This is a genomic window from Enterococcus casseliflavus NBRC 100478, from assembly GCF_001544095.1.
In the GTDB taxonomy this organism is placed as follows: Bacteria; Bacillota; Bacilli; order Lactobacillales; family Enterococcaceae; genus Enterococcus_D; species Enterococcus_D casseliflavus.
On record NZ_BCPT01000022.1, the window covers coordinates 1 to 45,687 of the forward strand.

44 protein-coding genes and 1 tRNA gene are annotated in these 45,687 nt (G+C 40.1%); 36 read left to right on the plus strand and 9 right to left on the minus strand.

The annotated features are described in order from the left end of the window. Window positions 1–245: 245 nt before the first annotated feature. From ECA1_RS14825 to ECA1_RS14835, 3 genes are all read right to left on the minus strand, one after another. Window positions 246–1,187: an AEC family transporter gene (locus ECA1_RS14825; RefSeq protein WP_010749322.1), complete on the minus strand. Its 942-nt coding sequence runs from the start codon at window positions 1,185–1,187 to the stop codon at window positions 246–248. A 106-nt stretch (window positions 1,188–1,293) separates the two neighbouring features. Continuing rightward, complete coding sequence (gene yidC, locus ECA1_RS14830; protein WP_060792902.1) at window positions 1,294–2,223, minus strand: membrane protein insertase YidC; 930 nt, start codon at window positions 2,221–2,223, stop codon at window positions 1,294–1,296. Between the two features lie 124 nt (window positions 2,224–2,347). Beyond that, window positions 2,348–2,626: an acylphosphatase gene (locus tag ECA1_RS14835; RefSeq protein ID WP_010749324.1), complete on the minus strand. Its 279-nt coding sequence runs from the start codon at window positions 2,624–2,626 to the stop codon at window positions 2,348–2,350. 95 nt (window positions 2,627–2,721) lie between these two features. Between ECA1_RS14835 and ECA1_RS14840 the strand changes: the two genes are divergently transcribed. Continuing rightward, window positions 2,722–3,483, plus strand: a complete 762-nt coding sequence (locus ECA1_RS14840; RefSeq protein WP_060792903.1) for a TrmH family RNA methyltransferase — start codon at window positions 2,722–2,724, stop codon at window positions 3,481–3,483. A gap of 123 nt (window positions 3,484–3,606) precedes the next feature. Then, a complete protein-coding gene (locus tag ECA1_RS14845) occupies window positions 3,607–4,116 on the plus strand; it encodes an HD domain-containing protein (RefSeq protein ID WP_005229452.1) in 510 nt (169 codons plus the stop codon). 48 nt (window positions 4,117–4,164) lie between these two features. On the opposite strand, the gene ECA1_RS14850 is transcribed toward ECA1_RS14845, so the two are convergent. Further along, the gene (locus tag ECA1_RS14850; protein WP_060792904.1) at window positions 4,165–5,364 is read right to left on the minus strand and encodes a YdcF family protein; all 1,200 of its coding nucleotides are present in this window, start codon (window positions 5,362–5,364) and stop codon (window positions 4,165–4,167) included. Between the two features lie 124 nt (window positions 5,365–5,488). Here ECA1_RS14850 and ECA1_RS14855 point away from each other — a divergent pair, with 124 nt between their 5' ends. After that, window positions 5,489–6,001: a GyrI-like domain-containing protein gene (locus ECA1_RS14855; protein WP_060792905.1), complete on the plus strand. Its 513-nt coding sequence runs from the start codon at window positions 5,489–5,491 to the stop codon at window positions 5,999–6,001. A gap of 53 nt (window positions 6,002–6,054) precedes the next feature. Here the strand turns inward: ECA1_RS14855 and ECA1_RS14860 are convergent, their stop codons facing one another. The 3 genes from ECA1_RS14860 to ECA1_RS14865 form a co-directional block, all read right to left on the minus strand. Further along, window positions 6,055–7,389 (minus strand): serine hydrolase, encoded by a 1,335-nt coding sequence (locus tag ECA1_RS14860; protein WP_010749328.1) that lies wholly within the window; start codon window positions 7,387–7,389, stop codon window positions 6,055–6,057. Between the two features lie 245 nt (window positions 7,390–7,634). After that, complete coding sequence (locus ECA1_RS17665; protein WP_005229460.1) at window positions 7,635–7,799, minus strand: hypothetical protein; 165 nt, start codon at window positions 7,797–7,799, stop codon at window positions 7,635–7,637. A gap of 214 nt (window positions 7,800–8,013) precedes the next feature. After that, complete coding sequence (locus ECA1_RS14865; RefSeq protein ID WP_016610747.1) at window positions 8,014–8,358, minus strand: DUF4828 domain-containing protein; 345 nt, start codon at window positions 8,356–8,358, stop codon at window positions 8,014–8,016. 183 nt (window positions 8,359–8,541) lie between these two features. On the opposite strand from ECA1_RS14865, the gene sfsA reads away from it, so the two are divergent. From sfsA to ECA1_RS14920, 11 genes are all read left to right on the plus strand, one after another. Beyond that, entirely contained in the window at window positions 8,542–9,267 is a 726-nt protein-coding gene (sfsA, locus tag ECA1_RS14870) for a DNA/RNA nuclease SfsA (RefSeq protein WP_060792906.1), read from the plus strand. Window positions 9,268–9,285: 18 nt separating this feature from the next. Beyond that, on the plus strand, window positions 9,286–10,287 hold the full coding sequence (locus ECA1_RS14875) for a Gfo/Idh/MocA family protein (RefSeq protein ID WP_060792907.1): 1,002 nt from the start codon (window positions 9,286–9,288) through the stop codon (window positions 10,285–10,287). Between the two features lie 14 nt (window positions 10,288–10,301). Then, window positions 10,302–11,576, plus strand: coding sequence for a DEAD/DEAH box helicase (locus tag ECA1_RS14880; RefSeq protein ID WP_060792908.1), 1,275 nt, complete (start codon window positions 10,302–10,304; stop codon window positions 11,574–11,576). Between the two features lie 66 nt (window positions 11,577–11,642). Then, complete coding sequence (locus tag ECA1_RS14885) at window positions 11,643–14,357, plus strand: sigma-54-dependent transcriptional regulator (RefSeq protein ID WP_060792909.1); 2,715 nt, start codon at window positions 11,643–11,645, stop codon at window positions 14,355–14,357. Between the two features lie 134 nt (window positions 14,358–14,491). Further along, the gene (locus ECA1_RS14890) at window positions 14,492–14,809 is read left to right on the plus strand and encodes a PTS sugar transporter subunit IIB (RefSeq protein WP_005229471.1); all 318 of its coding nucleotides are present in this window, start codon (window positions 14,492–14,494) and stop codon (window positions 14,807–14,809) included. A 37-nt stretch (window positions 14,810–14,846) separates the two neighbouring features. Beyond that, window positions 14,847–15,164 carry a PTS lactose/cellobiose transporter subunit IIA gene (locus tag ECA1_RS14895; RefSeq protein WP_005229473.1) on the plus strand — a complete coding sequence of 106 codons (318 nt, stop codon included), beginning with the start codon at window positions 14,847–14,849 and terminating at the stop codon, window positions 15,162–15,164. Between the two features lie 102 nt (window positions 15,165–15,266). Then, window positions 15,267–16,682, plus strand: a complete 1,416-nt coding sequence (locus ECA1_RS14900; protein WP_371179804.1) for a PTS sugar transporter subunit IIC — start codon at window positions 15,267–15,269, stop codon at window positions 16,680–16,682. 87 nt (window positions 16,683–16,769) lie between these two features. Beyond that, window positions 16,770–16,991: a hypothetical protein gene (locus ECA1_RS14905; RefSeq protein ID WP_060792910.1), complete on the plus strand. Its 222-nt coding sequence runs from the start codon at window positions 16,770–16,772 to the stop codon at window positions 16,989–16,991. A 41-nt stretch (window positions 16,992–17,032) separates the two neighbouring features. Continuing rightward, on the plus strand, window positions 17,033–17,218 hold the full coding sequence (locus ECA1_RS14910) for a DUF3188 domain-containing protein (RefSeq protein WP_010749336.1): 186 nt from the start codon (window positions 17,033–17,035) through the stop codon (window positions 17,216–17,218). Then, entirely contained in the window at window positions 17,218–17,631 is a 414-nt protein-coding gene (locus ECA1_RS14915) for a DUF3284 domain-containing protein (protein WP_060792911.1), read from the plus strand. Before ECA1_RS14910 ends, ECA1_RS14915 begins: the two co-directional genes overlap by 1 nt. A gap of 60 nt (window positions 17,632–17,691) precedes the next feature. Then, window positions 17,692–18,873: a GNAT family N-acetyltransferase gene (locus tag ECA1_RS14920; RefSeq protein ID WP_060792912.1), complete on the plus strand. Its 1,182-nt coding sequence runs from the start codon at window positions 17,692–17,694 to the stop codon at window positions 18,871–18,873. Between the two features lie 76 nt (window positions 18,874–18,949). Here ECA1_RS14920 and ECA1_RS14925 read toward each other — a convergent pair. Beyond that, window positions 18,950–19,021 (minus strand) — tRNA-Arg (locus ECA1_RS14925). A 69-nt stretch (window positions 19,022–19,090) separates the two neighbouring features. Between ECA1_RS14925 and ECA1_RS14930 the strand changes: the two genes are divergently transcribed. From ECA1_RS14930 to ECA1_RS14950, 5 genes are all read left to right on the plus strand, one after another. Further along, window positions 19,091–20,023 carry a DUF7916 family protein gene (locus ECA1_RS14930; protein ID WP_060792913.1) on the plus strand — a complete coding sequence of 311 codons (933 nt, stop codon included), beginning with the start codon at window positions 19,091–19,093 and terminating at the stop codon, window positions 20,021–20,023. Between the two features lie 96 nt (window positions 20,024–20,119). Continuing rightward, complete coding sequence (locus ECA1_RS14935; RefSeq protein ID WP_060792914.1) at window positions 20,120–20,815, plus strand: ThuA domain-containing protein; 696 nt, start codon at window positions 20,120–20,122, stop codon at window positions 20,813–20,815. Window positions 20,816–20,922: 107 nt separating this feature from the next. Beyond that, window positions 20,923–22,047 (plus strand): baeRF6 domain-containing protein, encoded by a 1,125-nt coding sequence (locus ECA1_RS14940; protein ID WP_005229492.1) that lies wholly within the window; start codon window positions 20,923–20,925, stop codon window positions 22,045–22,047. A 278-nt stretch (window positions 22,048–22,325) separates the two neighbouring features. Beyond that, complete coding sequence (locus ECA1_RS14945; protein ID WP_003126918.1) at window positions 22,326–22,526, plus strand: cold-shock protein; 201 nt, start codon at window positions 22,326–22,328, stop codon at window positions 22,524–22,526. Between the two features lie 110 nt (window positions 22,527–22,636). Next, a complete protein-coding gene (locus ECA1_RS14950) occupies window positions 22,637–23,269 on the plus strand; it encodes an HD domain-containing protein (protein WP_010749341.1) in 633 nt (210 codons plus the stop codon). 99 nt (window positions 23,270–23,368) lie between these two features. Here ECA1_RS14950 and ECA1_RS14955 read toward each other — a convergent pair whose 3' ends face one another. Continuing rightward, window positions 23,369–24,139, minus strand: a complete 771-nt coding sequence (locus ECA1_RS14955; protein ID WP_060792915.1) for an SDR family oxidoreductase — start codon at window positions 24,137–24,139, stop codon at window positions 23,369–23,371. Between the two features lie 212 nt (window positions 24,140–24,351). Here ECA1_RS14955 and ECA1_RS14960 point away from each other — a divergent pair, with 212 nt between their 5' ends. From ECA1_RS14960 to ECA1_RS15040, 17 genes are all read left to right on the plus strand, one after another. Next, window positions 24,352–27,108 (plus strand): helicase C-terminal domain-containing protein, encoded by a 2,757-nt coding sequence (locus tag ECA1_RS14960; RefSeq protein WP_060792916.1) that lies wholly within the window; start codon window positions 24,352–24,354, stop codon window positions 27,106–27,108. Between the two features lie 48 nt (window positions 27,109–27,156). After that, a complete protein-coding gene (locus tag ECA1_RS14965; RefSeq protein WP_060792917.1) occupies window positions 27,157–27,657 on the plus strand; it encodes a cell wall elongation regulator TseB-like domain-containing protein in 501 nt (166 codons plus the stop codon). Between the two features lie 50 nt (window positions 27,658–27,707). Then, a complete protein-coding gene (locus ECA1_RS14970; RefSeq protein WP_060792918.1) occupies window positions 27,708–28,901 on the plus strand; it encodes a pyridoxal phosphate-dependent aminotransferase in 1,194 nt (397 codons plus the stop codon). Between the two features lie 43 nt (window positions 28,902–28,944). Then, window positions 28,945–30,243, plus strand: coding sequence for an asparagine--tRNA ligase (gene asnS, locus ECA1_RS14975; protein ID WP_005229504.1), 1,299 nt, complete (start codon window positions 28,945–28,947; stop codon window positions 30,241–30,243). A 268-nt stretch (window positions 30,244–30,511) separates the two neighbouring features. Continuing rightward, on the plus strand, window positions 30,512–31,300 hold the full coding sequence (locus tag ECA1_RS14980; RefSeq protein WP_005229506.1) for a glycosyltransferase family 2 protein: 789 nt from the start codon (window positions 30,512–30,514) through the stop codon (window positions 31,298–31,300). Beyond that, complete coding sequence (locus ECA1_RS14985) at window positions 31,300–32,130, plus strand: glycosyltransferase (protein WP_060792919.1); 831 nt, start codon at window positions 31,300–31,302, stop codon at window positions 32,128–32,130. Before ECA1_RS14980 ends, ECA1_RS14985 begins: the two co-directional genes overlap by 1 nt. Next, entirely contained in the window at window positions 32,127–32,831 is a 705-nt protein-coding gene (locus ECA1_RS14990; protein ID WP_060792920.1) for a glycosyltransferase family 2 protein, read from the plus strand. Before ECA1_RS14985 ends, ECA1_RS14990 begins: the two co-directional genes overlap by 4 nt. Window positions 32,832–32,937: 106 nt before the next feature. Further along, window positions 32,938–33,804, plus strand: coding sequence for a glucose-1-phosphate thymidylyltransferase RfbA (gene rfbA, locus ECA1_RS14995; protein WP_060792921.1), 867 nt, complete (start codon window positions 32,938–32,940; stop codon window positions 33,802–33,804). Between the two features lie 15 nt (window positions 33,805–33,819). Then, window positions 33,820–34,392, plus strand: a complete 573-nt coding sequence (gene rfbC / locus ECA1_RS15000) for a dTDP-4-dehydrorhamnose 3,5-epimerase (protein WP_060792922.1) — start codon at window positions 33,820–33,822, stop codon at window positions 34,390–34,392. Between the two features lie 12 nt (window positions 34,393–34,404). Continuing rightward, window positions 34,405–35,433: a dTDP-glucose 4,6-dehydratase gene (rfbB, locus tag ECA1_RS15005; RefSeq protein ID WP_060792923.1), complete on the plus strand. Its 1,029-nt coding sequence runs from the start codon at window positions 34,405–34,407 to the stop codon at window positions 35,431–35,433. Window positions 35,434–35,475: 42 nt separating this feature from the next. Further along, window positions 35,476–36,327: a dTDP-4-dehydrorhamnose reductase gene (gene rfbD, locus ECA1_RS15010; RefSeq protein WP_060792924.1), complete on the plus strand. Its 852-nt coding sequence runs from the start codon at window positions 35,476–35,478 to the stop codon at window positions 36,325–36,327. Window positions 36,328–36,343: 16 nt separating this feature from the next. Next, window positions 36,344–37,510: a nucleotide sugar dehydrogenase gene (locus ECA1_RS15015; protein ID WP_060792925.1), complete on the plus strand. Its 1,167-nt coding sequence runs from the start codon at window positions 36,344–36,346 to the stop codon at window positions 37,508–37,510. A 209-nt stretch (window positions 37,511–37,719) separates the two neighbouring features. Continuing rightward, window positions 37,720–38,520 carry an ABC transporter permease gene (locus ECA1_RS15020; protein WP_005229524.1) on the plus strand — a complete coding sequence of 267 codons (801 nt, stop codon included), beginning with the start codon at window positions 37,720–37,722 and terminating at the stop codon, window positions 38,518–38,520. A 1-nt stretch (window position 38,521) separates the two neighbouring features. Beyond that, a complete protein-coding gene (locus tag ECA1_RS15025) occupies window positions 38,522–39,751 on the plus strand; it encodes an ABC transporter ATP-binding protein (protein ID WP_010749353.1) in 1,230 nt (409 codons plus the stop codon). A 26-nt stretch (window positions 39,752–39,777) separates the two neighbouring features. Next, window positions 39,778–42,852, plus strand: a complete 3,075-nt coding sequence (locus tag ECA1_RS15030) for a rhamnan synthesis F family protein (RefSeq protein ID WP_060792926.1) — start codon at window positions 39,778–39,780, stop codon at window positions 42,850–42,852. 46 nt (window positions 42,853–42,898) lie between these two features. Continuing rightward, the gene (locus ECA1_RS15035; protein ID WP_060792927.1) at window positions 42,899–44,146 is read left to right on the plus strand and encodes a glycosyltransferase family 4 protein; all 1,248 of its coding nucleotides are present in this window, start codon (window positions 42,899–42,901) and stop codon (window positions 44,144–44,146) included. Between the two features lie 20 nt (window positions 44,147–44,166). After that, window positions 44,167–45,477, plus strand: coding sequence for a DUF2142 domain-containing protein (locus ECA1_RS15040; RefSeq protein ID WP_060792928.1), 1,311 nt, complete (start codon window positions 44,167–44,169; stop codon window positions 45,475–45,477). Window positions 45,478–45,687 lie beyond the last annotated feature (210 nt).

A 45,687-nucleotide genomic window follows, 5' to 3' on the forward strand; every position in this document is an offset into this window, starting at 1 on the left:
ACATCTAGTATAGCTAGTTTCTGCATGATGGGCTTTTTTGTCTTGTTTATGAAGGTAACCTAAGCAGTCACAATCTGGCGAAAATCAGAAAAATCGTGATCTATAGTGACAAATCATAAGGGGAGTTGCCGTTCGGACAGCGAATCAATCGAACCTTTACCATACAAAGAGAAGAAAAATACTCGTTACCGAAAGAAGCGAATGCCTTTGGTAACGAGTATTTTTCGACAAAGTTCGTTAACTAGCTAAAAAAAGAAAAAAAGCAAAACAGGCAGATACACCATGTACAGTAATACGGAATAGCCTAGACATGAAGTTGCAAATTCTTCATCCCCTTGGTAGTTTCGTACAAGGATCGGGACAGAGTTTTGGACGGGCATAGAGGCTTGAATAATAAACACAGAAAGCATCAATTCAGGAACAGGGATGATTCTGCTTAATAGCCATACAACGAGAGGCGAAAGAATGAAGCGACCAAACAGGACACCAGCAATGTCTTTGGTCATTCGCAAGTTCTTGAGCCCGCCAAAGTACACGATGATCCCGATAATAAACATTGATAGAGGCGTCGTTAAATCTGCTAGGTAGCTTCCAAGCCCATCAACAAAGGAGGGCAGTGGTAATGTGAACAGCATCCAGATCAAGCCGATAATGAAACCAATCAAGGCTGGCGAAAAAATCTTTTTTAGCATGACCAATGGATGAAAGGAAATGCGGGCTTCGCCGAAATCGGGGTTATCTTTTGCTAACTCAAAAATACCGATGGTCCAAAATAATGTCGTATTTACGATGTAGTACAACAATACATAGGGAACGGCTTTTTCACCAAAAATGGCTAAATTGATCGGTAAGCCGATGAAGATCGTATTGGAAAAGGTAAACATGGCGGAAAATGCCCCTTGGTGTTTGGTTTCAACTTGCGCGAAACGGCGCCATAAATAACCGGCGAAGTAAGTGATCATCATGGAAAGCAAAGGGATGATCATCCCGGAAACTAAGGAGAGAAACTCGTCTTTCGTAAAGTTTTTAATGATCGTCAAAAACATATTGGCGGGTAATGAGACATTTAACACCAGTTTTGAAAACGTATCGGCGGTTCGATTAGAAAACCATTGTTTGTAAGACAACCAATAACCGATAAACATGAGACTGAAAATGACAAAAATATTGATATATGCTTGAAACATGCGCTCACCTCTCATTTACTATAGCGAAAGGCAATAGAAGAAGCAACTGATTCCCATTTGAAAACAACAAAAAACCAAACCGCCCAATGAGCGATTTGGTCAAGAATTACTTCCGTTGCTGCTTGCCAGCGTTACGACCTTTTCCGTTAGGCTTTGTCGTGTTCAACGCTTTTTTGACAGCTTCTGCTTTTTCAGGCGTTACGTCTTTACGAGGCGTAACTACCGTTTTAGGCGGATTTGCTTTCATTTCCGCTTCGACTTGGGCACGAATTTTTGGTTTCATGATGACATTCGTGATAAACGTTTGGATACAACTGAAGACCCCACCAACTACCCAGTAAAGTGTCACACCAGCTGGTGCACTCATGGACATGAAAACGATCATCAATGGAGAAACGATCAACATGGTTTTCATCGTTTTTTTCTGTTCTTCAGGAATCCCGATGGTTGAGATATATCCTTGTGCCAAGTAGGAAAGACCAGCAATCGCCACAAAGAGAATGCTGGGGTCGCCTAATGATACGCCAAAGAATTCAGAGTTTTGGATTCCTTGTGTGTAACGAGCGGTGAAATAAAGAGCAGAGAAGATCGGCATCTGAATCAGCAAAGGGAGACATCCGATACCGCCAAACATACTGACGTTGTTTTCAGAGTAAATTTTTTGCATCTCCGCTTGCGCTTGCATTTGTTCTTCCCGAGTGGTTGCTTTTTTCAAATTGGCTTGCGCAATATCCACTTGAGGTTTCAGAAACTGCATTTTTTCACTTTGAACCATCGTTTTGCGAGACTGATGGATCCCTAATGGTAAGATAATGACACGGACAACGATCGTTACGGCGATGATCGCCCAGCCGTAAGACCAGTTGAAGTTTTCAACGAGCATCGTGATCATATCCCCTAATGGTTTCACCAAAAAGCGATAAATCATTCCTGTTTCTTTCGGCGTACCATCAGCATTGGTACTGACACAGCCTGATAATGCTAATAACAGGCCAAATAATCCTGATGAAAGTAGCCATTTATTCATTTTAGACATTCTATTCTTCCTCTTCACAATAAATTTAGACAAAAATAACTATACTAAAAAAGACCGACTATTTCAATGTACAAAGAGAAATTCATTGAAAAATCAATCTTTCGACTTAGAAAACATTCAATTGTTAATAGTACACTACATCAAAACTCCGACGCTCTTTGATAGCATCGTCTGGTTGGATGTCGATCTGATTTACTTTCCCAGCGGGTGAAGGAGAATCCTTAACCCCAGCAACAAAGGCATCGATGGCTTTGTCATCGCCAATTGCTTCAATCGAAACAGAACCATCCGCTTCGTTTTTTACAGATCCGGTGACGCCCAACTGATCGGCAAGCATTTTTGTGGTATAACGAAAGCCGACGCCTTGGACACGTCCTTGCACATGGATTCGTAGTTTCTTCATGGACAATCCCTCCTCTGCTTTATATGATAGCGTTTTTTCAGTAAAAGAACAAGTTAGATCGATTGACTCATGCTATAATGAATCGAGGTGACAAGATGAAAGAAATTCAATCGAAAAAAAATACCTTTATCAAGGAAATCAAAAAACTAACACAAAAAAAACATCGGACACAAACCAATAGCTATTTGATCGATGGCTGGCATTTGGTGCAAGAAGCATTGCATGCAAAAGTACCCATCAAAGCATTGTTGGTGACCCCGCGAGGGTTAAGTGAAGCCAACGGGCAACTCGATGATTATCAGGAAGAAAGCTATTTGATCACAGAGGAGATCGCAGCGATGCTTTCTGATTTGCCAACACCACAAGGGATTTTTGCCGTGGTGGAAAAGCAAGAACAAGACTTACAGACACTGACGGGCAATTGGCTGATTTTAGATAATGTGCAAGATCCTGGAAACGTTGGCACCATGATTCGAACAGCGGATGCCGCTGGATTCAGCGGGGTTTTTCTCGGCGAAGGAACAGCCGATCTCTACAGCACCAAAGTATTGCGCAGCATGCAAGGTAGCAACTATCATCTGCCGATCGTAGAAGGAGCGATCCCGCCATTTTTAAAGCAGCTGCAGGCAGCTGGTGTGGCGATTTATGGTACCGAGTTAAACAAAGAAGCAGTCCCTTATACCGAGCTTCCTAAAGAACAAGCGGCTGCCTTCATTTTAGGCAACGAGGGGCAAGGGGTCAATCAGGAACTGTTGGCATTGACCGATAAAAATCTATATATTCCTATCTATGGTCAGGCGGAATCATTGAACGTCGCCATTGCGGCAGGTATTTTGATGTATTTTGCTGTCAGCTAGATTTTTAAGGAACTGTTAAACTATTTGAATCTATTGCACCTCACCTAGAAACTTGCAGGAATAGGTGCTATACTTTGTCTTGTAACAATCAAGCAGATCAAAAAAGGTGGCAGACAAAAATTTATGACAGAAAAATGGCAAGAAGATAGCGAATATATGTCTTACGTGGCTGACCTGTTAGAAACAGAAGCTGTAAAAAAATTAGCCAATTTTGTGCAGCATATGAACTCCACACGTTTGGAACATTCGATCAGCGTCTCTTATTATAGTTACAAATTGGCCAAGAAATGGGGCGGCGATGCTCGTGCAACAGCTCGTGCAGGACTCCTTCATGATTTATTTTATTACGATTGGCGTACTACAAAGTTTGACGAAGGTACCCATGCGTACATGCATCCACGAATCGCAGTAAAAAATGCCGAAAAAATCACTGAACTTAGTGATCTTGAAAAAGATATCATCTTGAAACATATGTGGGGAGCAACGATTGCACCGCCACGCTATAAAGAAAGCTATATCGTCACGATGGTGGACAAATATTGTGCGATCAAAGAAGCATCAGAACCCCTTACAGACAGCATGAAAGAAAAATGGCAACAACGCTTCTGGAAGAAACATCGCACGATTCAATAAGAAAAAAGTTCTTCGAACCAACTGGTTCAAAGAACTTTTTTTGTTTGTTTAGCCAAAAATAAGTTGGAGGATCGCTGCACCTGCATAGAGAATCAGTAAGGTGATCAATACCGTTAAATGTCGTCTTTTGTGCATAAAAAGGATTGCCACGAATTCTCTTAAAAAGGCATTCGGTAAATAGTAAAAGGCAGTAGGTGCTCCGATACCATCCGCTTTAAGTTGGGCTTGATCTGCATAGAGACCAGCACGAAAAATATGGTAATTGTTTGAGGCAAAGATTGCTTTGTAGCCCTTTGGCTTAAGCGAATCCATGATTTCTTTCGAAAATTTCATGTTTTCATAAGTAGTCGTGGAATTTGTTTCCACTAAAATCTCACCTTCTGGTACGCCTTGGGCAATCGCATATTCTTTCATAGCAACAGCTTCCGGCAGCTGCTCATCGCTTCCTTGTCCGCCTGACATCAGTAATCGAGGAGCGGTTTTTTTGGCTTTAAATTGCGCTTCGTAGAACGAGATCGCTGTATTGATGCGTTTTGCCAATAAAGGGGAGACCGTGGTGCCATTCAAAAGACCTGCTCCTAAGACGATGATAAAGTCCTGATTATAGCGAGGATGGTTGAACTGATAAATGACTGAAATGGATAAAAAGTTCAAAAAGACTACAAACAGATACAAAAGACTTAGGGGAACAATGCCGAATAAGGTTCGGATCCAATCTGGGAAAAAGTGCAAAAGGGTATCTGAAAATAGTAATACGGTCAAAACCACCGCTAAGATCAGGGTCAATAGATTGGCGATCGATCGCGATTCTCTTCGTAGAACAATAATGGAATTCCAGTAAAGAAAGACCACGAGCGTTGCCAAACCGAATAATAGTACAGCAAAGAAAATCGCTAGTAAAACAGCCAATAGGCCACCTACAAGAATATCTTGGGTTCGGTATAAATTAATGACTAAATAGCCGCCAAAAGCCAACACGAACAAATTAAAGAGTAAGCCATTTACGAGTTGATGCTTGTTGCGCCGATAAGAAAATAAAAAAAGGCCGGCGAAGGCGACGGGTATCAGAATAAAGAAACTACCTGTCCGTAATTCTGAGACAGCTAAATAAATTAGCAGGGCTAAGATCGTCCAACAACATTCAAAAAAGAAAATATCCGGATCATCTTTTTTCTTGCGCCATTTTTGAACGACGATCACGCCCGACACATAGCTGATGGCAAAAATCAGCAATTGCGTAAAATCCATGTTTTTCACTCCTTTAACGATACACTTAGTATACCGAAAAATGACAGAAATTGCTTGTTGCTAAGGTCAAAGTTGCTGAATTTCTTGCAATTCGCTAAAATGAAGGAAAGAAGGAGGAAGGAACATGCAATTAGGTGAAGTGATTCGCGTCGAACGACCCGCTTTTTATGTGATTGGAAAAGAGGGCAAGGGGTTAGCAGAAGAAGGTGCTTCTTGGGTACCAGCGCTCTGGGAACTTGCAACAAAGGATTTTGAAGAGATCGAATTTCTCGTAAGTGATCAAAAGGCAGAAGAACTGGAATTTTGGGGCTTGATGAGTGATGGCACCAATTGGTTAGAGCCTTGGCAAGAAACCGGTCGCTACTTGGCAGGCGTTCAAGTCCAGACAGAAAATTTTCCTCCTGTCGGTTGGGTCCGTTGGGAAATGCCCGCAATGACCTATCTCGTTGTAAAAACGGATGAAAAAAACTTAACGATGATGACTGAAAAAATGCTGATGGAAGTTTTATCAGAAAACGACGTCCAGTTGTCAGCAGCCATCCAAGAAAGGTATCTTCCTCATTTTAAGGAGGGGGAAGTTGAATTGTTTTTCCCTGTAGAACCATTGGCAACAGCAACGGTGGAAACAGTAGAATAAAAAAAATCTGTCCGAGAAGCAGTCTTTGCTTCGGACAGATTTTTTCGTTTAGGTTAAAAAAGATTACTGAAAAAGTTGGACACGCCGCGCCAAGCACGAACAAAGATGTTGGCTTTTTCCACCGTTTGTGTTGTGATCAATCCTGCAGTCTCGTCATGATCGGAATCATCAATATAACCAAGCGTATCAGCTGGAATCGAAGCACTTACGGTACCGACTTCTGTGCCCTCAGTCAATGGCGCTTGCAGGGCAGAATCACGATAATGCTCATTAAAGTCAATGGTTGTTTCAAAGGCTGTGGCATCCATATCTCCACGTACCCATAAGGTCAAACCTTGATTTAAGGCAACGGGCACACTCAATTCTTTCCCATCTTTGACTGCAACCGTCTGGGTATCTTCTAGTTGCGCATTTTCTGGTAAAATCTCTACTTGTTCCCAAGCGTCAAACGAGTAATCCATCAAACGGCCTGTTTCAATAAAACGAACACTAGGATTTTCTGCATGACCATTGACGTTTAGCACCACGGTGATGATTCGTTGCCCATCTTTAACGGCGGTTCCGACAAAGCAGGCGCCTGCCATATCTGTCGTACCAGTCTTCAGACCGTCGACACCATCTTTCGTATTCGTAAAACCTGGAAGCATCCAGTTCCAATTGACCATCTCGACAGGTGAATAGGAACCTTCACCAAATTGTTTTGTTGAAAGGCTGGTTACTTCCAAAACATCTGGAAAGTCTTGTAACAAATGACGGGCAATCAATGCCACATCTTTTGCGGATAGTTCGTTTTCATCAGTTGAAGTTGATCCTGGGTAAATATTTTCCCCTAGATAAGCATTGTTCAAGCCAGAAGCATTGACGATTTTTGCATCGGTGATGCCCCATGATTGCACTTTTTCTTGCATTAAATCCACAAAGGCACTTTCAGACCCAGCAATCAGCTCCGCGAGCGCGACGATTGCAGCATTTGCAGATTGGATATAACTGGCATCATACAGATCTTTTACTGTATAGGTAACGTCTTGATGCAAAGGGACATTTGATAAGTTAGGGGACACGCTGAGATTCGCGGCATAATCGGAAATAGGCACAGGATCATCCCAAGCGATCGTTCCTTGTTCTACTTGCTCAGCGACAAGGTAGAGGCTGATGATCTTGGTGATGGAGGCAATACCCATGGCTGTCTCGCCATCTTGATCATACAACACTTTCCCTGTGTCAAAATCAATGGAGTAGGCGGCTTTGGCGTCAATCGAAAAATCTTGGATCTCTTCGATGCTCATTGCTGTATCATCAGCATATGAAACGAGGGGGATGCCGACAGCAGCAAAGAGGATTGCCAAAGCAGCAACGAAGGAATACCCGAACTTGGTTATTTTCTGCATATATGTAGTAGCTCCTTTTAAGTTGTATCTAAGCAAAAATTTTAACAAAGAGTATCCGCTGTTGCAATACTCTAAGAGAAAACTTAGCATTTAATTGCGAGAAGACCGCTCAAAGGGGGAATGGGCGGTGTTAAACCATTTCAACCTAGAAGACCTAAGGGCAAAAGACAGCAAAAAAAACTTGCCTTCCTATTTAATAAAGAAGACAAGTTTTTCTGAATTGACATCGGGTCAAACGATTTCACTTAGCGACGATTGGAATGGATTCTCGGGTTTTGGTTTTGGGCTCTGACGGGAACTTTCACTGCTCTCGTTTCTTGTTGCATGGCCAATTTTGCTAAAAAGAATGTCCCAGCTAGTAACGCAGCTAAAGCAAAGATGGAAAAGAGTGAAATAAAGGTCGTTAACATAAAAATCCCTTCTTTCTGTTTAAAATAAATGTGGAAGGTAGGAATCGAACCTACACCTTAATCTATGAACGATCAAACATCACTCAACGGAACACCTTGTTCAACCACTTGTTAAGTTAATGATAGCATGGATTGCCAGGAAATGCTGATAAAAAGTCTGAGAATTGACCGAAGAAAATGTGAAGAAAACATGAACTCGATCTTCTCATGTCCCTTAGGCGATTTTTGTCAAAGAATAGTGGCAATCTTCTGCTTCATCATATAAAGTAATAACGGAGCCTTTTTGTTCCAGGACTAAATGATAGCCAAATGTGTCCAGTAACACTAATCGCATCGGAGTCAGTTCAACAATGGAAACAGGCAACGGTTTGCCTTCGATGGTCAATGAATAATCATTGGCAATTTCTAAAATGACATCTTCTTTTGTCTTTGAAGTAAAACGCCAATTTCCAATGAAATTTTGGCGGTTTTCATTTTTTTGTTTTTCCTTTCGCAACAGCAAGGAGCTGACCACGCCCGTTGCTAGAGATAAACCAATCAATAGAGACCTTTTCTTCATTTATACACGTCCTATCACTTACGATTCATCTAGTTGCACCTTGTGAACAAGATGCCCGCTTCTGCACACTAGAAAATAATTGCCATAAGTATACCATGAGAAGGTAAAAAAGCATGGTACTTTAGTTTGAAGTTTAGAAGTTTTTATCAAAATATGCTATGATTCAAAAGAGCAGGTGAGAAAATGAATTATCCGAATACCCTCTTAGCCACGTTTCTCGTGCGAGACAACCGATTCATTGCCCGATGTCTAGTCGATGGGCAAGAAGTGATCGTCCATGTGAAAAATACGGGACGAGGAAAAGAACTATTGCACAAAGGGGCACTCGTGACCCTCCAATATTGGGACAATCCGAAACGTAAAACCAATTACGATTTGATCTCAGTCAAGAAAGAAGACCAATGGATCAATATTGATAGTCAAGTACCCAATCGGTTAGGCTATGAAGGCCTTTTGGATGGCACGATCCAGTTGCCAAATATCAAAGGGAAAATTGCCCTCTTGCGGCGTGAAGTCGTCTATGGGATGTCTAAGTTTGATCTTTATTTTGAAACAGACGAACAAGAAAAAGGGTTTATAGAAATTAAAGGGATGACACTTGAAAACAAGCAAATCGGCGCTTTCCCAGATGCGCCAACGATTCGCGGCTTGAAACACGTCAATGAATTGATCCATGCCAAAGAAGCAGGCTATTATGCGGCGGTTTTGTTTATGATCCAATTTGAAGTGGTGCAAAGCGCCACGATCCATCGACAGATGCAGCCGGATCTGGCCGATAAGATCGCTGAAGCGCAAAGCAAAGGTGTCGAAGTGTTTGCTTATAATTGCCAGGTAAACCAAGGGATGATCGCGGTCAAAGAACCGATCCCTTTTGATTTGAACGTCGAATTTGACGACCCCAATCTATAGAAGAAAGAAGGAAAACACATGATTCATTTAGGGATTATCGGCACGAATTGGATCACCGATCAATTTGTACAAGCAGCCCACGAAACCAAACGGTATCAATTGGTAGCCGTATACTCAAGGAAATTAGCCACAGCGCAACGCTTTGGGGAAAAATACGGGGACATCAAATATGCGACCGATTTGGCCACTTTTTTTGGCTTAGCTCATATGGACACGGTCTATATCGCTTCTCCGAACAGTTTGCACTTTGAACAAGCCAAGCAAGGTATTTTGGCAGGAAAAAATGTCATTGTGGAAAAGCCAGCCTTTTCAACGCCTGAGGAAATGGCGGAGATCATTGACCTAGCAAACCAACAACAGGTTTTATTCTTTGAAGCAGCTCGCAACATTCATGAAGCGAGTTTTTCAACCGTAGCCGAATTCTTACCCACACGCGGTGCCATTCTTGGGGCGAACTTTTCTTATATGAAATACTCGTCTCGTTATGACGCTGTACTAGCTGGGGAGGAACCAAATATCTTTTCTCCACATTTTTCTGGCGGAGCTTTAGCCGACTTGGGTGTGTATCCAGTATATGCGGCGGTTGCTTGGTTTGGCAAACCGCAAGATGTTCATTATTTTGCCCGTAAATTACCGACGGGTGTAGATGGTATCGGGACTGCTGTGCTACGCTATGCTGATTTTGATGTCACGATCCAAACAGGCAAAATCGCTGATTCAGAGTTACGATCAGAAATTTATTTTGAAGACGGGACATTAGATTTGAATGCCGTCAATGCTATTGAAGAAGCAGCATTTTATGAACGCCAAACAAAACAAACGCATCCATTAGCAGTCGCTGCTTTAGACAATCCGATGATCGAAGAAGCGCAAGACTTTGCAGACATCATTGAAAACAAAGATGATCCTAAACAAGGACAACGCTATGAGGAATGGGTGGAACTTGCCCGCAGTGTCAATGAAACCGTCTCTTTGATGCGTAAGCAGGCCGACATCATTTTTGATGCAGATAAAAAATAAGGAATGGAACATTTATGACAGTATTTGAATTGACACAATTGCCAGACGTCTGGCAGGAAAAATGGCAAGCGGCTGGTTATCACGCACCGTCCTTGATCCAAGAAAAAACCTTTGGTCCTTTAAAAGACGGCGCGTCTGTCATAGGAATCTCACCGACCGGTTCAGGTAAAACTTTGGCGTATCTCTTGCCATTGTTAACGAAGGTTGAAAAAAAGCAAGGCAATCAGCTGTTGATTTTGACTTCTTCACAAGAATTAGCGATGCAAGTCACAGAAGTAGCAAGGGAATGGGCCCAAGCCATTGGTTTGACCGTTCTGCCGCTAATTGGCGGCGCAAGTACAAAACGCCAAGTGGAAAAACTAAAAGACAAACCCGAGGTCTTGATCGGTACCCCAGGCCGTGTGTTAGAGTTGATCAAAGCCAAAAAAATCAAGACCCAGCAGCTGCAATCGTTGGTATTGGATGAGGTTGACCAATTATTGAAAGAGGGTGCCTTCACCCTGGCAGCCAAGATCAATCAAACATTACCAAAACAAATCCAGCGTAGTTTCTTTTCAGCAACCGCGAACGAAGTGATCGATGAGATTCGACCATTCGTGTCAAAAGAGCCGCTGATCATTGATGTTACCCAAGAAGATCAGAGCAAAGGCGTCATCCATCATTACTATTTGAACTATCCGCAACGACGAATCGTGGATGCTTTAAGACGCTTTGCTCATTTACCAAACTTTCAAGCCTTGGTTTTCTTCAATGAATTAAGCACAATGGGGAATGCGGAAGAAAAGCTATTGTTTCATGGCTTGCCGGTGGCCTCTCTGGCATCTGATCAAAACAAACTTGCACGAAAAGGTGCATTAGAGAGCTTTCGTCAAGGAAAACTAGTGGAACTATTGACGACCGATGTCGCCTCTCGCGGCTTAGATGTCGTGGATCTGCCTTACGTGATCAATACAGAAGTCCCTTTAGAAAAAGAATCCTATTTACACCGCGCAGGACGCGTTGGAAGAATGGGCAAAGAAGGAACTGTCGTTACGATCGTTCAAGACCATTCGTTGAAGGATTTGAAAAAAATCGCGAATCAGTTGTCCATAGAACTCAAGGAAGTTTATCTGCATGGGGGACAGTTACACACAGAAGCACCTGTTGTCGAAAAAGAAAGCAAGAAAGAAATGAAAACAGTAAGTGTGCAGAAAATTTCCAAGAAAACGCCTGAAAAATTACACACTCCTGTCAAAAAGAGCAAGAAAAAGACGAAAAAGCAAAAAGACAAAGGAAAAAGACGCCATTGAGCGTCTTTTTGTGTTACCATTAACGTTGTTTATTATTAGTGTGTAAAAAAATGAGGAGGCTATCGAATGAATTCGCGAAAAGAAGAGATTTTTCAAACGATCGAACTGCATAAGCAAGGGTTGACCGCAGTTGATGTCGCTAAAATCTTACAAATCGATCGCAGCAATGCAAGCCGTTATCTCAGTGAGCTTTATAAGGAAAAGAAAATCGGCAAACGTTCCGGCCGTCCGGTTGTTTATGAGCCTTTAGAAGAAACGGTCCATGTTGATGTTTCCTCTGAAGTGAGTTTTGAAAGTCTGGTTGGAGTCCAAGCTTCCTTGAAAGTAAGTATCCAGCAAGCCAAAGCGGCGATCTTATATCCACCTAGAGGACTCCATACCATTATTTTTGGTGAGACAGGTACGGGTAAATCCTTATTTGCCGAATGTATGTATCATTTTGCGGTTGAATCAAATATGTTAGAAAAAGATGCCCCATTCGTATCCTTTAACTGTGCGGATTATGCACAAAATCCGCAATTGTTGTTTGGTCACATCTTTGGCATCAAAAAAGGCGCCTACACTGGTGCGGCAGAAGATAGTCCGGGGTTGATAGCAAAAGCCGATGGCGGCATCCTGTTCTTAGATGAGATCCATCGACTGCCGCCAGAAGGCCAAGAAATGCTCTTTACCTTCATTGATAAAGGGATCTACCGTCCATTAGGGGAAAGTAATCAAGTTCATGAAGCCGCCGTGCAGATCATCGGTGCCACCACGGAATCATCAGAAACCTTTTTAACGACCTTCAATCGGCGAATTCCCATGGCTATTACTTTGCCAAATGTGGAAAGTCGTTCCTTAGATGAACGGTATGAAATCATTTCGTTGTTTATCAAGCAAGAGGCGACCCGTCTGAATCAACGAATCGATGTCGAACGAGATGCGATATTGGCCTTTATGCTCTATGATGCAGAAGGCAACATTGGTCAAATCAAGCGCGACCTTAAACTCGTCTGTGCCAAAGCATTTTTGCATTATCGAACCTATGGAAAAAAACACTTGCTGATACGAAAAGGCGACTGCTCCTTGCAAGTTCAAAAAGGCTTGCTGAAGATCAAAGAAATGTCGGAACGCTTGGATCGGTTTTTGGATGGCAAAGGCGACTTTCTAAGTTTTGAACCTGGCGACCCAGATGTCGTCTGGTCTCGTGATCCACAACGGAATATGCAAGTGTATAACGAGATCGAAGAAAAAGTCAGCTCGCTGATTGAAACGGGCGTAGCCAATGTCGATCTGGAAAATTTGATCTCTAAAGATGTCGATGCGTACTTTGAAAAGTATGTCGAAGAATTGATCCAAAATCCCGTTCATAAAGAACTGATTCCAGAAGACATTTGGAAACTGACAAATGTTCTTTATGATCTAGCTGGGCAAAGATTGTCTCGAACCTATAGTGAAAAAGCCCGCTTTGCCTTTGCACTGCATCTGCAAAGTACACTGGAACGTGTCAAGGAAGGACATATGATCGTTCACCCAGATTTGAATACAGTCAGAAAAAACTTGAAATCCGAGTTCCAGGTGGCAATGGATCTATCGACCATTATCGAAGATGAACGCCATGTCGAGATCCCCTTCGATGAGATCGGCTTTATCAGTATGTTTTTAGCGATTCAAGTCAAACAACCCTCGCAACTGCCCCTTGAAAAAGTCGAGATCATTGTCTTGATGCACGGCAAGGCGACTGCCAGCAGTATGTTGGAAACGGCACAAGAGCTGCTAGAAACCGACCATGGCAAAGCGATGAATATGTCTTTAGATATGGAAGTCGGTCAAATGTATGAGCAGCTATTGAACTATGTCACTGACAATAAGGAAAAGATGAGCAACGGCTTATTGCTTTTAACTGATATGGGTTCCCTCAATTCATTTGCGAATTTGATTTCTGAAGAGACCGGGATTCGTACGAAAGCCATCTCGATGGTCAGTACGATGATCGTCTTAGAGGCTTTGCGAATGGCGGAAAGTGGCCGAAGTTTAGAAGACATTTATCAAAACATTCAGCGTTCTTTTGAAACCATCGTGCAAGAACAGTTCCGCACAGTTCGCGAAGCGAAGGGGAATAAAAAAGCAGTCATCGTCACTTGCTTTACTGGAGAAGGTGTCGCTGCTAAACTTTATCAACGAATTTATCCCGTCGTCGATCAATCAAAAGTCGAGATCATTCAAATGCAATTTATTGAAAAAGAAACCTTCAAGAAACATATTGATGGCTTGCTAGAAGAATATGAGATCAAAGCCATTGCGGGCACTGTCGAGATCGATTACCAAAATATCCCGTTCTTTTCCGCCTATGATGTCTTTGATGACAATCGGTTGAATGTACTGAAGCGGATCGTTTCAGATGAAGTGCCGATTGAAAAAATCGTACGTTCATTAGAAAATACCTTAACGCATGTGGGGTCCGTCTATCATCTGATCGAAAGTCTGCAGCGAATCGTTCATCAAATTCAAAATCAATTGCATGTGATTGTTGAACCTACCGTTGATGCGGGCTTAGTGATTCATTTAGCCTTTCTAGTGGAAAGTTTATTGAAGAAGGAACATTCCCGTACCTTCCCCAATTTGGCGGCCTTCCAAAAACGCTATCGTATCGAAACAGATGTGTTGCGAACTCATTTATTGCAGATAGAGAAAAACTATCAAATCAAAATCTCTGAAGATGAGATCGCCTATTTAACACAAATGTTCTTAGAAAATGAAATAAAAAGTTATGATGAATCCGCACACAATATTAGTGTGTAATGATAAATCCGTGAGTGTGCAAAAGAAAAATTGGTTCAGACCATTGATATATAAAGGTCTGGACTTATTTTTTTTTGGCACGCTTTTTGCTTTATAGTAAAGTGTAACTTACAACAGAAAGGAGCAGATACGCGATGGCGAAAAAAACGATTATGCTTGTTTGTTCAGCAGGAATGAGTACCAGTCTATTGGTGACGAAAATGCAAAAAGCAGCCGAAGCAAAAGGAATGGAAGCAGATATCTTTGCTGTTTCAGCTTCAGAAGCCGACCAACATTTGGAGTCGAAACCAGTCGATGTTCTATTATTAGGACCACAAGTACGATTCATGAAATCACAATTTGAACAAAAACTAGCACCAAAAGGCATTCCTTTGGACGTGATCAACATGGCAGACTATGGCATGATGAACGGCGAAAAAGTATTGCAACAAGCAGAAACATTAATGAACTAAGATTTTTAGGATCGAAGTGTAAGGAGGATTTTTAAAGATGGATGAGCAAAATTTGGAAGCCATTATGGGATTGATCATGTATGGTGGTAATGCAAAAAGTGACGCAATGGAAGCAATCGCGGCAGCAAAAGAAGGGGACTTCGAATTAGCTGACCAAAAAATCAAAGATGCTGAAGCATCTCTTGTGGAAGCGCATCATTCGCAAACAGGATTATTGACACAAGAAGCGCAAGGCAATCATATGACCGTGACATTGTTGACAGTGCATTCACAAGATCACCTAATGACGTCAATCGCATTTACCGATTTAGCGAAAGAAATCATTGATGTCTATCGACGTCTAAATAACGAATAATCTTTGAACGGATAGAAGTAGTTATTGTCGATGAATCAAAAAATCTTCTTTGACGAATAGAACTTATAGGAGGAATTAAGAATGGATGGATTAACAAGTTGGATGGAGAAGTACATTCTCCCTGTAGCTGCAAAAATTGGAGCCCAGAAGCACTTAGTTGCATTACGTGATGCCTTTATTGGAACAATGCCCGCTACTATGGCTGGTTCGATCGCAGTAATGATCAACGCGATCATTCGTGACTTACCACCGCAATTCTGGCCGAGTTATGATGCCAGTACCATTCCAGTTATTCGTGAAATTATTAGTATCAATGGCTTCGTATGGAATGGTACATTGGCTGTTGCTGGTTTAGTATTTGCCTTTTCTTGGGGATATAATCTGGCTCGTGCTTATCGAGTGAATGATCTCGCAGGTGGGATCGTTGGGGTAGCGACATTGATTCAAGGGATTGCTTTTTCATACAGCACTTCTGTGGCGACAGCTGTTCCAACAGCTTTGATGGATGAAATCAATGCTGGGTCAGCAACTTCCGGATGGTCTGCAACAGCAGATGCAATTACAGCAGGTGGATGGGGTTGGTTGAAACTCGATCATCTAAACGGAAACGCTTATTTTACCGTAATGATCATGGGGGCTATTTCAGTTATTATTTTCTGTAAATTGATGTTAGCTGATATCACTATCAAAATGCCTGATTCAGTACCGCCAGCAGTATCGAAAGCGTTCGCTGCGATTTTGCCAGCAACAATCGCCTTATATGTCATTGCTATTATTAACTTTATTGTCGGTAAACTAACTGATGGACAATTAATTATTGATCTTGTCCAAAAATATATTGCAGAACCCTTCCTGGGCTTGTCTCAAGGACTTGGCGCAGTTTTGATCGTAACTGTTTTTGTTCAAATATTCTGGTTCTTCGGAATCCATGGTCCAAACGTACTGGCTCCAGTTTTAGAAGGTATCTGGGGACAAGCGCAGTTGATCAATATCGATATCTTCCAAAAAGGATATGAAGGACAAACTGGGACAAACGCGGTCCTTGCCGCAATCGAAGACGGCAAGGCATATATGTGGGTACGCGGATCCTTTGACTCATTTGCTTGGTTTGGCGGTTCAGGTGGTACAATTGTATTGCTGATTGCTATTTTGATCCTATCAAAACGTGCGGATTATCTAACTGTTGCAAAATTGTCAATCGGACCTGGTGTATTCAACATCAATGAACCGGTAATGTTCGGTCTGCCAATCGTATTGAATGCGATCATGTTTATTCCGTTCATTATTGCTCCGCTAGTAGCCACTTCAATCGGCTGGTTAGCAACGTACTTTGGTTTAGTAGCACCTGTTTCACAACAAGTAACGTGGGTCGTTCCACCAATGTTGCTATCATTCTTGGCAACAGGAGCTGACTGGCGTGCCCCAATCGTAACGTTGGTATGTATGGTCGTTACATTCTTCATTTGGGCGCCGTTCGTTATTTCAGCAAATAAAATTGATCCAAAACTAGGCGAATAGACCTGTAGATTGTGAGGAACTGCTATGGCTTCGCTTGAAGTAAAGCAGCTCCTCCTTTTATTATTGATTATTTAGGAGGAAAAGAATATGATTTCAATAGCAAGTGCAATGCAGCAAGATGACATCAAAGAATTACTTGAAGGATATAACGAAGATGGAATTTCTTTTACATTCAAAGAAAAACAAGGGATTAAACTTATTTTTACTACCACTGCTTCCGATTCAGAAGCGGCGGCAAAAAAAGCAAAAGAATTGATCAAAGCACAGCCTTGGGGTTCTGTTTTATACTTTCAAGCAGTTGGTGTTTGAGTAGGTTCTCTGTGGATCAACGAATAGATAGGATGATTGAAATGATAAAAAACGGCTTGTTTATATGTAGTATCGGTCTACTCGTAGTCCTATACAGTATGAATCCAAGTAATCAGCAGTTAGATATATTCAGTTTTACAACAGGTATTTTCTTGCTTATTTCTGGCAGTCTTTTGTTCATGAAAGGAAAGAAGAAAGCCGAAGAGTCAGATAGGAGGAAGTCTTAATGAGAATTGAAAAAGATTTATCGATTCCAGCAAATGTCTTTTACGATCAAATTATGGATTCTGTTATCTTTGACGTACGAAAAGCAACTGGAAAAACACTTTCTAGAAAGCAACTGGCAGGATTTCAATATGTAAAGGAATTTTCTACTACGAGTCGTGCGAAGATAGAGATCGAAGAAATCATTGAAAATCAAGTTTATCAATTCAAAACAGAAACGACGAAAAATGAATTTGTCGCTCGCTATGAAGTAGCGCCGCTTGATGAAAAGAGGAGTAAAGTCATTTATACGGAAACCATGAAATCACATGGTTTCATGCAGCAATTGAATGACATGCTCTTAGGCACCATTCTAGGATATTTCAAACGCAAGCAATTTAAAAAAATGTTGAGTATGATGGAAGAAGCATATTAAGGGGTCGACTGACGCCTTTTTTGCGTTTCTTGCGTGTTTTCAAGTAGAGGAGATGAAGGAATGACAGATGTCAAAAAAATGACCGAATTCGGTTCGCAAGAAGTACTGGAATTGGTTTCTTATGCCTTTCAGTGGGAGTTGAATGAAACAAATATCAAGCGCTATCGCAAGCTTGCGGAGAATTCATGGAATTATGGTTCCTACGACGAGGATGGAAAACTAGCGAGCCAAATCATGGCAACTATTTTTGATGTGAATTTTCATGGAACGACCTATCCAATGGCAGGGATCGGTTTTGTGGCTTCTTATCCAGAGTATCGCAGCCAAGGTCGGATCGATCGGATCATGAAACAAATCATTAAAGATTGCTATGAACAAAAAATCGTTCTGTCCTATCTGGCACCTTTCTCCTTTGCGTTTTATCGCAGATATGGGTATGAATATACCTTTGAACGCACCGTTTATGAAGTTGATGCGCATCAATGGCCCGATGGCAAGAAAGTGAACGGAAGGATTCAACGCATGAATTGGGAGGAAGCACAGCCGATCATTCACGAGATTTATCATCAATTGCCTCGCCATCAAAAAGGTGGGCTGATTCGCCAAGCCTGGTGGGAAGAAATCAAGTTTGTTTTGCGCAGACCGTATACGTTTGCGATTTATCGCAATGAAGCGGGCGCTCCTGAAGGGTATTTGATCTACTTTGTTGAAGGAGGACGCTTTGATATTCAAGAGTGGGGCTATTTGACCGCTGACGCGTATCAAGGATTCAATCGGTTTATCGTTTCCCATGCAGATTCAGTAGCGCAGATCCATTATCGACCAGGGTTTGATGGGGAAGTCCTGCAAGTAAATGCAGCCAGACCATTGGCTCACTACCAAGTGCGCCCAGACATGATGGCAAGAGTCGTCGATGTGGAAGGGTTTCTAAAAAGCTATCCATTTACGTTGAAAAAAGCTGGTCGTTTTGCCATAGAAATTCAAGGGGATGAATATGCCCCATGGAATAATGGGTGTTATGAAGTGACGATCGAAAACGCTCAGCATCATGTCACGAAAAAGACCGCCACCCAGCTGCCAAAAGCAACCTTGTCGATTCAGCGCTTTGTGCAACTGTTTTTGCAGGCACAATCCCTTGATTCCTTGGTCTTTTTCCAGCAAATGGAAACGGAGAAGGAAGCTGCTGTGATGATTCAGGAAAACTTGCCAGACGGAAAGCCGATTCTGGAAGATTATTTCTAAGCAAATCGAGGCAGAGGTATTTGCTTTCCAACAAAAAAAGATTCCTTAAAAATAAGGAATCTTTTTCTTCAAAAAACGTTCCCTGCCGGAATCGAACCAGCAACTAATCCTTAGGAGGGACTTGTTATATCCATTTAACTAAGGGAACACAATAGCTATATTTTACCTGTTATTCGTGTTTCTCGCAAGATGAGAAGGAAAAGAAAGGAAGAAAAACATGGTCAAACGATTGATAAGTGCAAACTATAGTGAAATCAAAGAAATGTCGGCGCAAGAATTGAAACAATCCATTAAAGCGAGCGAAGGACGAGTGATCGTCTGTGAAACGGTGGTTCAAACCATGCCGCAAGCTGGCGACATCACCAACGCAGAAGTCGCGGCAGCTTTTGGGGCTGACTTGATTTTGTTGAATGGCTTTGATTGTTATCGTCCAGCTATTTTTGGGATGCCTGGTATCACATTGGAGCAGCTGCTTGATCCTACACAGCCCATTGAAAATCCGATTCCTCAACTAAAACAACTGATTGGACGACCTGTCGGCATCAATCTTGAGCCGATCCCAGCTACGACGGAAATGATGAGTGAAAAGATCAGCATCAGTCAAGGCCGTACAAGTTCGGTGGACACCATCAGAAAAGCCCAAGAACTCGGGGTGGACTTTCTCTGCTTTACAGGCAATCCTGGAACGGGTGTGACCAACCGAGAAATCGCTAAAGCAGTAAAATTGGCAAAAGAACATTTCTCTGGGTTGATCATCGCTGGAAAAATGCACAGTGCCGGCTCAGATGAACCTGTGGTTGATCGAGAAGCCATCATTTCTTACGCTGAAGCTGGGGCAGATATTTTGTTACTGCCTTCCGTGGGCTCGATTCAAGGCTTTCTAGAAAAGGATCTGATCGAAGCTGTTCAAATTGCCAAACAATATGACTTATTGACGATGTCAGCGATCGGAACGAGTCAAGAAAGCGCGCGTCCAGAAACGTTGCGACAATTAGCCATTATCAACAAAACTTGTGGGGCCGATCTGCAGCATATCGGTGATGCTGGCTATGGCGGCATGGCACCGACCGAAAATATTTTCGAAACATCAGTTGCAATTAGAGGTATGCGCCATACGATCAATCGTGTCGGGCGTTCAATCAACCGTTAAATCAGAAAAAATTACTAGCGAAGGAAAACGGAGAATCGTTCTGCTTCGCTTTTTGCATTTTTTTCGCTAAGTTAGAAAGAAAGGAGGAAACACAAAATGAAACAAGCATTGATCATTTACGGAGGTTGGGAAGGACACGCCCCAAAAGAAACCAGTCAGTTTTACCAAACGTTGCTGGAGTCAGAAGGATATCAGGTGACACTCGCCTCAGATTTTGAACCTCTCTATCATAAAGAAGAATTAAAAAGGCTGGATCTGTTGATCATGAATTGGACGCGAGGAGAATTGCCTGATGAGCCGCTGCAAAATGTCACTCAGGCTGTAGCAGAAGGGTTAGGATTAGCAGGCGTTCATGGCGGCTTTGCCTCGGCTTTTCAAGCCAGTAAAGGCTGGTTGTTTCTGACTGGCGGCTGTTTTTTGGCACATCCTGGTGGATTGGAAACGACCTATAGCATCGATCTTACGACAGATCACTATATTACGGCAAATACTCAATCGATCCCTCAGTTGACGACGGAGCAATACTATTGTCTGGTTGATCCAGCCGTCACTGTGTTAGCTACCTCAACATTTGCCGCTAAAGATCATCCGAATGCAGCTAACCAAGACGTCATACTGCCAATGATGTGGATCAAAAAATGGGGCAAGGGCAGAGTCTTTTTCCAATCCGTTGGACACAGTCTAAAAGAGCTAGAAGAGCCCACCATTCAGACTTGGACCAAACGAGGCTTTCTATGGGCCACCAGAAATACCTTGGCTGATCCGCTGAAAAATAGCCAGTATAGTGAGTAATCAGAAAAACGAATGAGGAAATAAACGCGTGCAATCGTTTTACTTTATGGAAGAAAATAAGCATGGTACACTTTATTTGTATTTGATTAAGCAGGAGGTAATGTGGAATGGGAAAATTTGGAAAAAGTTTTTTATCGCAGGTAATATCTGACGGAATCAAAGGACCATTTGTCACGATCATGCTCAATACGCATGTCGGCCACCAGAATGTCGAAAAGGATCAAATCAAATTTAAGAACTTTGCCAAAGATGCGAAGCGCCGCTTTGAAAAGAAATACCCAGAACATTCTTGGGATCTTTTTCAAACGAAAATTGATGAACTGCTTGCAGATCAATCATTTTGGCGTAACAGTACAACGAGTGTGGCGGTGATTATCACACCAGAAGATGTACTGGTCCATCGGTTAAGTATTCGTGTGGATGATCAATATTATGTAGGGGAAACCCCGTATGTATTAGCTGTCATCAAAAACGCACAATTTAATTACCCATTTTATCTCTTAGCGTTGAATCGCGATTCAATGCAAGTCTATCAAGTTGAAAACAATCAAGTGCGTGAAGTCGAGTTGCCAGAAGAGGCACCGACAACGATTGAAAAAGCGCTGGGGGAAGAAATCACAGGCGGCGGCAACTTTAATTACAGTGCCCAAGGTGGCCCTAACTCAGGGGGAGAAGGCGTCGCTTATCACGGCTTTAGTGCCAAAGATGAAGAAGTCGAGATCGATCACGTCAACTACTACCAAGCAGTTGATGCATTTTTTAAGAATGATTTTTCAAACGAAGAGCATTTACCAATGTATCTTTTTGCTTTACCAGAAAATCAAACGCTGTTTAAAAAAGTGGCAAAAACGAACTTTTTCAAAGCAGAACCAAGCATCTCCTCTTCACCAGCATCGTTATCTTTGAAAGAGATCCAAACGTGTACGCAAAAGCTGATTGCGGAGTTGACACAAAAAGAAGTTGGGGAATACGGCAAGCTGTTGGATCGGAAATTTATTGACCAATTGGTTGATATCGTACCTGCAGCTAAAGAAGGCAGAATCGCCAATCTGTTTGTAGCGACTTCCAATCTCGCCGATGGGTTTGGAGAAGATCCTGACACGGAATACGATCGTCGCCAAGTGTTAAATACGCTGGCAATCGATGTTTTAGAAAATGGCGGCGAGGTATCTATTTTGGAACAAAAAGATGCCCCAGGAGAAAAAAGTTTGACTGCGATTTTGCGCTACTAAACGCAGTTGCGTCCTTCGTAAATAAATCGTTTCCAAAAAAGAAAAGACTGTTGCAGATCTTTAGTGCAGCAGTCTTTTTGCGAATTATAAAAAAATAAAGGCGTTTTCATTTTTTTTGATTTTCTATTAGTCATAAAGAAGATAATGTGCTATAATACAAAGTGTAGTTTTTGTTACGGTAAATTATGGTAGCTTGTTTCATCTTAAACATCTTCCACATTTTCACCTTATACAAGTAATTGCAAAATATGTGTATAAACACAAGGAGGATTTTTATTATGGAAACAGGTACAGTTAAATGGTTTAACTCAGACAAAGGTTTTGGATTCATCACTGCAGAAAACGGTAACGATGTATTCGTTCATTTCTCAGCTATCCAAGGCGAAGGCTTCAAAACTTTAGAAGAAGGTCAAGCAGTGACTTTCGATATCGAAGACGGACAACGTGGCCCTCAAGCGACTAACGTTAACAAAGCGTAATTTGTGAATGCCTTTTAAGAGCAGCTTAGCTGCTCTTTTTTTTGTGCGCGTGATATTTGCTTGCGGAGAAAGTAGTTGTTATACTCTTAGAAAAAAAAGGAGGCAAACTGATGGGATTGAATGAATTTATTCTTGGATTGGCTAATTTAGAAAAAATCCAACGAGCACCTGGATTTTTTAAGTTTACCGAGCACAGCGTGGCCGCTCATTCGTTTCGAGTAACCATGATTGCCCAGACCTTAGCCGATATCGAAGAACAAGCGGGAAATCAAGTCGATTGGCAAATTCTTTATGAAAAAGCCTTGAACCATGATTACACGGAACGTTTCATTGGCGACATCAAAACGCCAGTCAAATATGCAAACAAAGAATTGCGGGCGATGTTATCAACCGTTGAAGAAAAAATGACCGATGCCTTCATCGAAGAAGAAATCCCCCAAAGCTTTCAAGCGACGTATCGCAGACGCTTGGCGGATGGCAAAGACAACAGCCTTGAAGGACAGCTGTTGGCAATTGCGGATAAGATCGATCTTTTATATGAATCTTTTGAAGAGATCTCAAAAAGCAACCCCGACAAAGTGTTCAAAGAAATGTTTCGTGAAGCGGTTTTGACGGTCAAAGCGTTTCAGCATCGTCCATGTGTGACCTATTTCTTTGAAGCCATTTTTCCCGAGTTATTGAATGCAGATTTTTATGGCAAGACTGCTTTTCTAGAAGAAATCGCAGCTTTGGTGGAAAAATAAACAAAAAGAAAAAACGAAAAATCAAGAAATGATCCATCTCACAGGTTTTACTTGAAACAAGTGAGGGGATCAGGTTTGATTTTTCGTTTTTTTGTTGTATTAAAGCAAAGATTCCGCTCCATCAATATAGACTTCCGTTCCAGAAATATTGCCGGCAGCCTCTGAAGATAGAAAAAGCACAAGGTTGGCGACTTGTTCTGGCACGCCTGTTTCTTGTTTTAATGGTCGAGAACGTTCTGGATATTTGACGGGGATCTCAACGCGAGCAACCTCTTCTTCAATTTCTGTGCTGGCATCGATATTCGTTGCGATCGCCCCAGGGCAGATAGCATTGACCCGAATATTATAACCAGAAAGTTCCAGCGCAGCCATTTTTGTAAAGGCGACTTGACCTGCCTTAGATGTACTGTAAGCAGTCGCACCAAAATTGCTGAAGATGCGGTTTCCATTGACCGAACTCGTAATGACAATGCTGCCGCCTTTTGCTTTCATAAATGGGATCGCCGCTTTGACGGTAATAAAGGTACTGCGTAAATTTGTGTTGATCGTCTGGTCCCATTCTGCCACCGTCAATTCTTCGATCGGTGTCCAAGTACCGTTGATGCCGGCATTGACGTGGAGTACATCGAGACCGCCTAGTTCTTCCACAAGACCACTCATCGCTTCTTGCAGCTTCTCTGCTTCAGTGACGTCAACGGCACGATAGTGGGCTTGTGCGTCATAGTCAGCAAGAAACTCCTGCAGCTCCTCTTCGTTGCGATCAATCAATCCAACAAGTGCGCCCTGTGCTAGAAATTGTTCTGCCACCGCTTTTCCAATCCCTGAAGCAGCCCCGGTTACAATCACTCGTTTGTTTTTGAAATCATTCATTTTTTTCGCCTCCTTATAGTAAATTATAAAAAAGATCCCTTTTTTTGTCGAAAAAAGCGATCAGGGACGAGTGACAAATTTCTTTAGCTGATAAATACGGACACTGGATAGTAAGGTTCTTCTTCCTACGAACCCTCGTATCCGATGGGAAAACAGATGTAATCGCCATTGATTTTGTAGTATAATGCAGACAGTGTGCAAGGAGGAATACAATGAAACCCATATACGCTGTGGTGGATCTTGAAACAACAGGAACCGATTCGACGATTGATCGAATTATTCAATTTGGCTGTGTCTTAGTCCAAGATGGCAAGATCATTAATCGTTTTGCCGCAGATATCAACCCTGACCGCAGAATTTCTAAGCAAATTCAACGATTGACACACATCACAAACCAGCAAGTAAGCAAAGCGCCTTATTTCGAAGACATAGCTGACACGATCTACAACTTACTCAGCAATACGATTTTTGTGGCGCATAACATTTATTTTGACTATCATTTTTTAAGCAATGAATTTGTTCGTTGCGGTCTGCCGCCTTTATCGATTCCAGGGATCGATACGGTGGAATTGGCGCAAGTGTTTTTGCCGACAGAAAGCAGCTTTCGCTTAGGTGATCTGGCAGACAGCATCGGCTTTCGTCATGACAACCCGCATCAAGCCGATAGTGATGCAGAAGTGACCGCAGCATTATTTTTATACATTGAAGCAATCATGCGACAGCTACCATGGACGACTCTTAAACAGATTGCGCTTTTAAGCGGTCAGATGGGGATGCAAACGAGTGAGTATATTCACGGAATCTTGAAAGAAAAAGGACCAGAGTTGGCGGAAGATCTCGAAGTGATCGACGGTATCGTCTTGCGGAAAAAGATCGTCCCACTTTTTGAAGCTACGCATTTTCAAGAAACGTATCCGAAAGTTAAAACGGAAAAAGAACAGCGCTTTGGCCAGCACTTAGTCTATCGGAAACAACAAGCACGCTTGATGAATGCGGTGTATACCCATTACACCCAACCAGAGAAAAATTTGATTATTGAAGCAGAAACGGGGATGGGAAAAACCATCGGTTACTTGTTTCCAGCCGCTTATTTAGCGACGCCAGAAAATCCATTGATCGTTAGCACCTCATCGATTCTTTTACAAAATCAGATCATTAGCAAAGACATTCCATTGGTGAACCAAGTACTGCAGCAGCCTTTGCAAGCGGTCTTGGTCAAAAGCCATCGTCATTACATTGATTTGCAGCGCTTTAAAGCGACGCTGGATCAACCGGTAGAACAAAAGCAATACGCCCAATATCAGATGGGGATCTTAGTCTGGCTGACCAAAACAGAAACAGGTGACTTTGATGAATTGAATTTAGTTCGTCTTGATCATCCTTTATTTACCGACATTCGCCATCGCGGGGTCGACTTTTTAGCCAAAGATCAACCCTTCTATGAACAAGATTTTGTTCGACATTTATATCGGCGGATGGCGCAAAGCAATGTTTTGATCGTCAATCATGCCTTTTTAATGCAGGAAAACCGACGGGCGCAGCCACTGTTGCCAACGAGTGATTATTTGTTGATCGATGAAGCCCAACAGTTGCCGCAGCAAGCAGAAGGATTTAGTCAACATGTCTTTGACTCTGCTCATTTCAAGCGGCAGTTTTTACAGCTGAATGAAGAAGGACTATTTGAAGAAATTGCCCAGATCATTACCGAGGACGATTTTTTGCAACGGATGTTCTCGTTGTATCGAAATGCATTGTCGGTTTTGGTCGAAACACAAGAACAGTATTTTCGCACCTTATCAATCGATGCCCCAGAATTACAAGTCGTTCAGCATCGTGACCTCTATGATGGGACCTTAGAGCAGGACAAGCTACATCAAAAATTGAGCCTCTATTATCAGGAAATCAATGAGATTCAACAGCAGCTGCGTCAGCGATTCGAGTTGACCAATGATCGGTGGTATGCAAGACAACGGATCGTGATTGCCCGTTTATTTGATTTCTTTAGTCAAATGGACGCACAGGAACAAACAGTGACCGCGTGGTTGACTTGGTGGCATCCTCGTTACGTTCATTGGCTGAAAAAGCATCCCCAGTCAGGAAATGCTGTGATTGAGTTAGCTGATCTAGAAGGACATTCGATCGTGGAGAGCACATGGTACCAACGCTATCAGCACATCATTTATCTAGGGGGGACATTGAAGATCCCAGGCAACAAAGAATATTTTGCCCATCAGATCGGCTTGACGGATGTGCCAGTCAAAACGATTCCTGCCTTTTATGATTACAGCAAGCAAACGCGACTGTATGTAATCAAAAAAGGTCTCTCGATCCAACAAGCATCAGCTGCCGAATACGCGGATTATTTAGTCGAAGCGTTGGTCCCGATTTTGTTTGACAATCCGCAACCAGCGCTTGTGTTGTTTACGGCGCACGAAACTTTGAAAAATGTCTATGATCGATTGAATAAAAAAGCCCTGCATTATGGCAGAGAAATCGTTGCTCAAGGGACTGGCGGAACCCGTGAGAAAATCTTAAAGAAATTTTTATTAGCGGAAAATGGTATCTTATTAGGGACTAGCAGTTTTTGGGAAGGGGTCGATTTACCAGGACAGGCACTGAAGATCGCTGTGGTGACCCGATTGCCTTTTGAGAACCCTAAACAACCCATGGTCCAAGCACGGCACGCCTTTTTGGAAGCAGAAGGCATTGATTCTTTTAAAGAAGATGCCTTACCTAAAGCGATTTTACGGCTGCGCCAAGCATTGGGGCGCTTGATCCGTTCCGAGGAGGATACCGGCGTGATGGTCGTCCTTGATCGACGCTTGCTATCGACAAAGTATGGCAAACGAATGGTCAAAGGCTTACCCAAAAACTTACCTCTGATTGAAGCAAGTCCAACCGAGATTGCCGAAGACATCCAGCATTTTTTTGCGCAAGAGGAAAAAGCAGCAGCCGATTTTGAAAAATGAGTTGAACATCTGATATAATGGATTTTATTTAAGATTGGAGTACGAAGTGTGAAAACAAAAGACAAAGAACATCGGCGTGTGGTTATTTTGCTGAGTGCGATCACAGTCTTACTGGTCGTTATTCTCTTCGCTTCTATTTTCTATCTCCGTTCTTCTCGTCCAATGCGACAAGCAAGAAACGAAGCAATCGAAATAGCAGAAAGATACACCGATTTAGCAGAGGTCGAACAATTTTATTGGTTTACCCGTGAGGAAACCTCCTTTAGCATTGTTGGAAAGGATACGAATAACAATGAGATCGTTGTGATCATCCCAAAAAGCGGTGAGAAGGTTTCTGTTTCTAATCAAGCGGATGGGCTGACGGAAGCACAAGCTAAGGCATTTGTTCGCGACAATCATCAAGGTCAGGAAATCCAAAAGGCCGCATTGGGTATTTTTGAAGGCGAGCCAACTTGGGAAGTCATGACGAAAGATGGCGATGGTCGTTTGAACTATTATTTGATTGGTTTCAAAGATGGCGAAGAAATCAAAGCGATCACTGAACTATAGGAAGACGCTTATGATAGAATGAATTTTGGATCGTAGAAAGGATGATAAACATGGTACTTTCAAAAAGAGCAGAAAAATTGGAACCCTCCGCAACGTTAGCGGCATCTGCTAAGGCAAAAGCGTTAGCGGACCAAGGTGTAGACGTATTAAGTCTAACTGTCGGTGAACCCGACTTTATTACCCCGAAAAACATTCGCCAAGCAGCGATCGCAGCGATTGAGAGTGGCAAAGCTAGTTTTTACACAGCAACTGCGGGGATTCCTGAATTAAAACAGGCGATTCTTGCTTATATGAAAGAGTTTTATGGTGCTGACTATGATTCAAACCAAGTGATCGTGACAGATGGCGCAAAATTTGCCCTTTATACGCTGTTTCAAGCGCTCCTTGATGAAGAGGATGAAGTACTCATTCCAGTGCCTTATTGGGTCAGCTATGCGGAACAAGTCCGTTTAGCAGAAGGGACACCTGTGTTTGTTGAAGCCAAGCAAGAAGCCGATTTTAAAGTTTCTGTGGCTCAATTAGAAGCTGCTCGTACAGAGAAAACGAAAGCCATCATTTTAAACTCGCCTGCCAACCCTACAGGGGCGATTTACTCAAAAGAAGCGTTAACGGCAATCGGCAACTGGGCAGTGGAAAATAATATTTGGATCATTGCCGATGATATCTATGGTCGTTTGGTTTATAACGGCAATACCTTTACATCGATCGCAAGCTTATCAGAAGAGATCCGCAAACAAACCATCGTGATCAACGGCGTTTCTAAAACCTATTCTATGACTGGGTGGCGGATCGGATTTGCTGTCGGCGATGCAAAAATCATCAAAGCGATGGTCGATATCGCTTCCCAAGCTACCAGCAACCCGCCGGCTGCTAGCCAATACGCAGCAGTTGAGGCACTGACTGGGAATCAAGAATCGATCGAAGTGATGCGTCAGGCCTTCGAAGAGCGCTTGAACAAACTATATCCGCTAATTGCCGCTATTCCTGGTTTTCAGGTGACGAAACCCCAAGGCGCGTTTTACTTGTTCCCAAATGTCAAAGAAGCCATGACGATGTGCGGCTATCAAACCATTGATGCCTTCGTGGAGGCCTTGCTGATGGAAGCCCACGTGGCAGTAGTGACTGGTGCTGGTTTTGGTACACCAGATTATTTACGCATCAGCTATGCAACTGATTGGGACACGTTAGCGGAAGCTACCAAACGAATCCATGATTTTGTTGAAAAGAAACGCCAAAAAGCTTAAAATGCTCTATGGTGCCTTTATTAATTAGATAGGAGAGAATCAAGTGGAATCTATTCAAATTTTAGATGCAAAAAAACACGTTGGCGAAACCGTTCAAATCGGAGCATGGGTTGCTAACAAACGTTCTAGCGGCAAGATCGCCTTTTTACAACTTCGTGACGGAACAGCGTATTTTCAAGGAATCGTTGTAAAAAGTGAAGTAGGGGAAGAAGTTTTCCAATTAGCGAAAAATCTAAATCAGGAAACTGCCGTACTGGTCACTGGGGAAATCAGAGAAGACAGCCGCTCAAAATTCGGCTATGAAATTGGTATCTCTGGTTTAGAAGTTGTTGGGGAAAGCCATGATTACCCAATCACACCAAAAGAACACGGAACAGATTTCTTGATGGACCATCGTCATTTATGGTTGCGTTCCTCAAAACAACACGCCATCATGCAAATCCGAAACGAAATCATTCGGGCAACGTATGAATTTTTCAACAAGAATGGCTTCATCAAAATCGATCCACCGATCCTAACCGGATCAGCACCAGAAGGAACGACTGATTTATTCGAAACCAACTATTTCGATCAAAAAGCATATTTGTCTCAGTCTGGTCAATTGTACATGGAAGCTGCCGCTATGGCGTTTGGCAAAGTCTTTTCTTTTGGACCAACTTTCCGTGCCGAAAAATCAAAGACACGTCGTCACTTGATTGAATTTTGGATGATTGAACCAGAAATGGCCTTTATGCACCAAGAAGAAAGCTTGGAAGTCCAAGAGCAGTACGTGGCATTCTTAGTGCAAAATGTGCTCGATAACTGTGACTATGCATTAGACGTCTTAGGCCGTGACCGTGAAGTCTTGAAAAAATACACCAAATTACCATTCCCACGAATCTCTTACGATGATGCAGTGGCATTATTACAAAAGAACGGCTTCGATGATATTCAATGGGGCGATGACTTTGGCTCACCACATGAGACCTTTATTGCCAATTCATTCGATCAGCCCGTCTTTATCTTAAACTATCCAAAAGCCATCAAACCCTTCTATATGAAGCCACATCCAACGAGAGAAGATGTCGTGATCTGTGCCGATATGATCGCACCAGAAGGATATGGCGAGATCATAGGCGGTTCTGAACGTGCCATCGATCATGAATACCTGCTAGAACAAATCCGCGCCCACGGCTTGGACGAAAATGAATATTCATGGTATTTAGATCTACGCAAGTACGGCTCAGTTCCTCACACCGGCTTTGGTCTTGGATTAGAACGGACCGTTACCTGGTTATCAGGAATCGAGCACGTAAGAGAATCCATTCCGTTTCCACGGTTGTTGAATCGGATTTATCCTTAATTTAAAAAGATTTTGTGCGAAAGCGTAAACGATTCACTCATCACACCATCCCTTGCTAGAAAGTCTCTAGCGGGGCTGGTGTTTTTATCTGCTCTTGATGATGAGGGATTACTTCAGAAAAGAAGCAAGCAGCAATCCAACGGGCGGATGGGACTGAATAGAAGAAATCGCTTTGCTTGCTCGAGTGTGCTTTTTTTACGCGCGGGGATATGATATAATAACAAATTGACTAGTATCTCTCATTTTATAACATTAAGGACAATACACTATGGATAATAGAAAAACGAATAAAATAATCATCAGTATTGTGACACATAATAGTCGTGATATATTCAAAACATTGGATCATCTGGAGAAAGAGATAGGAGAGGATCCACGCTTTGAAGTGAAAATATTTGATAATAATTCGAAAGCAGAATACATTGCTAAAATGCAAGATTATCCATTTGTCACTGTCATCTCAGCCAATGAAAATCTTGGATTTGGTCATGGACACAATCAATTATTAATGAATGCAACGCAAGAATACGGATTTATTTGCAATCCTGATATTCTTGTCACGAAAGAATCAATTGAAGGATTATTAAAAAGAATTCAAGAGAATGAAGCAGCTGTCGTAGTTCCTCAGGTTTTGAACGAAGATGGCTCTATTCAGTATTTAGTAAGAAAACGATTAGCTGTATTCGATTATTTCTTGCGATTTATTCCGTTTCATTGGGTAAAAAAAGTATTTAAAAAAAGACTGTCTGCTTATGAGTGCCGTGACCTTCCACAAGATCAAACCAGTTATATCCGAATGGGCTCTGGTTGTTTTATGTTGGTAGAAATCGCTCGCTTTAAAGAAATCGGCGGCTTTGACGAACAGTTCTTTATGTATTTTGAAGACAATGATTTGTGTTTGAGATATGAAAAAGCGGGGTACCGCATTTTGTATACGCCCTTTGAAAAAGTCGTGCACTTATACGGTAAAGGAGCTCATAGAAGTGCAAAACTCTTTTTGGTGTTTATGCATTCGATGATGAAATTTTTTAATAAATGGGGTTGGAGGCTGTTTTGATGAACCGTTTATTTGTGACGATCGTAATGTATGAAAGAAGCTGGCAAGAAGCGTCGGCTTCACCGCTTTTGGAAAAAGCGGTGAAGAACCAGCAAATCCAATTGCTGGTTTATGATAACAGTCCACAAAGTCATGATGAGCCTTTTTTTCAGCATCCATTAGTGACCTATTTCCATGATCCAGCCAATCCCGGCCTCTCCAAAGCATACAATAAAGGGTTTAAGTCTGCGTCTAGCGGCGATTTTGATTTGCTGCTTCTCTTGGATCAAGATACGGAGCTGACAAAAGCCTACCTAAACTTTCTTATGACTGAGACGATCGGAACTGAAATAGGTGCTGTTGTGCCGCTGATTTACAGTGGCACAACACAGGTATCACCGGTCTTAGCTGATCGTTACATCAATCGAAATCTGGCATATCCTGCTATCGGTGAGCAAAAACAGCGGATTATGGCAATCAATTCCGGCACCGCAGTCACTCTCGCGGCTATAAAAAAAATCGGCGGATTCAATGATGCTTTTCCGCTGGATTTTTTAGATCATTGGCTTTTTCTTCGCTTACATCAAGAAGGCTTTCGGTTTTTGATCGCAAACCAAAAGTTGAATCATGATCTTTCAGTCATGCATTATAAAACGATGACTAGGGAAAGATATGAGCAGATTCTTACCAGTGAATCGAAATTCTATAGGGATTTCGATAAAGAAAAGAAAAAGGAACATGAAAAACAGCTTTTTTTTCGAACAATAAAACAAGCACTTTCACCCAAAATGTGCCGATTCAGTCGAAGAACATGGAAAGAATACTTGTCATTTAGGAAGGATCATTTATGATATCAGTATGTGTAGCCACTTATAACGGAGAAAAGTATCTTCAAGAACAGCTGGACAGCATTCTAATTCAACTTGCACCTGATGATGAGCTGATTATTTCGGATGACTTCTCTACTGACAAGACAAGAAATATCCTCGATTCTTATCGCGCAGATCCCCGAATCAAACTTTTGGAAGGACCGCAAAAAGGCATTATCAAGAATTTTGAACACGCAATTAAGCAGGCTTCAGGCGATCTGATTTTTTTGGCCGACCAAGACGATGTGTGGCTTCCCGATAAAGTTGCTGATACAAAATCAAAATTTGATCAAAAAAAAGAGACACAGGTAGTCATTTCTGATTTGAGAATTGTCGATGAGCAGCTTGAAGTGATTGAACCCTCCTATTTTGCCTATCGGAATGTAAAAGTCGGATTTTTACGAAATGTGCTTAAAAATAAATACATCGGAGCAGGCATGGCTTTTCGAAGAGAGTTGAAGCCAGCTATTCTTCCGTTTCCGCAAGCAATTCCAATGCATGATATGTGGATCGGTGCAATGGCAGGCAACCGTATCGAACTTATTGATAAGCAGTTAACGTTGTATCGAAGACATGAAAAAAATGCCAGTGAAATCAAAACATCCGCTTCATTTGGCCAGCAATTCGTGTGGCGCTGGGGTTTAATAAGAAGCCTGTTCATGAGAAAAGTATTTGATAAATAAAAGTTACATTTTCATTTCAAAACTTTGAATTGAATGACAAAGCTTTCTAGAAATGAGATAATGCTGTGGTGAGAAATACAAGTAAATTATTTAAGGAGCGTAATGAATGAAAGGGATTATTTTAGCAGGCGGTTCAGGAACACGCCTTTATCCATTAACAAAAGCAACTTCTAAACAATTGATGCCTATTTATGACAAACCAATGATTTTTTACCCAATGTCTACATTGATGTTGGCGGGGATCAAAGAAATTTTAATTATTTCCACTCCTCAAGATACTCCTCGCTTTCAAGAGTTATTCGGCGATGGCAAAGACTTAGGACTGCAAATTGACTATGCAGTACAGCCAAGTCCTGACGGCCTCGCTCAAGCATTCATTATTGGGGAAAAGTTTATCGGCACTGATAGTGTTTGTTTAGTCTTAGGAGACAATATTTATTATGGCGGCGGTCTATCGAAAATGCTTCAACGAGCTGCTGCAAAAGAATCAGGTGCAACTGTTTTTGGCTATCATGTAAATGATCCTGAACGATTTGGTGTAGTGGAGTTTGATGACGATATGCACGCCTTGTCTATTGAAGAAAAACCTGAGAAGCCGAAATCAAATTATGCTGTAACAGGTCTGTATTTCTATGATAACGAAGTAGTCGAAATAGCCAAGAATATCAAACCGTCTGCGCGTGGAGAATTAGAAATTACCGATATCAATAAAGTTTATCTAGAAAAAAATAAACTTTCTGTTGAAGTCATGGGAAGAGGTTTCGCTTGGCTTGATACAGGAACACATGAAACATTGCTTGAGGCATCTACTTTTATTGAAACGATTGAAAAACGGCAAAACTTGAAAGTTGCGTGTTTGGAAGAAATATCATTCCGAATGGGCTATATCACAAGAGAGCAGTTGGTTGCTTTAGCTGAGCCATTGAAAAAAAATCAGTATGGTCAATATTTATTACGACTAGCTGCTGAATAAAGAGGAGACGCTTTGATGAAAGTTATAGAAACAAAATTGACAGATGTAAAATTAATAGAGATGGACGTTTACGGCGATCATCGAGGTTTTTTTACTGAAAGCTATTCAAAAGAAAAATTTTCAGCACAAGGAATTGACTTTGATTTTGTTCAAGATAACCACTCATTATCTGCTGAAGCAGGTGTGTTAAGAGGCCTGCATTTTCAAAAAGGTGAAGCAGCACAGACAAAATTGATTCGTGTGGTGACTGGTGCGGTACTTGATGTTATCGTAGATATTCGTAAAGGCAGCCCGACCTATGGAGAGTGGGAAGGGTACTTGTTAACCGAACACAACCATCGTCAGTTATTAGTACCTCGCGGATTTGCTCACGGGTTTATGACACTGACCCCAAATGTGAACTTCTTGTATAAGTGTGACAACTATTATAATGCTGAAGCTGATGGCGGCATTGCATTTGATGATCCCGATTTGGCAATTACTTGGCCTATAGATGTGAAAAAAGCGATTCTATCAGAAAAAGATAAAAAACATCCAACACTGAAAGAATTTGAAATAGAAAATACATTTGTCTATGGTGAAGTATAAGGAGTGAAAGTGATGAAAAAAATTATTGTAACCGGTGGAGCAGGATTTATCGGCTCTAACTTTGTTCATTATGTGATCAATAATCATCCTGATGTTTTTGTAACAGTTTTAGATAAGCTGACCTATGCGGGAAATAAGAACAATCTTAATGGTCTTCCAAAGAATCGCTTCGAATTAGTTGTCGGCGACATTGCTGATCAGGAGCTGGTAGATAGATTGGTTCAGGATACAGACGCTGTCGTTCATTATGCTGCAGAATCTCATAATGACAACTCGTTGAAAGATCCTTTTCCGTTTGTTCAAACCAACATTATTGGAACGTATACGCTGATAGAAGCATGCCGAAAGTATAATGTAAGATACCATCATGTTTCAACCGATGAAGTATATGGCGATCTTCCTTTGAGAGAAGATCTTCCGGGACATGGCGAAGGAGCGGGAGAAAAATTCACGGACAAAACGCCGTATAACCCATCAAGTCCTTACTCTTCAACAAAAGCTGGTTCCGATCTTTTGGTAAAAGCTTGGGTACGCTCATTCGGTCTCCAAGCGACGATCTCCAATTGTTCTAATAATTATGGACCTTATCAACACATTGAGAAATTTATTCCTCGACAAATTACCAATATTTTGAGCGGCATCAAGCCGAAATTGTACGGTGACGGGAAAAATGTCCGTGACTGGATTCATACAAATGATCATTCATCAGCTGTGTGGACGATTTTAACAAAGGGACAAATGGGTGAAACGTATCTCATCGGTGCCGATGGTGAAGAGGATAATAAAGCAGTAATTGAACTGATTTTAGAACTAATGGATCAGCCCAAAGACGCGTATGAGCACGTAAATGATCGACCAGGTCATGATTTACGCTATGCAATTGATTCGACAAAATTGAAAGAAGAATTGGGCTGGCAACCGGAATTCACCAATTTCCGAGATGGCTTAGCCGATACGATTGAGTGGTATCGCAACAACGAAGAATGGTGGAAGACAGAAAAAGAAGCGGTAGAGAAAAATTATGCTGCGAATGGACAATAAATAAAAGCAGGGAAACCTGCTTTTTTTGAAGGGATGAGAAATATGATTTTACTGACAGGCGGAAATGGGCAGCTGGGCACGGAGCTGCGACATCTATTAGATGAAAAAGGATTAAAATATGTCTCAACGGATGCCCAGGAAATGGATATTACGGACGAACAAGCAACTCTTGCGTTTATTCAAGAATTAAAACCGACCGTTATTTATCATTGTGCTGCATACACAGCAGTAGATAAGGCGGAAGATGAAGGCAAGGAACTTGATGAGAAAATCAATGTCAACGGGACGGAAAACGTGGCGAAAGCGGCGAAAGCGGTAGGAGCAAAGTTTGTTTACATCAGTACTGATTATGTGTTCGATGGAACGAAAAAAGAGGGGGTCTACAAAGAAACAGATAAGCCGAATCCTCAAAATGAATACGGTCGTACAAAATTGTTGGGTGAACAAGCAGTGAAAGATCTTTTAGATGAATACTTCATTATCCGAACTTCATGGGTTTTTGGTAAATATGGACATAATTTTGTATATACAATGAAACGTTTAGCGCAAACGCACCCGCGCTTAACCGTCGTTGATGATCAATATGGCCGTCCAACATGGACCCGAACATTAGCTGAATTTATGGTTTATATTATCGAAAACAATGCAGACTATGGGATCTACCATCTATCAAATGACAATAGCTGTTCATGGTACGAATTTGCCAAAGAAATTCTGAAAGAAACGGATGTTGAGGTTGCACCTGTCACTTCAGCAGAATATCCGCAAAAAGCAAAACGACCACAATACTCGGTGTTGGATCTTACAAAAGCAAAGAATACCGGTTTTGTTATTCCTACTTGGGAAGAAGCATTGGCTGATATGACTGCATCTTTAGAGAAAGAAGAAAACTAGAAAAAGAGGGATCATGATGAAAGTTTCCGTTTTTGGTTTAGGTTATGTAGGATTAGCAAACGCTTTGTTATTGGCGCAAAAAGAAGAAGTACTTGCTTATGATATTGTGGATGAAAAAATCGATCAATTGCAAAAGAAAATCTCACCTCTTGAAGACAAAGAAATTCACCAATTTTTGGAGCGGACAGACTTGTCCGTTCATTTCACCAAAGCTTTTGATGAAGCTGTTGACTTTGGGGATGTATTAATTATTGCGACGCCTACAGATTACGATGAGCATAAAAACTATTTTGATACGTCGACTGTAGAATCGGTGATTGAAAAAGCGCTGGAGTTGCGTCCAGATGCTGTGTTTATTATTAAATCAACAGTTCCTGTAGGGTATACATTAGATCTTAAAGCACGTTTTAACACAGAGAACATTTTATTTTCACCTGAATTTTTGCGTGAGGGAAAAGCTTTATACGACAATTTGCATCCTTCGAGAATTGTTGTTGGAGAATGCAGTGAGCGAGCGAAAGAGATCGCCGAGATGTTCAAGCGAAATGCATGGGAAAATGAAATTCCCGTGCTTTTAACAAATCCGACTGAAGCTGAAGCAATAAAACTGTTTTCTAACACGTATCTGGCGCTGCGCGTGGCATATTTCAACGAATTAGATACCTATGCGGAAGTGAGGGGACTTGATTCACGACAAATCATTGAAGGCGTCGGGCTGGATCCTAGAATCGGCTCCCACTACAACAATCCGTCTTTTGGATACGGTGGCTACTGTCTGCCCAAAGATACCAAGCAGCTCCTAGCTAACTATGATAAGGTTCCGAATAATATCATTCAAGCGATCGTCGAAGCAAATACGACCCGCAAAGATTTCATCGCGGAGCAGATCCTTGATCGACAACCGAAAGTTGTGGGCATCTATCGATTGACTATGAAAGCTCATTCTGATAATTTCCGCTATTCTTCCATTCAAGGAATTATGAAGCGGATCAAAGCCCATGGAATCAACGTAGTAGTATACGAGCCTTCTTTAAAAGAGAAATCCTTCTATAACTCTGAAGTTATTGATGACTTTGAGACGTTTAAAAAGATCTCTGATGTTATTGTAGCAAATCGTATGGAAGATGTACTGCATGACGTAGAAGACAAAGTATACACAAGAGATTTGTTTGAAAGAGACTAAAAACTTTGAGAAAAAGGAGGCCAAATTTCGTTCGTTGAATGCGGCTTTCTTTTTTTCGTTTAATCTGTCAATGAAACATTAATTTTTTTTCTCAATTTTTGAAATGATCTGGTAAAGGTTGAGAAAGAGGGGAATGTCGAGTATACTTTTTAAGGATAGCTTTAAAAAGTTTTACCGTAAAAAAGATTAGTGGAACCTTAAAGGAGAAAATGATGTTCGAGCGTAAAAATAGAATTTTATTGAAAGAATTAGTAAAAACCGATTTTAAACTAAGATATCAAGGAAGTATTATGGGCTATGTTTGGTCTGTTTTAAAGCCCTTGATGCTGTTTACTGTCATGTATGTGGTCTTTGTACGTTTTCTTAAATTTGGACAAGATGTTCCTCACTTTGAAGTGGCGTTACTTTTGGGAACCGTTCTATGGAGCTTTTTTAGCGAAACGACAAATTTAGGTATGTCATCAATCGTCACACGAGGCGATCTGCTTAGAAAACTAAGCTTTCCTACACATATCATTGTTATTGCTGTATCGATCAACGCCTTAATCAATCTAGTAATCAGCCTTGTGATCGTTCTTTTATTTGCGATGATCAATGGAGCGGATATTTCAATCTATGCTTTTTTAGCACCGCTGCTTCTGATTGAACTCTATGCCTTTTCATTGGGCGTGTCTTTTATTTTGGCAACAATCTATGTTAGGTTTCGGGACATTGGACCGATCTGGGAGGTTGTCCTTCAAGCGGGTTTTTACCTTACACCGTTAATTTACCCATTGACACTTGTAATGAATATGGACGTGAACATTGCCAAACTTTTGATGATGAATCCAATGGCTCAAATTATTCAAGATATGCGGCATATCTTAACAAGTACAAGCAATATTACGGTATGGCAATTAATAAATACGAATTGGATCGTCGCAATTCCATATGTTTTGCCATGGATCGTATTAGTTGCTGGCTACATGATTTTTAATAAAAATTCGAAAAAATTTGCGGAGATTATTTAATATGAATAATGAAATAGCAGTGAAAGTTGATCATATAGGAAAATCGTTTCGTCTTCCTACAGAAAGTACAACGAGTTTAAAAAGAACCATCGTTAATTATTTTAAAGGAATCAAAGGATATAATGAGCAAAAAGTCCTAAGAGATATTTCGTTTGAAGTGAATAAAGGAGATTTCTTTGGAATTGTCGGAAGAAATGGGAGTGGAAAATCAACCTTATTAAAAATTATCTCCCAAATTTATACACCTGAAAAAGGGTCTGTAGAAGTGAACGGAAAATTGGTTTCCTTCATCGAGTTAGGTGTTGGATTCAATCCAGAATTAACTGGGAGAGAGAATGTCTATTTGAATGGCGCTATGCTTGGTTTTTCCGAAAAAGAAGTGGATGGAATGTATTCCGATATCGTTGAGTTTGCGGAATTAACTGAATTTATGAATCAAAAATTAAAGAATTATTCAAGCGGCATGCAGGTTCGACTTGCGTTTTCTGTAGCGATTCAAGCGAAAAGCGATATTTTAGTCTTAGATGAAGTATTGGCTGTCGGGGATGAAGCGTTCCAAAGAAAATGCAATGACTATTTCATGAAGGCCAAAGATGAGAACAAGACCATTATCCTCGTGACTCACTCAATGGAATCTGTTCGTAAATACTGTAATAAAGCACTGATGATCGATAAAGGGGAAGTAAAAATCATCGGGACCCCAGATGATGTAGCAAATCAATATTCTTTAGACAATGTTACACAGACGGGGACCTCCACCGTTATTGAAAAAACAGACGATATCGATGTAAAGAAAGAAGAAGAGAACGATTACATTAAAGACTTCAAAGTACGGTTGCTATCAGATGAACTAATAGAGAAAGATCAAAAAAGAATAGCGTTTGAAGTTTCGTATGAAGTTTTAGAGGAAATGAAAACATATATAGCTTTTTCTTTAACGGATATTGATCGAAATATTTGGGTATATAATGACAATTCATTAGATCATATGACCACAGGCTTAGGGAAAAAAACTTTGCGTTATACATGTAATTTGAACGAAATGAATGGTTGCAAACTTCGGTTAGGTGTTTCAGTCAGAAATGAATCAGACCAACCATTCGCGTTCTCTGATAAGGAGAATTCACCTATTATAATTATTTCTCCAAAAAAAGAAATGTCTAAAAGCGAGAGAATTTCTTCTAGCGGATTAGTTAGACGAAATGGATCTTGGGAAGAAATCGAAATATAGTCTGGTAATGAGGTGGGCAAAACTTTATGGGGTTAGTATCTGTTATTGTGACATGTTACAATCACGAAAAATATATTGAACAATGTTTAAAAAGTGTACTTTCTCAAACATATCCTGAGATTGAACTGCTTGTTATAAATGATGGTTCAACTGATAAATCAGAAGAAATAATTCTTAAAACTCTTGAACTTTCTAACACAAAATATGAGTATATTTATCAAGAGAACAGTGGTGTTTGCGTAACAAGAAACCGTGGGTTAGATTGGATAAAGGGCAAATATGTTCTTTTTATTGACAGTGATAACTATCTCGATCCTGAGTTTATTGAAAAATTAGTTTCTTTGGCTGAAAGCGAAGAGGTCGATATAGTATATACCGACTTAATCAATGCTTCATCAAAAGAACTTTTCATGAAAGCCAGACCGTTCGAGCTTCAAGCCTATCTAACAAATAATTTTATTGATAATTGTTCACTAATACGAGCATCCATCATTAAAGATGTTCGTTATGACTTGAATTTAAACCGAAAAAAATTAGTTGATTATGATTTTATCATGAATTTAATTTTAGTTAATAAAGCAAAACCAAAAAAATGTGAAGAAGCTAAGCTGAATTATCGAGTACTAGCAAATTCGATTTCTAGGACCGGAGAGCATTCTTCTGATAAATTTTATTATGAAGTTTATTTTTATATATTAAGAAAACATATTGAAGACTATCCCAATGAAATTCTTAATGCAGTTTCACACAATACTATGATATTGGAAAATAGATTAAGCAATCTCACAAAACATTTGACTGAGTTAACAGAACATGTAAAGAATCAAGATCACGAAATTATCGTGAAAAACGATGAAAAAAAACTTTTAGAATTGGATAAGCAAAATCTGCTTGTTGAAAGAAAAGAGTTGGGTGAACATTTCTCTTATGAAATTGAAAAATATGAAAAAGAACAATTTACAATGAAACAAATTATTGCAACTTTGGAAAATGAGAAAAATGAAATTCGAAATTCAAATTCATATAAATTAGGGAATCTTTTCATCAAGCCGATACATTATGGATATCGCTTTATTAAAAATCCAGCTCTTGCTTTAAAAGTGTGGAGTAAATTAAAAGAGAACACAAGAAAATACTCAACAAAAGTTGTAAAACCCTCTACACTCCTGATGAGGGTTAAAAGGAGTGTAGAGAGAAAGAATAATAACTATGTTGCTCCATCAAGAATTTTGATTTTTGTTATTTATGAAGACAAAGAGAAATTACAAGAATATAAACTTCTTTTCTTGAAAGCATTTAAAGCTCTATGTACAAATCTCTTAATTATAGTAAATGGTGATTTACCAAGCTCGGATATTGAGCAGTTGGAACAATTAGGCCGTGTAGAAACCAGAGAAAATAAAGGATACGATACGGCAGCATTTAGACATGGAATTTTGTTTTTGGGTAAAGAGAAGCTTTTGGAATATGATGAGTTACTGTTAGTAAATGATACCAACATTGGACCTGTTGGTGAATTATCATCTATTTTTAAAAAAATGGCAGATAAAAAACTGGATTTTTGGGGTTTGACTTATGGAGAAGAATATAACGATTTTACTAATTTAAACAAATACGGCTATATTCCTAAACACTTACAGTCTTACTTCTTAGTAATAGAAAAGACATTGCTTTCTTATTCAGGGTTTTATTCTTATTGGGAAAAAATGAATGATACAAATTCAAGAGATAAAGCAATTGGTATGCACGAAACGGTATTCACAAAGCATTTTTCAGATTTAGGATTTAAGCATGGTGCGCTAACAGAAAAAAACGAGGATAGTGCAATGTATATCCATCCTCTTGAGATGCTTAAAGAGGGTATACCAGTAATCAAATATACTGCATTATCAAACTATACAAATGAGAAATTTATTTGGCAAGGCTTGAATAGGCAAACAGAAATCCCTAGTTTGGTAAAATATATAGAAGAAAAGACAGATTATCCTGTTAAAATCATCAAAGAGATCATAGAGGATATAAAGGAGAAAGATTCACAAAAGTATGTATTGATTATTGATGGTGTTGAAAATGTTATTCCACAACTGACAAAATATCGTGTTGAAAATAAAATTGAACAATTAAAAAATTTGAATTTTAGAGTGAAGTCTGTGGGACTTTCTGAGCTGAAAATTAGCGATGCAGAAAGAGCGAGCCATATTATAATTTATAGAGCGCCATATAATGAGATGCTGGTCAATTTGATTCAAGTGGCCAAAGAATTTAATAAGCCAGTTTTATATGATATTGATGATTTAGTGATTGATACGAAATACACTGACCAGCTTTCGTATGTTAAAGGATTATCTAAAATAGAGAAGCAAAATTATGATGCTGGCGTGACTAACTATGGAAAAATGCTGGTTCTATGTGATATTGCAATAGCTTCCACAGAAGATTTGAAAAAAGAGCTAAAAAAGTATAATACTAAAGTGTTGTTAAACCGTAACTTAGGCAGTGAGGAATTAATAAAGCTAAGCAATAATGCAGAAAAACTTAGTGATGCATCATGTGTTCATATTGGGTATTTTTCTGGATCAATTACTCATAACGAAAATTTTGAATTAATTATGCCGGCAATATTGAAAATTTTAGCTTCCTTTAATAACGTGAAATTACATTTAGCGGGTCATATCGATATTCCGAATGAGTTAAAAGAATATAGTGAACAAATTGTGATCCATCCATTTGTTGACTGGAGATTGCTGCCGCAACTTGTTAAAAATGTAGATATAAATCTTGCGCCGCTTGTCGACACTATATTTAACAGGGCAAAATCTGAAATTAAGTGGTTAGAAGCTGGGTTATTAAAAATTCCAACAATTGCCAGTAACATTGGATCATTCAAGGACATGATAATTGAAGGTGAAACTGGCATTTTAGTTGATTCATCTGAAGATTGGTTTGAAAAACTAGAGCTGCTTGTAACGAATGGAGAGTTGCGCAAAAAAATTGGACGTAACGCGTATAATTATGTTGTTAACAATTGTACGACAATTCAACATAACGATGAATTGACAGATTTTTTATCTGAAGAGGCAAAAAATAAAATAAACGATTAAATAAAATATTCTTTAGTATAGGTATGTTTTAAATGAAGGAGACAAGATGAAAACAATACTTTTCGTGTCACCAACGGGTACGCTCGATAATGGAGCAGAAATATCTATCGTCAACTTAATGAAGTTTTTAGCTGCAGAAGGATATCATGTAGTTAATGCAGCACCGATATATGGAGTTGCAACAGAAAATGATTATTCTAGATATTGTGAGTCCAATGGCATTGAATGCTATTTGATCAATAACCAACGTTGGTGGTGGGAAGATGCTCCCGCACATATATTTGGTTCAGAAGAAGAAAGAGTTGTTTCATATAGAGACACAATTAAGACATTAACCGAGATTATAAAAGAAAAACAAGTGGATGTGGTGATTACAAATACGGTAAATATGTTTCAAGGTGCTCTTGCTTCTTGTCTAGAATCTATTCCTCATATCTGGTTAATTCATGAATATCCAGAAAAAGAGTTTGCTTACTATAAGAATAAACTAGATTTTATTGATCAATTTTCCACGGATATATTTTCGGTCACAGGTGATTTAAACAATCATCTGAATAAATTATTTAATAGTAGAGAAATACTTCCTTTTGCGCCGTATACAGAACTAAAAAGTTCAAATATTCAAATAGGAAAGAAAAAAAGAATCGTTTCAGTTGGAAGAATAACCAAAAGAAAAAATCAATTGGAGCTAATTCGAGCATTCCATGAAATAAATAGAAAAGATATCGAACTAGTTTTTGTTGGCGGTTGGGATGAAGAGTATAAAAGAGAATGCGAACGATATATAAAGGAGCATACTATTGCATCAGTTTCTTTTACCGGGAATGTAGAGAATCCATGGGATATAGTTACAGATAAGGATATTTGTGTATTTACATCAAGTTTAGAGACATATGGATTAGTTTATGTAGAAGCTTTACTCAATGGTATTCCAGTGATCATTTCGGACAATCCAGGCCATTTATCTGCATATGAGATGTTTCAACATGGGAAAATATATCCATTAGGTAATATTGATTCGCTTGTAGAGGCTATTAATTATTTTATAGACAATTTTGAAGAAGTAAAAAGTAAATCAGAAATGTTCATTAAAACAGCGAAAGAAAAATATCAAATCAAGTCAGTTTATCATGTTTTAATAGAAAGAATAAATCAAGCAAAGACAAATGAACATGCTATAAGACACATAAAAAACTTATTAGTAATCAACGAAAAGAAAAGTAAATTAGCAAATCTAGAAATAAAAATAAGAACCTTTGTGCAGAGAGTGATGTATAAAATTAAAAATAAATAAATACTTAAGGGGTTAAAATAATGGTTCGAAACAAATTACGAGAACCGCAAGGGATTTTTCTCGTACTAGCAACTCTATTTATAGGGATTTCGGTATTTTTAATGCCTATTAATAGAGTGCCCGATGAGATGAACCATGCGAGAATGGCATGGAATTCAATATTTGTAAGAACTGACACGAGTTTTGATTGGATGAATAGTGTTAGTGCAGATACTGAAATTAACAAAAGTGAATATAAACAGTTGTTTACGGAAAAAATTGATTTATCCGAGGAAAAATTTCAACCAAGCTTTGAGTTGAAAAGAATTATGCATATTCCGCAAGTTTTAGGAATGATACTAGGAAGCATTGTTTATCCATCAATAGGCGTAATGGTAACATTGGGACGCTTATTTAACGCTGTATTTTATATAGCCAGTATGTATTTAATTATTACAAAGACTAGATACGGTAAATGGTCGATGGTGCTTTTATCTTTACTCCCTATAATGGTTCAACAAGCAGGATCATTATCTTATGATGCTGCAAACTTCGTAGCGATTCTTGGCTTTTTTGCCTTTTTAAGCTTAATGATTGAAAATCCTCAAATCAATTTAAAAAAGTTGTTTCAAATTTTGCTATTTGCTCTAGCACTATATATTACGAAAAGTAATAACTTTTTATTTCTATTGCTTCTGTTCCCAATCAATTTCATATTAGCAGGAAAACTTTCTCCTTTGGAGAAAGTTAATCAGCATATAAGAAAGTTGATCTTCAAATACAAATATATACTGATCGTCCTTTTGCTTGTTCTTGGGGGATTAGTAGGTATTAAAATGTTTGGTGGTATACAGGGAATTAAAGAATTACTGCTCGTTTTGGTGAGAACTCTATTTAATAATAATCTAAATGGACATTTAAACAGCATTTTAACCGTGGGTATGTTTGGTTATATTGGGTTGTTTTCGGTAGAAATCCCTTTGTGGATTATTTTTATAGATGTAGCTTTATTGGCTTTTATTTCTGCTCTGAATAGTGATTTTGAAATCAAGAAAATATTCGGATTTTCATCGTTAGCAATCATTGTAATTCAAATTTTGGCTATAATCGCTGGAATGTACTATGCTTGGACACCGCTAGTATTAGGAGAGAATGCAATAATTTCGGTAGGTGCACAAGGGAGATACTTTACTCCGTTTCTTATTTTTCTTGTTCCTTTTTTCATCTCATTAAAAGATAGCATAAAAGTCGAGATGAGTGAAAAGCTATTAAGGTTTGCTATAATATTAACTTTAGTATTCAATTTTATTGTTTCTACAGGCTTGGTTTTGGATACTTATTGGTTTTTATGATGGGAGAACTTATGAACAGGGTTGCTTATCTTTAGATTAGTTTTTTTTCTTTTCTAATTCATTTTCAGTATAGAAATTTGCTAATTCTGTTTTTTCAATAATAGATGAAATGAGTTGTGTAAAATCAAATCTGGGTCAGAATGAACCACATTCTGGCTCAGATTTTTTGTTATCTTACATTGATTAATTGATTGATCAAAAAGATTCTAA

What these genes read in the sequence shown, in the direction of transcription:
- ECA1_RS14825 (WP_010749322.1), bottom strand. Translation starts at nt 1,187, where the DNA reads ATGTTTCAAGCATATATCAATATTTTTGTCATTTTCAGTCTCATGTTT.
- yidC (WP_060792902.1), bottom strand. Translation starts at nt 2,223, where the DNA reads ATGTCTAAAATGAATAAATGGCTACTTTCATCAGGATTATTTGGCCTG.
- ECA1_RS14835 (WP_010749324.1), bottom strand. Translation starts at nt 2,626, where the DNA reads ATGAAGAAACTACGAATCCATGTGCAAGGACGTGTCCAAGGCGTCGGC.
- ECA1_RS14840 (WP_060792903.1), top strand. Translation starts at nt 2,722, where the DNA reads ATGAAAGAAATTCAATCGAAAAAAAATACCTTTATCAAGGAAATCAAA.
- ECA1_RS14845 (WP_005229452.1), top strand. Translation starts at nt 3,607, where the DNA reads ATGACAGAAAAATGGCAAGAAGATAGCGAATATATGTCTTACGTGGCT.
- ECA1_RS14850 (WP_060792904.1), bottom strand. Translation starts at nt 5,364, where the DNA reads ATGGATTTTACGCAATTGCTGATTTTTGCCATCAGCTATGTGTCGGGC.
- ECA1_RS14855 (WP_060792905.1), top strand. Translation starts at nt 5,489, where the DNA reads ATGCAATTAGGTGAAGTGATTCGCGTCGAACGACCCGCTTTTTATGTG.
- ECA1_RS14860 (WP_010749328.1), bottom strand. Translation starts at nt 7,389, where the DNA reads ATGCAGAAAATAACCAAGTTCGGGTATTCCTTCGTTGCTGCTTTGGCA.
- ECA1_RS17665 (WP_005229460.1), bottom strand. Translation starts at nt 7,799, where the DNA reads ATGTTAACGACCTTTATTTCACTCTTTTCCATCTTTGCTTTAGCTGCG.
- ECA1_RS14865 (WP_016610747.1), bottom strand. Translation starts at nt 8,358, where the DNA reads ATGAAGAAAAGGTCTCTATTGATTGGTTTATCTCTAGCAACGGGCGTG.
- sfsA (WP_060792906.1), top strand. Translation starts at nt 8,542, where the DNA reads ATGAATTATCCGAATACCCTCTTAGCCACGTTTCTCGTGCGAGACAAC.
- ECA1_RS14875 (WP_060792907.1), top strand. Translation starts at nt 9,286, where the DNA reads ATGATTCATTTAGGGATTATCGGCACGAATTGGATCACCGATCAATTT.
- ECA1_RS14880 (WP_060792908.1), top strand. Translation starts at nt 10,302, where the DNA reads ATGACAGTATTTGAATTGACACAATTGCCAGACGTCTGGCAGGAAAAA.
- ECA1_RS14885 (WP_060792909.1), top strand. Translation starts at nt 11,643, where the DNA reads ATGAATTCGCGAAAAGAAGAGATTTTTCAAACGATCGAACTGCATAAG.
- ECA1_RS14890 (WP_005229471.1), top strand. Translation starts at nt 14,492, where the DNA reads ATGGCGAAAAAAACGATTATGCTTGTTTGTTCAGCAGGAATGAGTACC.
- ECA1_RS14895 (WP_005229473.1), top strand. Translation starts at nt 14,847, where the DNA reads ATGGATGAGCAAAATTTGGAAGCCATTATGGGATTGATCATGTATGGT.
- ECA1_RS14900 (WP_371179804.1), top strand. Translation starts at nt 15,267, where the DNA reads ATGGAGAAGTACATTCTCCCTGTAGCTGCAAAAATTGGAGCCCAGAAG.
- ECA1_RS14905 (WP_060792910.1), top strand. Translation starts at nt 16,770, where the DNA reads ATGATTTCAATAGCAAGTGCAATGCAGCAAGATGACATCAAAGAATTA.
- ECA1_RS14910 (WP_010749336.1), top strand. Translation starts at nt 17,033, where the DNA reads ATGATAAAAAACGGCTTGTTTATATGTAGTATCGGTCTACTCGTAGTC.
- ECA1_RS14915 (WP_060792911.1), top strand. Translation starts at nt 17,218, where the DNA reads ATGAGAATTGAAAAAGATTTATCGATTCCAGCAAATGTCTTTTACGAT.
- ECA1_RS14920 (WP_060792912.1), top strand. Translation starts at nt 17,692, where the DNA reads ATGACAGATGTCAAAAAAATGACCGAATTCGGTTCGCAAGAAGTACTG.
- ECA1_RS14930 (WP_060792913.1), top strand. Translation starts at nt 19,091, where the DNA reads ATGGTCAAACGATTGATAAGTGCAAACTATAGTGAAATCAAAGAAATG.
- ECA1_RS14935 (WP_060792914.1), top strand. Translation starts at nt 20,120, where the DNA reads ATGAAACAAGCATTGATCATTTACGGAGGTTGGGAAGGACACGCCCCA.
- ECA1_RS14940 (WP_005229492.1), top strand. Translation starts at nt 20,923, where the DNA reads ATGGGAAAATTTGGAAAAAGTTTTTTATCGCAGGTAATATCTGACGGA.
- ECA1_RS14945 (WP_003126918.1), top strand. Translation starts at nt 22,326, where the DNA reads ATGGAAACAGGTACAGTTAAATGGTTTAACTCAGACAAAGGTTTTGGA.
- ECA1_RS14950 (WP_010749341.1), top strand. Translation starts at nt 22,637, where the DNA reads ATGGGATTGAATGAATTTATTCTTGGATTGGCTAATTTAGAAAAAATC.
- ECA1_RS14955 (WP_060792915.1), bottom strand. Translation starts at nt 24,139, where the DNA reads ATGAATGATTTCAAAAACAAACGAGTGATTGTAACCGGGGCTGCTTCA.
- ECA1_RS14960 (WP_060792916.1), top strand. Translation starts at nt 24,352, where the DNA reads ATGAAACCCATATACGCTGTGGTGGATCTTGAAACAACAGGAACCGAT.
- ECA1_RS14970 (WP_060792918.1), top strand. Translation starts at nt 27,708, where the DNA reads ATGGTACTTTCAAAAAGAGCAGAAAAATTGGAACCCTCCGCAACGTTA.
- ECA1_RS14980 (WP_005229506.1), top strand. Translation starts at nt 30,512, where the DNA reads ATGGATAATAGAAAAACGAATAAAATAATCATCAGTATTGTGACACAT.
- ECA1_RS14985 (WP_060792919.1), top strand. Translation starts at nt 31,300, where the DNA reads ATGAACCGTTTATTTGTGACGATCGTAATGTATGAAAGAAGCTGGCAA.
- ECA1_RS14990 (WP_060792920.1), top strand. Translation starts at nt 32,127, where the DNA reads ATGATATCAGTATGTGTAGCCACTTATAACGGAGAAAAGTATCTTCAA.
- rfbA (WP_060792921.1), top strand. Translation starts at nt 32,938, where the DNA reads ATGAAAGGGATTATTTTAGCAGGCGGTTCAGGAACACGCCTTTATCCA.
- rfbC (WP_060792922.1), top strand. Translation starts at nt 33,820, where the DNA reads ATGAAAGTTATAGAAACAAAATTGACAGATGTAAAATTAATAGAGATG.
- rfbB (WP_060792923.1), top strand. Translation starts at nt 34,405, where the DNA reads ATGAAAAAAATTATTGTAACCGGTGGAGCAGGATTTATCGGCTCTAAC.
- rfbD (WP_060792924.1), top strand. Translation starts at nt 35,476, where the DNA reads ATGATTTTACTGACAGGCGGAAATGGGCAGCTGGGCACGGAGCTGCGA.
- ECA1_RS15015 (WP_060792925.1), top strand. Translation starts at nt 36,344, where the DNA reads ATGAAAGTTTCCGTTTTTGGTTTAGGTTATGTAGGATTAGCAAACGCT.
- ECA1_RS15020 (WP_005229524.1), top strand. Translation starts at nt 37,720, where the DNA reads ATGATGTTCGAGCGTAAAAATAGAATTTTATTGAAAGAATTAGTAAAA.
- ECA1_RS15025 (WP_010749353.1), top strand. Translation starts at nt 38,522, where the DNA reads ATGAATAATGAAATAGCAGTGAAAGTTGATCATATAGGAAAATCGTTT.
- ECA1_RS15030 (WP_060792926.1), top strand. Translation starts at nt 39,778, where the DNA reads ATGGGGTTAGTATCTGTTATTGTGACATGTTACAATCACGAAAAATAT.
- ECA1_RS15035 (WP_060792927.1), top strand. Translation starts at nt 42,899, where the DNA reads ATGAAAACAATACTTTTCGTGTCACCAACGGGTACGCTCGATAATGGA.
- ECA1_RS15040 (WP_060792928.1), top strand. Translation starts at nt 44,167, where the DNA reads ATGGTTCGAAACAAATTACGAGAACCGCAAGGGATTTTTCTCGTACTA.